This window comes from Bradyrhizobium sp. UFLA05-153 (assembly GCF_054185185.1).
The window spans coordinates 1-56,480 of sequence record NZ_JBBIAM010000052.1 but is presented as its reverse complement, the minus strand read 5'-3'; the positions used below and the strand labels follow the sequence as shown (position 1 = coordinate 56,480).

The following is a 56,480-nucleotide window of genomic DNA, read 5'->3' as shown; positions in this document are numbered from 1 at the left end:
TGCGACACAGCGCATCATTGGGAATCGCCGTACGCTTTGGGTGCGCCTTCATGGCGTCTTACTCTCCCTTAGCCTTGAGCCCGTCGCCAATGGCGGGCTTTCTTTAGTGCGGGTGTCCGATTGGAATGCATGGGGCTTGTAAAGCTCGCTTAGCAGGGGGGATAGAAAATGTCGGGCCTAAGCACGGATGTGCAATGACCCATTACCGTCTCCACATTCTGGATGAACGCGGCGACCTGGTCGGTGCGGTAGAGTTCGAATGCGCCAACGACGCAACGGCAAAACGGAAGGCCCAAACGGTGTCGGCTGGCACCCCGTGGGAGCTTTGGCGGCGCATTAACGGCGGTCTAGAGACTAAAACTGGAGCGGGCACACATAGCGCTAACGACTAACGAAGAGGCGATCTGATCTATTCGACACGATGATGACTTGCGGCCCAAGGCCGGCGGCTAGCGACCGCTGGACGCGCTCGGCCTGATCTTTCGTCAGATTGACCGCTGGAGCTAGATTAGCCCCGACTAATGCGGGGCCTTTACGTCGTCGATCGTAGACCATCCAGCCCTGAGAGGCCTGCCGCACCATAAATCTCGGCGCAGACGGTAGGTTATCGCTCATGTTCTTGCCCTTTTGTTCTTACCTTGCGCATGTGTGCGTGCGCCATGGAGCAACAAGAAATCAGGCTGCCGGGCTCGAGATGCCACGGGTCCCCGCAGCGATCTAATCTCCAACTGGGCACTGAAATCCCAGTTGGGTTTAATATGCAACGGTCATGCCACGGTCTTGTGACAGTGTCGGGAGTTGCGAAGGCCCGCCGGTTCACGCTGGCGGGCCTGATTTCCGTTCTTTCAGCTGAGGCTTACAGGTCAGAACCCACAGGCTGCATATTGGGTTCTGACCAGCCGAAAGTGTGAGCCAACTTGTACGAAGTCCACATCGAGACACTGATTGCCTCGTCGGAAGCCACCACGGAGACCGTCGCACCGAAGGTATTCAAGATTGATGCGCCAGCGGTGTTCGCTCGGTAGGTAGGTCGCGAAGTCGTGCTGGGCTTGAGGCGGCCCGTTGCAGATCTCTGCGATGTATTGGCGAACGTCGGCAGGCAAGACGTCTATGTGCTCGTGATTCCAAGGAGGGTCTGAATTAGAGCCACTTCCTTTGGCAAGCGCCGGGCAGGCGCTCAACGGCAAAATGCAAAGAGCCATTAACAGGGGTCTGACTGCCATCCGACCCTCCGGCTAAGGAAGCGGGTGATCTTATGGTGACAAACTGACGTGGGCCTTACGGAGCCGGGGGCTTCGGGGGTATCCGGATCCGAAAAAGGCCCGCCTTTTCTTTCGCATCCTCCGGCCAAAGCCTTCCATCATTGATATGCAGGTGCGCTTCAGCGACGATGAGGTCGAGCTACTTCGCGCCGTTCAGACGGTCATTCTCCGCTCTTCGGTTCGGACTTGTCGAGAAAATGCAAGGCAGTATTGATCTGCTCAAGCTGACCTTCGATTTTTTCTCGCTCGTCAACGGCGCTAGTCTTCCCAAGCTGATCAACAAGCGCCTGCTTCCGTGAAAGCAAATTCTTTATGACTGTTGTCACCATTCCCCGCTTTCATGAATGTAGTTGAAAAGGCCGCAGGCCTACCCCTTCCTGCGGCCATCCGGGAAAATTGACTGTCGATAAATTGCGACTTCCAGCCCCGGCTAACGAGGATGATTCCAGAAGTCGGCGGTGTCGTTGAGTCTGGAAAGTCTGTTCCCGGGCGGAACATCGTGAGTGTGGCGTCGACGCGACAGCGCAAAGCGGGAAGTCATTGGAACCGGGAAAGCTAGGGCGGCCAATATCCGCCTCGAGTCCAAAATAAAAGGACCCTTTAGCTCCGAGTGGGTCTCAAGATCGACTTAAGGATTTTCAGAGATACCAGCCAGCCGGGCAAGATTTGTTTGCGGGGGACTCGGGGTGGTCATCGAATTGAGACAACTGCTGTTGCGCGGAGCAATTAGCCTCACGGTATGCGTGTTGGTCGCGGCCTTCGTTGCTGGCTTGTTGTCAGTGCTGGCCGACTATCTCGGGCCGAGTGCACAAGCCACCGAGGCATGCAAGCCGAGCCATTGCGTACCGAAGGCTAAGGGCGGTGCTCCGAACCTAACCCCATCGAGATCGCGGACGACCCATTAGACCAGCTGACAGATCATAGCGGCCATGGAGCGCACTCAAATACCTGCACTGACTGCAATCGCGCAATCAAGTACGCATCGCGTCAATCACGTGGGCAACGAGAACCGCCACGCTTAAGGCAACGACAAGAGCGAAGATCCAGGCGAGCAAAACATCCACCTCCTCACGGGAGTGAACGCGCTCATTCCTGCACAGTCAAAAACATCCTCAAGGAACCGTCGTTTCCGCGTTCGGTTGAGGACTAGTGGCAACAAATGTGTCCGCTGTCGGCCTTATCGGCAGAATGCCAAAAAGAGAAGCATAGCGACCAGGCAGGCGGCGAGGGATAACAAATAAACGCCCACAGCTAACCCCCGACTCATCATGCAGAGATTAGATGGCATTTTTGGCTTTCAAATGCCTTTTGCCAGTTTTTCCCAGGGAATGAATGGCTGGGAACACCGCGTCCGCCTCAGCCAATCGCTTGTCCCTTCGGGCATTCAATGGAGTGGTAGTAGAGAGGGAACGGCCCCAGCGCGCGAGGCGAAGCTTTTTCGCAGCGCGAAGGCGGCGTTGTGTCCGCGAGCTTCGGCCAGGCCAAGCCATCTTGCGCTCACTCATCCCTCCATCTCCTCCAGCGCGCGCCGCAGGACCTCGACCAGATCGAGCGCCACCGGCGAGGGGCTGCGCTGGGCGGGAAAGACGGCGGAGAATTCGAAGTCGATGCGTGGCAGGAAGCGGCGCACGATGACGCCGCGGGTCGAGAACTCCTGCGCCGTGAAGGGATCGCAGATCGCAACTCCAAGTCCCGACGACACCATTCCGCACATGATCTCCGACAACGTGGTCTCGACGCGCAGCACGCGGCGGACGTCGTTGCGGTGGAAGACCTGGTCGACGAGATGCCGGCTCGCAGATCCCGCCGAGAGCGATATGAACGTCTCGCCCTCGAAATCGCGCGGCTCCAGCACTTCCTTTTCTGCGAGACGATGCCCGGCCGGCAGCACCGCGACGCGCGCCAGCGGCGGCAGCCGCAGACTTGGCAGGCCGGAATGGGCAATCGGCACCTCGGCAAAACCGATGTCGCACTGATTGTTCAGCACCCAGTCGACCACGATCGGCGAGATCACGCCGAAGAAGGCGAGGTTGAGGTTGGGCCGCTCTTTCAGGAAATGCCCGGCGAGCCGCGGCAGGTAACCGTTCGCGAGCGCCGGCAACGCGGCAATCCGCAATGAGCCGGTGCGGCGGCCGCGGATTTCCTCGGCGGCGGCAGTGATACGTTCGAGGCCGACGAAGGACCGCTCCACTTCGGTATAGAGCGCCGTTGCGGCTGCGGTCGGCACGAGCCCGGTGCCGCGCCGCTCGAACAGCTCCATCTTCAAGAGCGCCTGGAAGTCGCGGAGCAGCCGGCTGACCGCCGGCTGCGTCACGACCATCAACTTCGCCGCCTCGGTCACGCTGCCGGTCAGCATCATCGCGCGGAAGGCTTCCACCTGCCGCGAATTGATCCGCGCCATTCCGTATGCTCTTCATAACATTTCGGCATGCAGAGGGTGCCATTATTCATTGGACGATGGAAGTAGAGCTCTGCGATCTTTTTCATCAGCGCTGGAGACAGCCCGCTTTTTCGGCAGATCGGGGCCTAAAGCCTGCTGATTGCATCAAAACCCGTGAGCAGGGGCCGGAGCCCTGGTCGGAGCGGGATTTGCGCCGAGGGGAACGCGGGTGCGCTTCGGCCGTCTGATCGTCGACACGTCACCTCATCCCGGTATTGGAGATTGGTCCTTATGAAGACTCTCAGCCTTCTGACAGCGGTCAGCATCGCGGCGCTCGCCGCGGCTCCGTCGGTCGTCTCGGCACAGCAGAAGACGCTTTATGTCGCCGGCTATGGCGGCTCGTTCGAGAAGACGATCCGCGACGAGGTGATCCCGAATTTCGAGAAGGAGAACGGCGTCAAGGTCGAATACGTCGCCGGCAACTCGACCGATACACTGGCAAAACTCCAGGCGCAGAAGGGCAATCAGCAGATCGACGTCGCGATCGTCGACGACGGCCCGATGTATCAGGCGATCCAGCTCGGCTTCTGCGGCAAGCTCGACGGCTTGCCCGCCGACCTCTACGACGCAGCGCGCTTCAAGGACGATCGTGCTGTTGCGATCGGTCTGGTCGCGACGGGGTTGATGTACAACACCAAGGTGTTCGCCGAGAAAGGCTGGGCGCCGCCGACCTCGTGGAACGATCTGAAGGATCCGAAATACGCAAAGCAGCTCGTGATCCCGCCGATCAACAACACCTACGGCCTGGAGGCGCTGGTGATGCTCGCCAAGATGAACGGCGGCGGCGAGGCCAATGTCGATGTGGGTTTCAAGATCTTCAAGAACGACATCAATCCGAACGTGCTCGCCTATGAGCCGTCGCCGGGCAAGATGACCGAGCTGTTCCAGTCCGGCCAGGCCGTCATCGCGGTGTGGGGCACGGGGCGCGTGCAGAGCTTTGCCAACACCGGCTTCCCCGTCGACTTCGTCTATCCGAAGGAAGGCGCGGCGACCCTTCTGACCACCGCCTGTCCGATCGCCAAGTCCACTGCTTCGCCGCTCGCGGCGAGCTTCATCAAGATGCTGCTCGATCCAAAAATCCAGCTCGTGATGCTGAAGGATTATGGCTACGGTCCGGTGCTGAAATCGCTCGTCGTGCCGCCGGAGCTCGGCAAGATGGCGCCGATCGGCGAGCGTGCGGCAAAACTCTATAACCCCGACTGGACCGTCATCAACGAGAAGCGCGAGGAGTGGACCAAGCGGTGGAACCGCGAAGTCGAGCGCTAGAGCGATGGCCTTCCTCGAGCTCGATCGCGTCGGCAAGCAGTTCGGCTCGCAAACCGTCGTCGAGGATTTCAGCCTCGCGGTGGAGAGGGGCGAGTTCATCTCGTTCCTCGGTCCCTCCGGCTGCGGCAAGACCACGACGCTCCAGATGATCGCGGGATTCCTCGAGCCGTCGCGCGGCGCGATCCGGCTCGATGGGCGCGACCTGACCAAGGTGCATCCGGCAAAGCGCGGCCTCGGCATCGTGTTCCAGAGCTACGCGCTGTTTCCGCACATGACCGCTGCCGAAAACGTCGCCTTCGGTCTGGAGATGCGCGGCGTGAAGCGGGAAGACCGTGCCAAGCGCGTGAGCGCGGCACTCGTGATGGTCGGGCTTGCGGGTTTTGAGGAGCGTTATCCGCGGCGCATGTCGGGCGGCCAGCAGCAGCGCGTGGCGCTGGCGCGGGCGCTGGTAATCCAGCCGAGCGTCCTGCTGCTCGACGAGCCCTTGTCGAATCTCGATGCAAAGCTGCGCGAGGACATGCAGATCGAGCTGCGCCAGATCCAGCGCACCATCGGGACCACCACGATCCTCGTCACCCACGACCAGAACGAGGCGATGTCGCTGTCCGACCGCATCGTGGTGATGAGCCAGGGCAAGATCGAGCAGATCGGCACGCCGCAGCAGACCTATGAGCGGCCGGCTTCCGCCTTCGTCTCGCAGTTCCTCGGCAAAACCAACGATTTCGCCGCGACCATCGATCGGACGGCTCAGCCGGCCCGGCTGGTCGCGGGCTCCTGGCACGCGCCCGCGCCGGCGGGCGTGAGCGGTGCGGTGACGATCAGCCTCCGCCCGGAGCGGATCAGCTTCGCCGACGCTGGGCTTGCCGCGAAAATCATTACGCGAATTTTCCAGGGCAATCACTGGTTGTTCCAGTGCGAGACCGAATGCGGGCCGGCGATCGTGATCCGGCAGAATGACGGCACGCCGCAGCCGGCTGAAGGCGAGGCGGTCCGTCTCGCCTGGCGCGTGGAGGACATGAGCCTGCGCACGAGCGGAGGCGCCGCATGACCGCCGCCACCGACGCCTCGACGCAAGCCGCGTCCTCCGAGGCGCGCGCGCCCTGGGCGCTGACTCTGCCTGCGCTGATGCTGTTCGTCGGCGTGCTGGTGATCCCGCTTCTCATGACCGTGATGCTCTCGTTCCACGACTGGGGCCAGTACAAGGGCATCGAGCCGGTCTTCATCCTCAAGAACTGGCAGGAGATCGCGAGCGATCCCTACTACGCCGAGATGTTCTGGCGGACCTTCCGAATAGCGCTCCTTGCGACCTTGATTACCGCTGTGCTCGGTGCGCCCGAGGCCTACATCCTCAACCGCATGAGCGGACGCTGGAAGGGCATCTTCCTGCTCCTGATTTTAGGCCCGCTCCTGATCTCGGTGGTGGCGCGCACGCTCGGCTGGGCGCTGCTGTTCGGCGGCAACAACGGTCTCGTCAACAAGCTGTTCATGTCGCTCGGCCTGATCCGCGCGCCCTTGCCCTTCATGTTCACCGAGACCGGCATGGTCGTTGCGCTCGCGCATGTGATGATGCCGTTCATGGTGTTGTCGGTCTGGGCCGCGCTGCAGCGTGTCGATCCGCAGATCGAGAATGCCGCGATGTCGCTTGGCGCCGGCGCCTTCACCATCATTCGCCGCATCATCCTGCCGCAGATCATACCCGGAGTGCTCTCGGGCGCGATCATCGTGTTCTCGCTGTCGGCGAGCGCGTTTGCGACTCCGGCGATCATCGGCGGCCGCAGGCTCAAGGTCGCGGCGACGCTCGCCTATGACGAGTTTCTCAACACGCTGAACTGGCCGCTGGGTGCAGCCGTCGCGGTGCTGCTGCTGCTCGCGCTGGTGCTGATCGTCGTCGGCAGCAACGCGCTGATCGAGCGCCGCTATGCCGAGGTGTTCCGATGAGGACGAACGGCCCGCTCGCGCTCATTTTCCACGCGCTCTTCGTCGTCTTCATGCTGGCGCCGATCGTGGTGGTCTGCCTCGTTGCCTTCACGCCCGAGGGTTTTCTCTCGCTGCCGGTCAACGGCTTCTCGCTGCGCTGGTTCAGGACGATCGCGAGCTATCCGGAATTCGTGCACGCGTTTTGGGTCAGCCTCGGGCTCGGAATGGTGTCCTCCTTCGTCGCATTGCTGTTTGCCGTGCCGGCGGCGCTTGCGATTGCGCGCTACAGATTTCCAGGCCGCGATGCGCTGGCAGCGCTGTTCCTGTCGCCGCTGATGATCCCGCATGTCGTGCTCGGCATCGCCTTCCTGCGCTTTTTCACCTCACTCGGGCTCGGCGGCACGTTTGCGGCGCTGCTGATCGCCCATGTCATCGTCGTGTTTCCCTTTGCGCTGCGCCTGACGCTGGCGGCTGCGACCGGCATGGACCGGTCGGTCGAGATGGCCGCGGTCTCGCTCGGTGCCGGCGGCTTCACGCTGTTTCGTCGCGTGACCCTGCCGCTGATCCTGCCCGGTGTGATCAGCGGCTGGGCGCTTGCCTTCATCCAGTCCTTCGACGATTTGACGATGACCGTCTTCCTGGCCGCACCCGGCACCGAAACGTTGCCGGTCAGGATGTTCCTCTATATCCAGGACAACATCGACCCGCTCGTGACATCCGTCTCGGCGAGCGTCATCGCAATCACCATGACTGCCCTCATCCTGCTCGACCGCTTCTACGGGCTCGACCGCGTGCTCGCAGGCAAGAGCGATCCCGGGCGATAGGAGAACGCATGCACAGGGACTATGACGTCGCCGTCGTCGGCGGCGGATTGCTCGGCTCCGCCATTGCCTGGGGGCTCGGACGGCTCGGCAAGAGCGTCGTCGTGCTCGACGAGGGCGACATCGCCAAGCGCGCCTCGCGCGCGAACTTTGCGCTGGTGTGGGTGCAGAGCAAGGGGCTCGGCATGCCGGCCTACACGGGCTGGACGGTGCGGGCATCGCAGGCCTGGCCAAGCCTCGCCGCCGAACTGAAGGACCAGACCGGCCTCGACGTCTGCCTCCAGCAGAACGGCGGCTTTCACCTCACGCTCGGCGAGGACGAGTACGAGCAGCGCACCCAGCTCGTCACGCGCATGCATAACCAGGTTGGCGCGGCCGACTACAGGATGGAGATGCTGAGTGCATCCGAGGTGAAGAAGATGCTGCCGCTGATCGGCCCGGAGGTGTCCGGCGGCAGCTTCTGTCCGTTCGACGGCCACGTCAATTCGCTGCGCACTTTTCGCGCGTTTCATACCGGCTTCAAGGCATTCGGCGTCGACTATTTCCCGGAGCGGCCGGTCTCGGCGATCACGAAGAGCGGCGGCGAATTCAGCCTGACGACGCCGCAGGGCGAAATCCGTGCCCACAAGATCGTGCTTGCCGCAGGCAATGCCAACCAGACGCTCGCGCCGATGGTCGGCCTCTTTGCGCCCATGGGGCCGACCCGTGGCCAGATCGTGGTGACTGAACGCACCATGCCATTCCTGCCGCATCCGCTGACCACGATCCGCCAGACCGACGAGGGCACGGTGATGATCGGCGACAGCAAGGAGGACGAGCTCGACGATCGCGCGCTGAAGCATTCGATCAGCGCCGTGATGGCGGATCGCGCGCAGCGCATGTTTCCGCATCTGGCGCGGCTCAACGTGGTCAGGAGCTGGGCCGGCATCCGCGTCATGCCGCAGGACGGCTTTCCGATCTATGACCAGTCGGAGACGCATCCCGGCGCCTTCGTCGCCTGCTGCCATTCCGGCGTGACGCTCGCCTCCAATCACGCCTTCGAGATTGCGCGCATGGTCACTGCCGGCGCGCTCGAGCCGGAGCTGGTCGGCGCGTTCTCGGCGCGCCGCTTCGGCGGCGAGGGCGCAGCGAACAACAGCGGCTACTAGCGACACCAGAGAAGGGGCCAAGAGGCATCCAATGTTCAGACGATCCGACCAGGACAGGCGTCCATCGTTGCAGATCTTCGTCGATGGCGTTGCCGTCGAGGCGCGCGAAGGCGACACCGTATCCGCTGCGCTGCTTGCCTCGGGGCGCGACGTGCGACGCGAGACCGCGGTGAGCGGCGCGCCGCGGCTGCCCTATTGCATGATGGGTGTGTGCTTCGACTGCCTCGTCACCATCGATGGTGTCGGCAATCGCCAGGGCTGCCTGGTGCCGGTTGCTGCGGGCATGCAGATCGAAATCCAGAAAGGCAAGAGGGAGATCGGCCGATGAACGCGGCTCCTCAGCGTGACGCCTACGACGTCGTCGTGATCGGGGCCGGGCCCGCGGGTCTTGCCGCAACGGCCACCGCGTCAGCAGCCGGCCTGTCGACCCTGCTGCTCGACGAGAACCCGGGCCCCGGCGGCCAGGTCTGGCGCGCGATCGCATCGACGCCCGTGACGGCGCGCGACCAGCTCGGCGCCGACTATTGGGCGGGCGCCGAGCTCGTCGGCGAGGTGCGCTCGAGCAAGGCCGAGATCATCCATCGCGCGACCGTCTGGAGTCTCGATCGTCATCTCGAGATCGGGATTTCCGTCGGCGGGGCATCCGCGTTCGTCAAGGCGCGGCGCGTGATCCTTGCGACCGGCGCGCTGGAGCGGCCGTTCCCGATTCCCGGCTGGACGCTGCCGGGCGTGATGACCGCGGGCGCCGCGCAGACCATGCTGAAATCATCGGCGCTGGTGCCTGACAGCCGCACGGTGATTGCCGGCCAGGGACCTCTGCTGTGGCTGCTCGCGGCGCAGATCCTGCGCCTCGGCGGCCGGATCGATCGCATTCTCGATACGACCGAACGCAAAAACTATCTTGCCGCACTGCCTCATGCCTTCGCCTTCGTGACGTCGGCTTACTTTACGAAGGGCCTTGCGATGATGCGCGAGGTAAAGGCCAAGGTGGAGGTGACGACCGGCGTCACCGAGCTTGCTGCGGCCGGCGAGGGGCGGCTCGCCAGCGTGAGCTATGTCGCGGGCAACCATCGCGAGACGATCCCTGCCGACCTTCTTCTCTTGCATCAGGGCGTCGTGCCCAACGTCAATCTCGCGATGGCGGCCGGCGTCGAGCATCGCTGGGATGACCTGCAACTCTGCTGGTCGCCGGTACTCGATGGCAATGGCGGCACGTCGGTTGAAGGAATTGCCATCGCAGGTGACGGCGCCGGCATCGGTGGCGCGAACGCCGCGGTGGTGCGCGGCCGCATCGCCGCGCGAGCCGCGGTCGAGGCGCTTGCGCCCGCGGCTGCCGCGAAGCTCTCGCCGATGGCGGCGCTGCATGCCGACCTCGCCAAGGCGGAGCGCGGCCGAGCCTTCCTCGATACGCTGTTCCGCCCTGCGCGCCAGTTTCGCATTCCCGCAGGCGACACCATCGTCTGCCGCTGCGAGGAGGTGACGGCCAGGGACATCGTCGATGCCGTTGCGATCGGCGCGACGGGGCCGAACCAGCTCAAGGCCTATCGCCGCACCGGCATGGGCCCGTGCCAGGGGCGTCTGTGCGGCCTCACCGTCACCGAGCTGATGGCCGAGGCGCGCGGCAAGACGGCGCAGGAGATCGGCTACTACCGGCTGCGCGCACCGGTGAAGCCGATCACGCTTGCCGAGCTCGCGGCGATGCCGAAGACGGAAGATGACATCAAGGCGGTGGTGAGGGGATGACCAAGCTTGCGGATGCCATCATCGTGGGTGGTGGCATCCACGGATGCTCGACGGCGCTGCACCTGACGCTCGCTGGCATGAAGCCGGTGCTGATCGAGAAGGACTACGCTGGCCGCCACGCCTCCGGCGTCAATGCCGGCGGCGTGCGCCAGCTCGCGCGGCACGTCGCCGAAATCCCGCTCTCGATCCGCTCGATGGGAATCTGGGAGCGGATAAACGAGCTGCTCGACGATGATTGCAGCTTTGAGAGTCACGGCCAGGTTCTGGTCGCGGAGAACGAGACCGAGCTTGCGGCATGCCGCGCGCGCGTCGCCGAGCTGAACGCGCTCGGCTTCACCCATGAGGAGCTGATCGACGGAACCGAGCTGCGGCGGCTGGTGCCCGCGGTCGCCGACACCTGTCCCGGCGGCGTGGTCTCGCGCCGTGACGGCGCGGCCAATCCGGCGCAGACGACGACGGCGTTCCGACGCAAGGCGGAGCAGCTCGGCGCCACCGTGCGCGAGGGCGTGGCCGCAAGCAATGTCCGCCGCGAGGATGGGCTCTGGCGCGTCGATGTCGGCAGTGAGACCTATGCCGCACCCGTGCTGGTCAACGCCGCCGGCGCCTGGGCAGGGCGCATCGCCGCCGCGCTCGGCGAGCCGGTGCCGGTCGAGACCGTGGCGCCGATGCTGATGATCACCTCGCGCGTGCCGCATTTCATCGACCCCGTGGTGATCCTGCGTGGCCGCAAGCTGTCCTTCAAGCAGTTCAAGAACGGCACCGTGTTGATCGGCGGCGGCCATCTGGCGACGCCGGACCAGGACCGCAACGAGACGGTGCTGGACTGGCCGAGCCTCGCCATCAGCGCCCGTACCGTGTTCGAGCTGTTTCCGGTGATGCGCGATGCCACCATCATGCGCGCCTGGGCCGGCATCGAGGCGAAGACAAAGGACGATCTGCCCGTGCTGGGCCCGAGCGCGCACCACGCCGGGCTCTACCATCAGTTCGGCTTCTCGCTGCACGGCTTCCAGCTCGGCCCCGGCGCGGGCGCCGTCATGGCGGAGCTGATCGTGAACGGCGGCACCCAGACGCGGATCGGCGATCTCAGCATCGACCGCTTTCGTCCATCCAATTCCTGAGCAACACAAGAAGAGGACTTCATGACCATCACCCGCAGCATCCGCACGCCGATCATGCACCGCACCGTCGAGGCCCTTGGTTTCGTCTTCGTCGGCGGCACGATCGCAGACGACACCAGCGTGTCGATGGGCGAGCAAACCCGCAACATCCTCGGCAAGATCGCCGGCTATCTGAAGGAAGCGGGCAGCGATGCCTCGCGCATCGTCAGCGCCTCGATCTTCGTGACCGACCTGTCGAAGAAGAAGGAGATGGACGCGGTCTGGACCGAGTTCTTCGGCGACAATCTGCCGGCGCGCGCGACCGTCGGCGTCGCCGATCTCGGTGGCAGCGCCCTGATCGAGGTCGTTGTCACCGCGCTCAAGGGCTGAGACTAAACCTCAGCCCATCATCTCCTTGACCATCGGGATCACCTTGCTGCCATAGAGTTCGATGCTGCGCATCAGCTTCTCATGGGGCAGGGGCCCGGCGGAATATTTGAGCTGGAAGCGCGAGATGCCGAGCGCCTTCGCGGTCGCGGCGATCTTGCGCGCGACCGTCTCGGGCGAGCCGACATAGAGCGAGCCGTGGTCGGCCTCCTGCACGAACTCGTCGCGGCCCATCGGCGGCCAGCCGCGCTCCTTGCCGATGCGGTCGCGCATGGTCTTGTAGTCGGCCCAGAGCTCCTCGCGCGCCAGCGCGTCGGTCTCGGCGACATAGCCGGGCGAGTGCACGCCGATCGGCTTCACCGCGCGGCCGAATTCCTTGTAGGCGCGGTGATAGAGCTCGACATAGGGTGCAAAGCGCTTGGGATCGCCGCCGATGATAGCGAGCATCAAGGGCAGATCGTAATGCGCGGCGCGCACCACCGATTCCGGGCTGCCGCCGACGCCGATCCAGGTCTTGAGCTGGCCGTGCTCGACCGGCGGATAGACGAGCTGGTTCTTCAGCGGCGGACGCAGCTTGCCATCCCAGGTCACCGGCTTCTGGGACAGAAGTGCGGCGAACAGGTCGAGTTTTTCCTCGAACAGTTCCTCGTAACGGCGCAGGTCGAAGCCGAACAGCGGGAAAGATTCCGTGAACGAGCCGCGCCCCAGGATCACCTCGGCGCGTCCGTTCGAGAGCGCATCCAGCGTCGCAAACCGCTGAAACACACGGATGGGGTCGTCCGAGGAGAGCACCGTCACGGCAGAGCCGAGATGGATGCGTTTGGTGCGGGCCGCGATCGCGGCGAGCACGATTTCCGGCGAGGAGATCGCAAAATCAGCCCGATGATGCTCGCCAAGGCCGATGAAGTCGATGCCGAGCTCATCCGCCAGCACCGCTTCCTCGACGACGTTGCGGATCACCTGCGCATGCGGCAGCGGCGTGCCGGAGGCGTCCTTGGTGACGTCGCCAAAGGTATCCAGTCCGAATTCGAGCGGTGCGGTCATTGATCAGGTACTCTGGGGAAGGCATCACTGATTTAGACGGTGGTCCGCGCTTCACAAGCTGCCTTTGGGAAAAGCTCGGTTTCCATTCTTGCATCCGAACGGCCGCCGAGGCTTTGCCTCACTCCGACTTCGCGAACATCCCGACCAGGGTCTCGCGCAGCCAGCGCTGCGCGGGCACGGTGTCGTTGCGCTGGTGCCAGAACAGGCTGACGATGCGCGGCGGCGCCTGGAGCGGAAGCGGTACGGCGTGCAGGAACGGCGCGTGCCGCGACTGTGAGCGCAGATCGCTCGGCAGCACGGCGATCAGGTTGGATTGGCGCACGATCTCGTAGGCGGCGCTGTAGTGATTGACGGTCGCAACCAGGTTGCGCGACAGGCCACGCGAGGCGAGGAAGAAATCGTAGGACGGCAGGGTCTTGCCGGCCAAACTCACATCGACATGCCCCGCGTTCAGGAAAGTGCGGGTGCTCAGCCGCTTCATGGCCGCAAGCGGATGACCGCGCCGCATGAAGCAGGCGTAGTCGACGGTCCACAGCGAGCGCGAGCGAATGGCGGCCGGCTGCTGCGCTTCGTTGACGTAGACGCTCAGCACGCAATCGACCCGGTTGTCCTCGAGTTGATCGGCGATCTCCAGGACGGTGTTGGGGACGGTGTGGACGCGCGCCTTGGGCGCGACCTCGCCGAGATGGTTCAAGAGGTTCGGCATGACGAGGGACGCGACGTAGTCCGACATCGACAGGGTGAACTCGGTCTGCGCGCGGCGCGGATCGAACACCTGCTCGTCGAGCGCGCCGCGCACGCTTTCCAGGGCTTCGCCGATCGGCTCCCACAGCACCACCGCGCGCTGGGTGGGACGGATGCCAGTGCCTGACCTCACGAACAGGGGATCGCCAAGTGCATCGCGCAGGCGCGCAAGCGCATTGCTCACCGCCGGCTGCGTCATCGTCAGCGCGTTCGCGGCGCGCGTGACGCTGCCCTCGGTCATCAAGGCCTCGAAGACTTTCAGGAGGTTGAGGTCGAGCGCGCGAAACGACACGGGAATACATTCACAATGGTGATATATGAGATCATGATTATAAATTATGACGATAATATCTCTTTGTCTATGATTTCTCCCACGGGATAGGCGGAGCGCCGGGCCGCCCGACAGAGGGGGACTTTCATGTCAATGATATCGGCACGCATCGAGCGCCTTCCGTTCGCGCGCTTCCACACGCATCTCCTGCTGATGGGCGGGCTCGGCTACATGTTCGACGCGATGGACGCAGCCGTGCTGGCCTTCATCCTGCCGGTGCTGCGCACGGCCTGGAATCTGTCGAGCGTCGAGATCGGCGTGCTCGGCAGCAGCACCTATATCGGCTTCCTGTTCGGTGCCCTCTGTGCCGGCACGCTGGGCGACCTGATCGGCCGCCGCGCCGTGATGATGTCGGCGTTGGCGCTCTACTGTGCCGCATCGCTCGTCAGTGCGGCGGTGGATAGCTGGCCGTCCTTCTTCGCCGCCCGCATCGTTGCGGGCATGGGCACCGGTGCGGAGAGCGCGATCATCGCGCCTTACCTCGCCGAGTTCGTGGCGCGGCGCTTTCGCGGCAGCTTTACCGGCTCGCTGGCCGGCTTCTTCTCCTTCGGCTTCGTGGCGGCAGCCTTGCTCGGCTACTTCATCGTTCCGTCCTACGACAATGGCTGGCGCATCGTGCTTGTCATTACGGCCCTGCCGGTCGTCATGCTCTTGTGGTGGCGCCGGGCGCTGCCGGAATCGCCGCGCTGGCTCGAAAGCCAGGGCTGGGAGAAGGAAGCCGAAGCTGTCCTCGACAGGATCGAGGCTAGTTTCGTGCGCGAGGGCTACGTCCTGCCGCAGCCGGTGGTCGAAGCCGCCGCACCCGCGACAACGACGGGGACGCTGCTCGCCAATTTCGCAGCTCTGCTCGCAGGTCGCCAGGCGCGCATCACCATCATGACCTGGATCATGTGGCTCGCGATCACTTTCAGCTATTACTCATTCTTCGTCTGGATTCCGGGCCTCCTGGTCCAGAACGGCATGAGCATCACCAAGAGCTTCTCCTACTCGCTGGCGATCTATTGCGCGCAGGTGCCCGGCTATTTCAGCGCCGCCTGGTTCAACGAGCGGATCGGCCGACAGGCGACGATCGCGTCTTACATGCTGCTTGGCGGCGCCAGCGCGCTCGGGCTCGCCTTCGCGCAGAGCGAGCAGCAGATCATGCTCGCCGGCATCTTCCTGTCCTTCTTCATGAACGGAACCTATGCCGGCGTCTATGCCTATACGGCCGAGGTGTTCCCGACGCCGGTCAGGACCACGGGCGCCGGGCTTGCCTCCGCGATCGGCCGCATCGGCGCGATCATCTCGCCGATTCTGGTCGGCTATCTCTATCCCAATTTCGGTTTCGCTGGCGTGTTCGGCATCACCACCATCGTGCTGCTGATCGGTGCCGTCACGGTCGTGCTGATGGGCGTGCCGACGCGCGGCCGTTCGCTGGAAGACATTGCGACGGGTGAAGTCGCATGACGCGGACCAAACGCCGTGCCGATCCGCTGCTCTGCACTGTCGCGGCTGCGCAGGGCAGGGCGGATCAGCCGGATGCACTGTTCGCGGCGTTGGACGGAGCCCTGAAGTCGGCGATCGGGCACAAGCTGTTCACGATCCTGACCTATGACGACACCGGGGAAGCGGCGCGGGTTTATTCCAATCTGCCGGGCCCATACCCCACGGGCGGACGCAAGCGCCTCGCGCCGGGGCCGTGGACTGAGGCGGTGCTCGACCGCGGCGAGGCCTATATCGGCCGCACCCAGGACGATCTGCGCACCGTGTTCTCCGACCATGAGCTGATTGCTTCGCTCGGCTGCGCGAGCGTGCTCAACATGCCCGTGCGCTGGCGCGGGCGCACGCTCGGCTCGCTCAACCTGCTGCACAAGGCGTGCTGGTACGGCGAGGACGACGTGGACGCCTGTCTCCCGTTTGCCCAGCTCGCATTGCCCGCGTTGCTCACACCGTCCTGACCAGACAGGAAACCGACATGTTCAGCATCCTCCTCAAGAACGCCGCTCTGCTCGATCCGCTCAAGCCGGACTTGCTGGAGGGGTATCACGTGCTGGTCGAGGACAGCCTGATCAAGGAGGTCTCGGACCGGCCGCTATCGGCCTCCGCGGACCGGACCATCGATCTGAAGGGCAAGACGCTGATGCCCGGCCTGATCGACCTGCACGTGCACGCGATCGCCGTCGAGCTCAATCTGGCGCAGCAGGTCCACATGCCGAACGTGCTGGTGACGCTGCGCTCGACGCTGCTGCTGCGCGGCATGCTGCGGCGGGGCTTTACGACGGTCCGCGATGCCGGCGGCGCCGGCCACGCGCTGAAGCAGGCGATCGAGACTGGGCTAACCGACGGACCGCGTCTGTTCGTCTCCGGCCGCGCCCTCAGCCAGACCGGCGGGCACGGGGACATGCGGGCGCGCTCGGATTATCTCGCCAGTGACGCACCCTGTCCCTGCTGCGTGCGCGTCGGCGCGCTGGCACGTGTCGCCGATAGTGTCGACGGCGTGCGCAAGGCGGCGCGCGAGGAGCTCCAGATGGGTGCCGACCAGATCAAGATCATGGCGTCCGGCGGCGTGGCCTCGCCGACCGATCCGGTCGGCGCCTTCGGCTATTCCGAGGACGAGATCCGCGCCATCGTCGAGGAGGCGCGGGGGAGGCAGACCTATGTGCTCGCCCACGCCTATACTTCCGCGGCAATCGAGCGGGCCGTTCGTTGCGGTGTGCGCACCATCGAGCACGGCAATCTCGTGGATGAGCCAACCGCGCGACTGATGGCCGAGAAGGGCGCCTATGTCGTTCCGACGCTCGTCACCTACGAGGCGCTGGCGAATGAGGGGGCGCAGTATGGCCTCCCGGCCGAGAGCGTCGCCAAGATCGCCGACGTGCGCGATGCCGGTCTGCGTTCGCTCGAGATCTATCGCAAGGCCGGTGTGAAGATGGGCTTTGGCAGCGATCTGCTTGGACCGTCGCAGCGCCTCCAGAGCGACGAATTCCGCATCCGAGCCGAAATTCTCGGCCCGCGCGAGGTGATCGCCAGCGCGACCGTGATCGGCGCCGAGGTGCTCGGCATGGAGGGCAGGCTCGGCCGGGTCACGCCTGGGGCTTTCGCGGACCTCCTGGTGGTCGAGGGCAATCCCTTGCGCGATGTCGCCTGCCTGCTCGGCCAGGGCGAGCACATTCCGCTGGTGATGAAGGCGGGCAAGATTCAGGTCGACAGGCTGGGTGCGTAGCTGCGGCCAGCGCCGCTGTCGCTCGCATCAAGGCACGAATTTTTCCGCCATTGCCTCGGGGGCGCGCGCCTGGAGAACGCGGCGCTTCAACTGCTTGAGCTCCTTGATTTCGGCGACGATGGCCTCGACCGCGCGTTTCTGTTGCTGGCGCAGGGTGCGCTGGTCCTTGACGGGTAGGGGCCTCTTGCCCTTCGACGTCTGGATCACCTCGCGTGCGAGCTTCCGCAGCGTGTCGAGCTCCGCCTTGATCGCGTTCTTTCCTGCTATCGTCATCTCCATGCTCCCTTGGAATTCGTGAGGCGTCGTGCGCGCGGCCGGCGCTAGCGCCACATGCCCCGCATCCTGGCTCCGATATCGATCTTCGGCCCCTGCGCCGCGGTCCGCGCCGTGCCGGCTTGCGCCTTCGGCCAGGTCGTCCGCTCGAACAGCGGCACCAGTGCTTCCGGAATGAAGCGGGTGCGCGAGGCGTAGACGTGGCGATCGCCCGAGGCGGCCTGACCGTGGGTGAAGAAACGCTGCGGCACGATCAAATGCAAGTCGTCCTTGGCACGGGTCATCGCGACGTAGAGCAGGCGGCGCTCCTCCTCCAGCTCGGCACTGGTGCCGGCGCCGAGATCGGACGGCATGCAGCCGTCGACGACGTTGAGGAGGTACACCGACTTCCACTCCTGGCCCTTGGCGGAGTGGATGGTGGAGAGGATCAGATAGTCCTCGTCGAGCAGGGGAACGCCGGCCTGGTCGGACGTCGCATCCGGCGGATCGAGCGTGAGCTCGGTGAGGAATTTTTCGCGCGAGACATAGCCGCTCGCGATCTGCTCGAGCTGCATCAGATCGGCGCGGCGCGTCTCGGCGTCTTCATGGATGCGGTCGAGATGCGGCTCGTACCAGAGGCGCGCGCGCTCGAGATCGGCCGGCCATTCGGAATAGCTGAGATTCTCGACCGTGCGGATGAAGGCGGCCCAGTCGTCGCCGGTGCGCGGCGGTGCCGGAAGCTTGCAGAGCCCGGCAAGCGGCGAGGGGCTCTCTGCCATGTGGTCGAGCACCCGCTGCGCGGTTGCAGGTCCGACACCCGGCAGCAGATGCAGGATGCGAAAGCCAGCGACGCGGTCGCGCGGGTTCTCGATGAAGCGCAGCAGCGCCAGCATGTCCTTGACATGCGCGGCGTCGAGGAATTTCAGACCACCGAACTTGACAAAGGGGATGTTGCGGCGGGTCAACTCGATTTCCAGCGGGCCCGAGTGTGAGGAGGTGCGGAACAGCACCGCCTGGTGCTTGAGCAGCGAGCCCTGCTCGCGATTGGCCAGGACCTGCTCGACGATGTAGCGCGCCTGTTCGGCCTCGTCGCGCACGGCTACCAGCTGCGGCTTGTGCGAGGAGGTGCGGTCGGTCCAGAGATTCTTAGTGAAGCGCTCGCGTGCGAGGCCGATCACGCCATTGGCGGCCGCCAGCACTGCTTGCGTCGAGCGGTAGTTGCGGTCGAGCGTAATGATCTCGGCCCGCGGCGAAAAGCTTTGCGGGAACTCGAGGATGTTGCGCACGGTGGCGGCGCGGAACGAATAGATCGACTGCGCATCGTCGCCGACCACGGTGAGGCCGCGGCCCTCCGGCTTCAGCGCCAGCAGGATGGTGGATTGCAACCGGTTGGTGTCCTGATATTCGTCGACCAGCACGTGATCGAAGCGGCCGCCGATCTCCCCGGCGATGCCCGCGTCGCTCATCATCTGCGCCCAGTAGAGCAGGAGGTCGTCATAGTCGAGCACGTGCTGCGCCTGCTTGGCCTCGACGTAGGCCGCAAACAGCCGCTTCAGCTCCGAAGCCCAGCCCGCGCACCACGGATAATGCTGGCCGAGCACCTTCTCGATCTCCATCTCCGCGTTCACACAGCGGGAGTAGATCGACAGGCAGGTACCCTTGGCTGGAAAGCGGCTTTCGGTCCGCGACAATCCGCAGTCGTGCCGCACGAGGTTCATCAGGTCGGCGGAATCCTCGCGGTCGTGGATGGTGAAGGCGGGATCGACGCCGATCCGCTCGGCATATTCGCGCAGGAGCCGCGCGCCGATGCCGTGGAAGGTGCCGGCCCAGGTGAGAGCGTCGCGCATGATCGCGGCGTTGTTCTCGCCCAGCACTTTTCTGGCGATCCGCTCCACGCGGGCCCCCATCTCGGCGGCCGCGCGGCGCGAAAAGGTCATCAGCAGGATCCGGCGCGGGTCGGCGCCGGCGACGATCAAATGCGCGACCCGGTGGGCAAGCGTGTTGGTCTTGCCGGAACCGGCTCCGGCAATGACGAGGAGGGGACCGCCGACAGTGCTGCCGTTAGCCACGCCATGCTCGACGGCGCGGCGCTGCTCGGCATTCAGCGTGTCCAGATATGTCGCAGCCGCCACGAATCGCCCCGATGAAAGCTGCAGATTCCGCGATCCCGCCGCGATCCGCAATGCGGCTGGACGGGACACGCTTTAGGATTTAGGGGACAGGACGGGGCTTAAGGTTCCAGTCCCGAGAGGGTGCGCAGATGACCGACGTCACGACCGACCTCGAGAACGACCTGTTCGAGATGCGCCGGCTGGAATCGCTCAGCAACACCATTTTCGGTGTGGCCATGACCTTGCTCGCCTATAGCCTGCCCAAGGCCGACGAGCTCACGACGGCGCCGACCTGGAGCGATCTCGACCATCTCTATTCCGGACGCGTGGCGGGCCTGATCCTGACCTTCGTCGTCGCCGGCGTGTTCTGGATCAGTCATCATCGGCGGCTTGCGCGCCAGCCCGAGGCTGGCCGAGGCGTGGTGCTGCTCAATCTGTTTTTCCTGCTCTCGATCATCCTGCTGCCAGTCACCAACGGACTCTATGGCAGTTACCGGCTAAGCAGTGCCGTCGCGGTGCTCTATGGCCTGCATCTGACCGCGATTGCGGGCCTCAATGCCTGGCTCTGGTGGCTCGCGGCCCGAGCCAGCCGTCTTCACGAGATCCTTCCTGCGATCTTTCCAGTGCTGGTGTTCTTGCCGGGCACGCTGGTGGCCGCGGTTGCGCCGGAATATGCGCAATTCGTCTGGTTTCTCGCCTTCGGCGCGTTGTTGATGCACCGGTTCGTCAAGGGGAATCCGGCCAGAGACACCTGAGGGTCATCTCACGTCTGCTGTCGCGCCAAACCCATCGGCCGGCAGGAAGAGCTTGATCGGGCGGATTTCGTAGACCGCGCCCGGATTGGCCTTGCGTAGCTCCCGCGCGGCGGCGACCGCGCCGGCCTCGTCCGAAAACTCCATGATGTAGAAGCCGAGAAGCTGCTCCTTGGTTTCGGCAAAGGGCCCATCGAGCACCATGCCGGCGCCGGGGCCGCGCAGCGTGCGCGCCCTCCTGGTCTCGTCGAGCCGCGCTGCCGGCCCGAAATGTCCCTTGGCTTTCAAGGGTTCTTGGACCTTGCGAAGGCCTGTCATGACGGCGGCGTCCTCCTCCTTCGTCCAGGACATGACCTCGCTTTCCACGTGATAGGCCAGGATGGCATAGAGCATCGTCACCTCGCTACTTTTGCACCTTTGCAAGGACGTATGACGGCCGACGAGTCCGACAATCACCGGTCAGGAAATATTGCGTGATCGCGCGGGCAACGAAACCGTCCTGAAACCCGATTGTCCGGCTTCGTCTTGAACGCGGGTTCCCGCGATCGCGACTGATGGCGGCGAAGAACACGACAGGCAGCGGCGGAGGCTTCAATGTCAGCTCGGACCATCAAGATCATCAGCGATGCGCGGCGCGCGACGCCATCAGAACCGGCCGATCTTCACGACGGTGCCGGCCACCATCGCTACTACGGCAGCTCGATCCTGAACGGCGGTGAGCCGATCGTCGAAAGCCGCCGGGGAAAACGGCCGCGCAATGTCTGCGGATTCTAGGGAGTGCGGCCCGTGAGCATGTCCGTGCACGAACGGCATCGCGTGCTCTGATCGGCCAGACGGTCAGGACTCGTTCAGCACCTGCCTGACGAGCTGCTCGCGCAATCTGGCGAGCTCGCCGCTTGCGGTCATCTCCTCGATCACTTTTCCGACCTTCGGCACGAGGTCGCGGTGGCGCTCGTGCAGATAGTGGTAGATGTCGATACGCTCGAGCGGCGGCGAGAGCGGATAGATCCGTGCCTGGAGGTTGAGCTTGCGAACCGCGACGAGGCCGCTGAAGAGGTCGGTGACCATCAGGTCGAAACGGTCGGCGTCCAGCATCTGGATCAGGCTCTCAAGGTTCGTGGTCGCCGTGACGCGGCTCATTCCGCGCGTTCCGTTTTCCGAGGAGCCGACGCCGCGCACGATCCCGATGCTGTAGTCCTTGATCGAGTCCCAGCCGGCGACGTCAAAACGAAGCTTCGTCGCGAAGGCAGAAGGCTGGATATAGTTGATCGCGGGCGTGACCCGGACCAGCGTCGGGTAGTCCTTGGACAGCGTGCCGATCCGCTGGATCTCGCCGTCGAGCTCGCCTGCACTCGAAAGCGCGAGCGCACGCTTGCCAGGCACATCCTCGAATTCGAGCTTGATGTTCAGCTGCGCATAGACCACGCGCAGCATCTCGCCGCCGACATACTGGTCGGGGATGTTGGCGATCCGCGCCAGCCGGATGACCGACTGTGCCTGTGAGGGGTGGGCGAACAGCAGCAACGCGCCGAAAAGACATATCCGCCACATCACGCGTCTCCCACTCGTCCTTGCTACCACTGGATTGATGATTCGGTGGGATCTACCGCGGATGGTGATTGGCCCCGCGAATCACAGCGACCATCCGCCACCCGCGATGCGGGGTCTACTCCGCACTTTCACCGATGACATTTTAGCACGCATGGTGCTAGTTTGCGCAGGCTTCCTGCGGCTGGGCGCAAAGATTGCCCCCCACAGACGAATATTCGTCCAGGATCTAGCAGGGAGGCTGCCCGAACGGGTCGGGTCTTCCAGGGGAGCCGAACTGTCGAACCGCGGCAGGCCGTAACGGGCCGACGCAGGATCGTCGCCATCTCGGGGGAGTGGTGCATGGGCAACGCAGGTGAGCACGATCCCAATCGCGGCCGCGCCATCGCGCCGGCGGCCGCGAATGAGGATCTGGCCCGAATCGGGGTCCCGATCGGTTCCCTGCTGCCGCGCGTGTTCGCCTGGTTTCGCAGCGGCATCGGCCTGCGCCTGCTCGCCGCCGTGCTTCTCTTCTCCTCGATCGTGACGCTGACGCTGACCGCGCTTCAGCTCTATCTGGAATATCAGCGCGAGGTCGGCATCATCGAGACGCGGCTCGACGAGATCGGCCGGAGCTATCTCGGCAGCCTCGGCGAAAGCCTGTGGAGTCTCGACAGGAACCAGCTCGAGCTCCAGCTCAACGGCATCCTTCGGCTGCCGGACATTCAGGCGGTCGAGATTCGCGAATTCGCCGATCGTCCCAACCCGATTCGGGTGGCGGTCGGCGACAGGGGTGGCCGCTCGGTGGTGGTCCGCGACTATCCGATCGACTACGTCACACAAGGCGAGAAGCACAGGATCGGCACGCTGCATGTCGAGGCGACGCTGACCGACGTCTACAGGCAATTGCTGAATCGAGCCCTGATCATCCTGGCGAGCCAGGCGGCCAAGACGTTCCTCGTCTCGCTCTTCATCATCTACATGTTCCATCTGCTGGTGACCCGGCACCTCGTCGCCATCGCCGAGTTCGTCAGCAAATACACGCTGACGCGACCGCAGCCGCCGTTGCACCTGGAGCGCGGGCCGTCGCACGAGACCGACGAGCTCGACAAGGTGATCGACGCATTCAACGCCATGTGCGCGAGCCTGCAGCGCGCCTACGGCGATCTGCGGCTCGCCAACACCAATCTGGAGCGCGATCTCCAGGTCCGGCGGCGTGCCGAGGGTGATGCGCGCCGCAGCGAGCAGCGCTTCCGCGACTACGCGGAAACCGCGTCCGACTGGTTCTGGGAGACCGGCCCGGATCACGTGTTCACTTACATCTCGGATCGCGCGGGCTCCTTCGGGATGATGCGCAATCGCGTGGTCGGCAGGCGGCGTCCCGACGGCGCAATCGATCTGGAAACCGAGCCGCAGAAATGGCGCGACCACATGGCGGCGCTGGAGCGCCACGAGCCGTTCCGCAAGTTCGAGTATCGCGGCCGCGATGCGGCCGGACGCATCAGGCATTTCAGCGTCAACGGCCGGCCGGTGTTCGACGCCGACGGCCGCTTCCTGGGCTATCGCGGCTCGACCACCGACCTCACCGACCAGCACGAGACCGAGGAGCGGCTGCGGCAATCGCAGAAGATGGATGCGATCGGCCAGCTCACCGGCGGCGTCGCCCATGATTTCAACAACGTGCTGACGGTGATCACCGGGACCATCGAGATCCTTCAGGAGGGTCTTGCGGACAAGCCGCAGCTTGCAGCGATCGCGCAGTTGATCGACGACGCGGCGACGCGCGGCGCCGAGATCACCTCTCAACTTCTGACCTTCGCGCGGCGCCAGCCGCTCGATTCGCGGGAGATCGACGTCAACTGCCTCGTGGTCGAGACCGCGCGGCTGCTCAAGCCGATCCTCGGCGAGCACATCGAGATCGACGCCCAGCTCGCCGAAGATGCGTGGTTCGCGATGGCCGATCCGTCACAGCTTTCCTCGGCGATCGTCAATCTCGCCGTCAACGCGCGCGACGCCATGCCGGGCGGCGGCAAGCTCACACTTCAGACGGCCAATCGCGTGCTCGACGGCGCGGGCGAGCCCGGCGATCGCGAGATGGAGCCGGGTGAGTTCGTGATGATCGCGGTCTCTGATACCGGCCATGGCATCCCTGCCGACATCCGCGACCGCGTGTTCGAGCCGTTCTTCACCACCAAGGGCATAGGCCGCGGCACCGGGCTCGGGCTCAGCATGGTCTACGGCTTCGCCAAGCAGACCGGCGGCACGGTCGCGATCGACAGCGAGGAAGGCCGCGGCACGGTGGTGAAGCTGTTTCTGCCGCGTTCTATCGGCCGGATGGCGAGCCAGGCCGGGCCCGTGGCCGCGCCCAGCGTGCCACGCGGGCACGAGACGATCCTGGTGGTCGAGGACGATCCGCTGGTGCAGGGCTATGTGATCGCCCAGCTCGGCAGTCTCGGCTACCGGACGCTGGTTGCCGGCGATGGCGCGGCCGCGCTCGCGCTGGTGGGGCAGGGCATCAAGTTCGATCTCCTGTTCACCGACATCATCATGCCCGGCGGCATGAACGGACGGGAATTGGCCGAAGCGATCCGCGAGCGCCGTCCCGATGTGAGGGTGCTCTACACGTCAGGCTATACCGACGACGCCATCGTGCATGAGGGCCACCTCGATCCCGGTATCGCGCTGCTGAGAAAACCGTACCGGAAGTCGGAGCTGTCGCAGAAGATCCGCGAAGTGCTGACTGGCAGCTTGCCGTATTGATCCAGCGGCACGCTTGCTGCTGCATTGCCAACGTGGGCATCATAGAGACAGCAAGGGCGGCTCGAATGAGAACCAAACCTAAATCGTTCACCGACCCGAAGAGGTCTACTCCTATCGGGATGGTGCGCTATTCAATCGAGTTCTACGCCGCGGCGATCGCGACCGACAGGGCCATAGGCGGCATGGACGGTTATGAGCTTCACGCCCCGATTCCGGTGAACTACCTCATAGGCCACGCCATAGAACTGGCTCTGAAGGCCTATCTGCTGCAGAATGGCGTTGATCTGGCTGGCATTAGAAGAATCGGCCACCAGCTTTGCGTTGCGTACGATGAAGCGAGAAAGCTCGGTCTTGACGATCACTTCAAGCCCGAGAATGGAGACGTCTCGCCGCTTCAGGTTCTGGACGCTCTCTATTCTGACAAACAGTTCGAATACATCGAGACTGGCTTTAAGACATTCCCTGTCTTTGGACCGCTGCAGCTGTTCGCTCGCGGACTGCTGCTCGGTGTAACACGATCGTTGCCCGATGGCGAGTCGGATACAAGGCGGGAGAGATTTTGCAACGCTAGGCCGGCCTACGCACAATCCGAATTGATCCCGCGATGGTATCTAAAGAAAAGGCGCGGCGGGGAAGACCCCGTCGCGCCCGATTTGTTGTCTCGCTGGTCCAGGGCTGAGAGCGCCCCGCTGCCAGGCTTCACGTCGAGCCTAGCGGGCGATCCCAGCGAGGTGACAGCGCTTGAGATAAGACACTGGATCACCTCCTTTCGTTGGTTTCGGGACACTCAATATAGGTCGAGATCGCGCGGAAGTTAAGGGGGCGGAATTGTTGCCGCCGGGCTGGAATAAATCTCCGCCTCTTGTGATTTCGTCGAGCGCGTTCAGTTGTCGCCGTCATCCACGGCAGCGAGAGCCGCGCCGTCCGTCTCGGCAAATCCGGCCTGCAAAACCTCCTCGCGCTTGTGGCGCAGATGAGCGCGCAGGATGTGGGAAAGGCCTGTGCCGTCGCGTCGTTGCAAGGCATTGAGGATCGCTTCGTGTTCCCTGACGGCGAGCGCCCAGCGCTGCTGCGTCATCGGCGTGACGTAGCGTGCGCGGCGAATGCGCGCCGTCACCGAATTGTAGAGGCTTGCGAGCACGGGATTGCCGGCGGCGGTAACGATCGCTTCGTGGATGGCGCGATTGCAGCGGTAATACTGGATCAGATCGCCATCGCGGTAATGCTGCGCCATCGCCGTTTGCGCGGCGGCAATCTCGTCGATCTCGTCCTCCGTGATGCGCTCGCAGGCGAGCTCGCCGGCGAGCGCCTCGAGGCCCTGGCAGACCTCGAAGAGATCGCGCATGTCCTTGTCGGTCAGCTTTGCCGCGCGCGAGCCGCGATGGGGCAACAATTGCACGAGGCCCTCGGCGGCGAGCACCTTGAGCGCCTCGCGCAGCGGCGTGCGCGAGATCTGGAGCCGCTCGCACAGCTCGCGCTCGGGAATCCGCGCGCCCGGCGGGATTTCGCCGTCGAGCAGGATGTCGCGGATGCGGCTGACGACGTCCTCATGAAGCATCGGACAAATTTCTATTTTGCATGCAAAAATGAGTTTATCGACGAAAGTTTAGAAGTTCCAGCTTGAAAATTCAAAACTTTGCATTCAAAACTGCAAAAAACAAGACGGATACGGGGAAATGGACCTGGCAGTCGCGGAGGCGGAAGACCTCGTTTTCGAGCGTGAGGACAGCATCGGGCGGATTACTTTCAACCGCCCGCAGGCCCGCAACGCCTTGACCTTCGGCATGTATGAGCGGCTCGCCGCGATTTGCGAAGAGGCGAGCAGCGATCATTCCATCAAGGTGCTGGTGCTGCGCGGTGCAGGCGAAAAGGCCTTTGCCTCGGGCACGGACATCAATCAATTCCGTGAATTCAGGACGCCACAGGACGCGCTCGACTACGAGAACCGGATCGACCGCGTGCTCACCACGCTCGAGCAATGCCGGGTGCCGACGATTGCCGCGATCAACGGCTTCTGCACCGGCGGAGGGGCGGGGATCGCAGCGGCCTGCGATCTGCGCATCGGCACGAAGAGTGCGCGTATCGGATTCCCCATCGCGCGAACGCTCGGCAATTGCCTGTCGATGTCCAATGTCAGCCGTCTCACCGCGCTCATAGGGGCTGCACGCGTCAAGGATCTGATCTTCACTGCGCGTCTTGTTGATGCCACGGAAGCCGCAAGCGTCGGCCTGCTCAGCGAAATCGTCGAGGATGGCGCGGCACTCGACAAGCGTGCCGACGAGGTCGCTCGCCTCGTCGCGAGCCACGCGCCGCTGACGCTGAATGCGACCAAGCAGGCGGTGGCCCGCTTGCAAAAGCGGCTGACGCGGGAGGAGGGCGAAGACCTCATCCTGATGTGCTACACGAGCCAGGATTTTCGCGAAGGGCTCGATGCGTTCCTCAACAAGCGCGCCCCGCAATGGCGCGGCCAATAGGACGAGCCGATGAAAAAGGATCAATCGCACGCCACCGCTCGCCCCACGGGACCGCTGGCCGGCCTCAAGGTCATCGATCTCACCCATGTCATGGCCGGGCCGACCTGCACCTTGATGCTCGCCGACATGGGCGCCGACGTCATCAAGATCGAGAAATGGCCGAACGGCGATGACACCCGCCATTCGGTGCCGCCGAAGATTGGCGACGAGGCCGCCTCCTTCCTGATGATGAACCGTAACAAGCGCGGCATCGTGCTGGATCTGAAGACCTCCGGCGGCAAGGAGGTGCTGCGGAGGCTGATAGCGAGTGCCGACGTGCTGGTCGAGAATTTTGCCCCGGGCGCCATGGAGCGCCTCGGCTTCGGCTACGAGGACCTGCACAGGGAGTTTCCGTCGCTGATCTATTGCTCGCTGTCGGGCTTTGGCCGCACCGGTCCCTACAAGCACCGTCGTGGCTTCGATCTCGTCGCGCAGGCGATGAGCGGCATCATGAGTTTTACCGGCGAGCGCCCCGATGGTCCGCCGGTGAAATGCGGCCCGCCGCTGTCCGATATCACCGCCGGCCTGCTCGCGAGCATGGGCATCCTCGCGGCCTACACGCATCGCCTGAAGACCGGCGAAGGGCAGTGGGTCGAGACTTCGCTCTATGAAGCAGCCCTGGTGCAGACCTATTGGCAATCGACGATTGCGCTGGCCGCGGGCACCGCGCCGCGCGCAATGGGGTCGGCGCATCCGCTCAATGCGCCGTATCAGGCCTTTGAAGCCTCCGACGGCTGGCTGGTGGTGGGCGGCGCCAACAAGAAGCATTGGCTGTTGATGCTGGAAGCGCTCGGCGCGAGCGAGCTCGCCGCCGATCCGCGCTTCGCCACCGGTGCCGACCGCATGGCGCATCTGAAGGAGCTCGAGAAGGTTTTGAGCGAGCGCTTCCGCACCAGGACGCGGGCGCATTGGCTCGCGGCGCTGGATGAGAAGGGCGTGCCGTGCGGACCCGTGCACGACATGCTGGAAGCCTTGAGTGATCCGCAGACGCTGGCGCGCGAGATGGTCGTCGAGGTCGAGCATTCGAGGCTCGGTCCGGTGAAGACCATCGGGCTTCCCGTCAAATTCTCGGAGACGCCTGGCAAGGTCCGTTCCGGTGCCCCCGTCTATGGCGAGCATACGCACGAGGTGCTGGCGGAATACGGGTTCGATGAGGAGCAGATCGAAGCGCTCGAAAAACAGGGCGCAATCGTTTCGGCGTCCACACAGCGCGAGGAACGAGTCGCCTGACCGGACGTCGATACGACGGACCAGAACAACCGATAAAAACAAAAGATCAGCCGGAGGAAACCATGCGTAGCACGTCAGCACTTCTGCTTTCCGCAGCCGCGGTCGTCCTCGCCGGCACGATGCCGGCGTCTGCGGCCTGGCAACCGCAGAAGCCGATCGAGTTCGTTGCCACTGCTGGGCCGGGTGGCGGCACCGACAACCTTGCGCGCGCGGTGCAGAACATCATCACCAAGTACAAGCTGACCGAGCAGCCGATCGTCGTCGTCAACAAGGGCGGTGGCAGCGGTGCCGAAGGCTATGTCTACGGCAAGGTCTCTGCGGGCGATCCCTACAAGGTGATCTTCGGCACGTCGAATGCATGGCAGCAGCCGCTCGTCTCCAAGGTCGCCTTCAACTACACCGACCTCACCCCGATCGCAGCGATGGCGCAGGACGAGTTCTTGCTCTGGGTCAAGCAGGACGCGCCCTACAAGACCGCGGGCGACTATCTGAAGGCGGCGGCATCGAGCGAATTCAAGATGGGCGGCGCGCAGTCAAAGGACACCGACGAGGTGCTGACCCGCATGATCGAGAAGACCGGTCATGTCAAACTGACCTACATCCCCTTCAAAAGCGGCGCCGAGGCCGCCGTGCAACTCGCCGGCGGGCACATCGATTCCCACGTCAACAATCCGAGCGAAAGCCTGGGACAATGGCGCGGCGGAACGCAGCGTCCGCTCTGCGCCTTCAGCCCGAAGCGGCTGCCGCCGGGGCCGAAGATCACCGCGACGGAAGGCTGGAGCGACGTTCCGACCTGCGTCGAGCAGGGCCTCGACATCAAGCAGTACGAGCAGCCGCGCACGGTGTGGCTGCCTGGCAAGGTCACGCCGGACCAGGCCGCGTTCTATGTCGACCTCATGAAGAAGGTGCAGGCGACGCCGGAATGGAAGGACTACATCGAGAAGACCTCCCAGGTCGACACGTTCCTGACCGGCGGCGACTTCGACAAGTTCATCAAGGAGGATCTCGAGCACCTCAAGCAGGTGGCGAGCGAGCAGGGCTGGCTCATCAAGTGAAATGGCGAGGCACCGCGCCATGATGTCCTGTTGTCAGTCGCCCTCCAGGAGCCCTCGATGATATCGCGCCGCGCTCTTGAACTGTCGACCGCCATCCTCACCGGCAGCTTCGGCGCCGCGGTGGTCGTCTCCAGCCTCGACAACGGGATCGGGTGGTCGAGCGCGGGCGTGGACGCCGGCACATTCCCGTTCCTGACCGGCGTCATCATCGTTCTCGGCAGCCTGTACAATCTCGTGCGCGGCGCATTGCCGGCCGCGACGCTCGCGAGCGTTCCCGTGGCGATCACGCCGACCGAGCTGCGCCGGCTCGCAAGCCTGTTCGTGCCGGCCGCAATTTTCGTTGCGGCGATTCCGCTGCTCGGGATGTATCTCGCCTCGGCCATCTATATCTTCGCGGTGCTCGCGATCCCCAGACATCAGTCCATGCCGCGCGCGCTCGCCATGGCGGCGGCGACAGCGCTCGCGCTCTACGTCGTGTTCGAGCGCATGTTCCAGGTGACGCTGCCACACGGCGCGCTTGCCGCCGCGTTCGGGTTCTGACGGAGACGTCGATGGATAATCTCCAGGAACTCCTGCACGGCTTCACGATCGCGGTCACGGTGCCGCATCTGGTGCTGATGGTGATCGGAGTGCTGCTCGGCATTCTCGTCGGCGTGCTGCCGGGGCTCGGCGCGCCGAACGGCGTGTCGCTGCTGCTGCCGCTGACCTTCGGCATGCAGCCGGTATCGGCGATCATCCTGCTCTCCAGCATGTATTGGGGTGCGCTGTTCGGCGGCTCCGTCACTTCGATCCTGTTCAACATTCCCGGCGAGCCATCGTCGGTGGCGACCACCTTCGACGGCTATCCGATGGCGCGCGACGGCCGGCCCACGACCGCGCTCGCTACCGCCTTCGGCTCGGCTGCGTTCGGCGCGCTGGCCGGCGTCATCCTGATCACCTTCCTGGCGTCATGGGTGGCGCAGGTCGCGCTCGCTTTCGGGCCGCCGGAATATTTTGCGGTCTATTTCCTTGCCTTTGCGAGCTTCGTCGGTATGGGCGGCGCGGCGCCGATCAAGACCGTCGTGGCGCTCGCGATCGGTTTTGCGATCGCTGCGATCGGCATCGACACGGTCTCCGGGAGCGTCCGCCTCACGATGGGCGTCGACGAGCTCGTGAAGGGCGTGAGCTTCGTCGTCGCGGTGATGGGCCTGTTCGGTATCGGCGAGCTCCTGGTCGCTGTCGAGGAGGAGGTTCACGCCCGCGCGGTCTCCTCGAAGATCGACTGGGGCGAGGTGTTTCGCGCGGTGGCGCGCCTGCCGCGGCATGGCGTTGCGCTGCTGCGCAGTGCGGCGATCGGATGCTGGATGGGAATCACGCCGGGCGGTCCGACCGCGGCGTCCTTCATGAGCTACGGCATCGCCCGGCGCTTCTCGCGCCGTGGCCGCCACTTCGGCACCGGCGAGGTCGAAGGCATCATCTCGCCGGAGACGGCCGATCATGCCGCCGGCACCAGCGCGCTGTTGCCGATGCTCTCGCTCGGCATTCCCGGCTCGGCCACCGCGGCCGTGATGATGGGCGGGCTGATGATCTGGGGGCTCAATCCCGGGCCGATGCTATTCGTCGACCAGAAGGACTTTGTGTGGGGTCTGATCGCCTCGATGTATGTTGGCAACATCGTCGCCGTCGCGCTGGTGCTGCTCACGGTACCGGTGTTTGCCGCCCTGATGCGGATTCCCTTCGTGATTATCGCGCCGCTGATCGTGATTATCTGCGTCGTCGGCGCCTATTCGGTGTCGAATTCCTATCTCGACGTGGTCATGATGCTCGGCTTCGGGATCGTCGGCTATCTCTTCAAGAAGCTGTTCTATCCGCTGGCGCCGCTGGTGCTCGCGATCGTCATCGGCGACAAGGCGGAGGACGCGTTCCGGCAGTCGATGCTGATGTCCAAGGGCTCGCTCGGAATCTTCTTTGCCAACCGGCTGGTGACCTGCCTGGTGGTCGCCGGCATCGCGCTGTTGCTGCTTCCGCTGGTGTTGCAGCTCACGCGCATCTGGCGCAAGCCAACGTCGCCCGCACACGAGACGACAAGCCAGGAGAAGGTGATCATATGACCGCAAAGCCGCTCGTTGCTCTCGCAATGGGAGACCCCGCCGGCATCAGCCCGGAGCTGACGGCGAAGCTCGTGGCGCTCGACGACATCCGCGCCCGTGCCCGACTGGTCGTGATCGGTGACCGCCGTATCTTCGATGAAGGCGCGCGCGTTGCCGGCGTTACGCCGGAGCTGAAGACGGTGGAGCAGGGCGCCGATCTCCGCGCGGCGGAGGGCGACGCGTTGTTCGTCGATCTTGGCCATCTCGATCCGGCGGAGGTCGAACGCGGCGTTGCGAGCCTTGCCGGCGGCGGGTTCGCGCTGGCCAATTACCGGCACGCGCTCGAGCTTGGCCGCGACGGCCGCGTCGATGCGGTCTGCTTCACCCCCTTCAACAAGCAGGCGATGCGGCTTGCCCGCGCCGACTATGACGACGAGATCGCGTTCTCGGCGGAAATCGCCGGGCTCAAGACCGCGGCGAGCGAGTTCAACGTGCTGGGCGAGCTCTGGAACGCGCGGGTCACCTCGCACATCCCGCTGAAGGACGTCGCTGCGCGATTGTCCGCTGAGCGCATCCATCGCGCGCTGAAGCTGACCGACAGCTGCATGCGCAACGCCGGCTTTGCGCGGCCGCGCATTGCAGTCGCCGGGCTCAATCCGCACGCCGGCGACGGCGGCAATTTCGGCCGCGAAGAAATCGATATCATCGCCCCCGCGGTCGAAGCCGGCCAGCGCGATGGCATTGTCGCTGAGGGACCGTTCCCGGCCGACACGGTGTTTCTGCGCGCGAAGAACGGCGCCTTCGATGCGGTGCTGACGATGTATCACGACCAGGGACAGATCGCGATGAAGCTGATGGGCTTCGATCGCGGCGTGACTCTGCTCGGCGGCTTTCCGTTTCCGATCTGCACGCCCGCGCACGGCACCGCCTACGACATCGCAGGCAAGGGGATAGCATCCACCGGCGCTAGCCGTGCCGCGCTCCTGCTCGCTGCCGAGATGGCCGACCGTCGCGAAGAAGTAGAGGAGGTGCGGGCCGCGGCGTCCTGAGCCTGTTCGCAACGCCTAAAAGGCGGGGTCTGGACGGTTGAGGCGCCCGGCGCGCCGTGTTAGGGGATGCCCAGATGCGGGTGTAGCTCAATGGTAGAGCAGCAGCCTTCCAAGCTGAATACGAGGGTTCGATTCCCTTCACCCGCTCCATCCCCCTAAGATTATCCCCAGCAAACGCAGCTATTTATTGAAATTTCGGGCGAAATCCGTATTTTCGCCTGAAAGAACGTCCAACATTTCGTCCAACAAAACGTCCAACACGCCCGCGCTCCTATGCCCGACTTTTTGACGAGACGAAACGGCACCTGGCATTTCGCGCGTCGCGTCCCGACCGAGTTTGCGCATCTCGACCGTCGCGGCGTTGTGAGGCATTCAACCAAGATTCGAATTGCTTCAGACCGCGCCGCGGTTCGTGCATCACGGGTGGCTGAAAAGTTCAACAGCAGCCTCGAGCAACACTGGCGGGCGCTCGCGGACAGCGACTCAAAAGAGAGCGTGGATAGTTACAACGCAGCGAGAGGGCGAGCGCGCCAACTCGGCTTCGATTACATCGAGAACGCGCAACTCGTCGCCGCACCAGCAGCCGAACGGTTAGAGCGTCTTGATACGCTCGTCGCCAAGGATCTCGTGAATGACGGGGGCGCCAGAGAGGCAGTTCTCGGCTTGAAAAAGAAGCCAGTGTTTAAAGTCTCGAAGATCTTCGAAGAGTATGAGGCGGAGACCAGAGACCAGGTTCTAGATCTCTCGCCCGATCAACTCAGGATTTGGGGCAACGCCCGAAAACGAGTGGTCAAGAGCTTCGAGAGTGTCGTTGGGGACAAGCTCATAACGGAGCTTACAGTTGATGACGCTATCGACTTCCGCAACTTTTGGCGGGATCGCGTCGTGCAGGAAGGAGTAGCTGCAAAAAGCGCCAATCGAGAGATTGGGCAACTGAGTGGCATGATCAAGGAATTGAATATTCTGCGCCGCTTAGGCCTACCTGATCTGTTCAAAGGCCTGCGCCTGAAGGGTGAGGTCAACAAGGAGCCGACTCCTTACGAGACCAAATTCATCCAAAATCGTCTTTTGGCCGACGGCGCGCTGGATGGGCTGAACGAGGACGCGCGCTACATCTGTCTCTTATACACATGATGTGTATAAGAGACAGCGTTGGTGCGGCGCTGGCGGCCCTGAAAGCGAAGCCAGAGGGCTTCCCCCGATATCGTGATAATTCCTCTACGTTCTCTGCGACTGCCAACAAATTTCTGCTCGAAAACGGATTGCGTCCAACGGAGGACCATACCGTCTACTCGCTCAGGCACAGCTTCAAGGACCGGCTTATTGCAGCCGAAGCCCAGGACAGTTTAATCGATAGTCTGATGGGGCACGACACTCACAAGCCGAAATACGGCAAGGGACCTTCTCTCGAGTTGAAGCGTAAGTACCTTCAGCGAATTGCTTTCAAGCCACCACCTTCGTTGAGGTAGCACTCCAAACGCTTCCGCGCCCGACATTTGATAGCTTCTTTTGTTTTCAATTCGGCGAGTTCGGCCTCGAATTTCACGTACATCGGCACGTGCACGTCGCCATCCAGCTCGATGAAACAAGCAAGTAGCACAAGCGCTCTTTCCAGCCGCTCGGCAGAGGCGCGTCGTCATAGCGCGTATTGCGGGTATTATGGATACCTACCGCCGTACCCTTTGGGTGGCAACCATAGTCCTCGTGTCAATTTTGTTCCCGTCGTAGCTTACTGTACCGCTCACCCTTACGTCGTCTGGAAACACTGCAACGTTGATCGTTGCTGGTAAATCCTACAACGATGGAGCTCTACCGCTCGGTGATCTAGGCGCGCGACAAGAATGTTTTTGGTCCTTTCATAAATTGTACCAGATCAGTGCAGATGAGGACCTGACGCCTCCGCGACCTGCAATTCAAGATACGCATCCGCAACAAACGGCAGCGCGAGAAATACGCTACCGACAAGAGGAAGAAGCGCGCCACGATTGATGGAGGTCGAGCTTCATGCTGACAAACTAATGCCGCATCTCGTTGGTTGCCTGGCTGTGCCAGGAAGTAGCGCTGCAGCTTGCCTACCGCTGGTTCTGCAAGCTGAATCTCGACGACAGGTTCCGCACCATTGGACGTTCTCGGCGAACAGGGAAGGGCGCCAGAGCGAGATCCTGCGCCACATTTTCCAACGCGTGGTTGCAGCCTGCATGGCAGCAGGCCTTGTCAAGGGCGAGGGGGGCGCGGTGGTACAGGCGGCAAGAGCGCCCCACATTGTTCTGAACAAGCTCATGGTTTCCTGCCGAGGTTCGGGCCGCAGCCTTCGCCCAACTCCACCCACCAAGCGATTTTGCCTATCCAGGCAGGATCATGTTTCTCGGCAGAAGTTGGTCGAAACGCTCTAGACGCGCTATGCAGTTCCGGCGGATCGTACTTTTACCGATCGCTTTCCAGCGTAACGGAAGGTGACTCACCAAAGGTGGTGCGATACGTCACCGCAAAGCGACCGAGCTCCAGAAATTGGTGATTTCGGGCGACCTCCGCGACGGTAACGATCGAGGGATCGGCACGCTGGAGCGCAGCACGAACTTTGTTCAATCGTCGCAACGTGACGTAACGTGTGGGGCTTACGCCGAGAAATTCGGCGCAGCACAGCCGCAGCGTTCGCTCGGGTACACCGATCTCTGTACAGAGCCTAGGCATGTTGAGCTTTTGATCAATACGTTTGCTTAGTGCTTCTTCGAAACGCACCATGACAGCGGCATGATGGTGTCTCGCCCTGGCATGGTCGTCTGCCTCGTTGACGGCCAGGCAATGGATGATGGCGTGAAGCAATTCCTGCTCCAGTGCTCTAGCAATCTCGGGGCGATGGATCAATTTTCTTTTTGCTTCCGTAACGTGGCAGGCCTGCCTCAAAAGGCCGCGCAATCTCGATGATTCCTCGCGCGCAGGGCGGAGCATTCTGCTTGAGTGCGGCAAGGGGATTTCACGTCCGGTCAATGCCTTGGCGCAACTCGCAAGTTCCCCGACCGATAACGATATCAACCCCCATTGGCAGGCACCGTTGGATTGTTGATGCATGCGTTGCTCACGACCGTGCAAAACGAAGTCGCGGTGCTGCAAAGCAATTCCCTCGCAATTGAGAGATGCCGTACCAACTGCAAAAGACAGAAACACCCGTTCGGGGGGCAGGACGATGTAGGCGATACGCGGCAGGTCCTCCCAGCACCAATAAAGTTCAAGTGTTTTCAAGCTCAGACGTATCAGTCGTGCCTTGAAATCTCCGGCACCTGTTATCGTGAGGTTGACACGTATGTCGCCAAATGCGGCTGCGTAAGCATCCGGATCACTGAAAGTGAGTGTGCCGCCTTCTGTCATTTTGCGATGCCCCGTCGAACCGGCGGAACAGCTCCTGCCAGCACTTGAAGCTTCTGGACCTCACCGAAGATGGCAGGATCAAGTGATTAGTCGCTGTCGACTATGCGATTTCGGAACATTGCAGGTAAATTATCAGGTCCGATGCCTATGCGTGTCCGGCAGACGGGGAGGACGATCTCGTCGTGCTGCGATCAATTGAAAAACCGCGGGAGGCGATCTTTCAACACAGCAGACGACTGGGCATTTAAGGCCGAATACCCATATTGTAACAGCACGAACGATAGGCGCCCATTCCAGCAGCATTCCTCATGGCAGTAGCACCGGAACTCATATCACCGGCGGCGGCGGTTGCCGCTTGGTTCGACCTGGCCGCTTGTACCGATAGCGAAGTTGCAAGGAGCGCAACGACTAACGCGCCAGCAGCAACAGGACGATTGGTCGCAACCGCGAAAGTCGCAATCCAGAAGATGATCGGCTGGGTGGTATTCATGCGAAGGACGCGGCCGTTGGTGATCATGATAGCAAGTCAATGCTCGAGCAATCCCGCGCGGGAAAGACCATGCTCACCCCGAGTGGGCTGCCGCAATGTCTCCGATGGCGACTCTCGAAACAGCGCGCCGTACGCAACTGAGAAGCGCCCGAGCTCCCAAAAGCCATGGTCGGTGACTATTTGGGTGACGGTTGCCTTGGACGGATCCGAATGCAGGAGCGCCCGCCGAACCAGGTGCATTCGACGCAATGTGAGATAGCGGATCGGCCCCATGCCGAGATGCTCTTCGCAGCAGGAGCGAATTGTTCGTTCTGCGACGCCGATGGCGGCGCAAATTTCGCATAGATAGATTGGTCGGTCGGGATTTGCCTCCAGGAATTCTACGAACCGGCGTACCAGGGTGTCGTGACGGCGGCCGACTACGGTTTGCTCTAGGGAGTGGCCTTCGGCGAGGCATCTTACTAGGGCGTGAGTAAGCCCAGTCTCTAGCGCTCGGGTCACTTCTGGATGCTCCAGAATGTCCGGCACGTCATGAGCTAGCTGCCCGATGATCTTGTGCAAGTTCAGCAGTCGGCACATCAATGTAGAAGGTGGGCGGGTAATGCAGTTGTAAGATGTTGCCGGCAACTCACGACCGACGATCGCCTCGGCGGCAGCGGCTAGAACATCAGATGGGAGCGACACCGCGCCATAGTGAAAGTCCGCGTCAGATCGTTGATGTACGACGTCAGATCTGTTCATTACGATGTCGCCGGGCTGAACTTCCAGGCCGCAGTTGGTAAACGATGATGAATTGCATTCGGTGAGAAAGCCAATTGAGGTGCGGCCAGGCTTGACTGCAACGGTATTGATCTCAGGCAGCGAAATGTGGATCCGATGGATCCAAATAGCATTCATGGCGACTTGCGCGATGCCAGCATGGAATTTCCCCTTCGCTGAGGGAAACAGCTCGACATCGGCGGTAGGAAAAGCCGCCCGACAAGCTGACGGATCGTGAAGACTGAAAACTCTACTGGATGCCATTCTGTTCTCCTCCCGAAAACAGAAAGCAATGACTGGGGCTCGTTCCAAAAAGAAACGACGACCGTCAGGAGGACCTTGCTTCGCAAAAGCCCAATGCGATTTTGGCGACCTTCATTTCGCGGCATATCCTAGCTGCGCCGTAACGTCTGATCAACGTCGGCTTGTTTGACTTAAATCAATGTACGGATTGTGACACGGCAAATGGCTGCGGAGCCCACGTGTTGCGCGTCCGTCTGCGTAACGCGCAACAAGCTCGGCATGCGCGTGATGAACTCAGGAGCGCAGTTGGTTTCAGCGTCGCAGATGGAATCGAAAATAGGCTGAAACAGGCAGGGGCGATCAGCGATGCCGAATTTGCAAGACTGCGCGCTCGGCTTGTGCAGTAGTTCCGCTCGCTGAAACCCTTGCTGTGTTACGCATTCAGGCTATGCGGCATGCGAAGCCGAAGCTGATAAGGGAGATGGGGATGACGGCACATCAATGTGCCGTCGGTAGACATGCGCGTGCGCTGAAAAGACATTCCGGTGCGAGGCCAAAAGCTCAGTGTTGACAGCGAGTCTGGGATCCGAACTCACCACTATCGTCAGCTCTGAGGGCTAGCTCGCTCAGTCGGACGGCGGCTGTTCAATCCAATGGCGCGCGATCCTCTTGATGGGGCCCCTTAGAACAACGTAAGGAACGAAAGCGAGAAAAATTGTGATCACCGCGGCCTCGGCTGGATGGAACGTATCGAAAAAAAACCACTGATATGCGACGTCCATCACAACGCCGAGGATCAGGATCCTGGCGGTCGATACGATGCCTTCCCAAAGCAGACTGGCTCGCTGCCGGGAGTCGCGAATGATCGTGGCGGCATAGGGTAATCGCCCGAGGCGCGCGTCGCCGATGCCGTCGCGCAGGGCCACGATGGCGGCCATCGTTGGCTGCAGCATGAACCGGAAGGTCATCGGGCCGCCCGGCCGCGCGGTGATGTTTCGCCAGAGGCGAGCCAGCTCTTCAGCAGAGATCCCGTACCAGGCGATGCCTGCGACGACGAGCCCGAACAGCAACGTGACGGCTACTCGCGCCAACTGCGATGGCCAACCGGTCATTTCCCACTCGGAGCGGCTCGGCGCAACTAAATCAGTTCCAGCAAAGCCATTAGTCCTAAGGCGCTCCGCCTTTCGCACTTGGACCAAGCTGGCGGACAGCATCCTCAACGGATTTGAATATGCATCCAGGTTCGAGGATTGCGAGCAAACCCGTCTGCTCCGCTTCGACCGTGGCTCGTGCGTCAGCCAAGCGGGCGATCGCGACGTCGATAGAGTCGGATTTGAGCCGAGCAATAGTCTGCTGCAGAATTTGCGAGCCGGTATAGTCGATGGCGATCATGCCGCTGGCCTCGATCACCAAGAGCCTTGGCGGTGCCGGCGACCGTGCAAGCGCGGCCATGATCTGGTCGCTGATGTATTGCGCGTTGGTGAAAGTGAGCGGTGCCCCAGCCGCGAAAACGACGACGCCAGGTTCGTGCTCGCTCTGCTCGCCCCGCCCGGGCGGCCACCAAACCGTGCTCCCTGGAACCCGCGATAGTTCCGCGCAATAGGGTCGGGCAACCGCGTAAAGGCTGCTGACGAAGGACAGCGCAATAGCGAGCAGCATGCCGGTTTCGATCGGCAGCGCTACGACCAGCGCGGCGCTCGCGGCGACCACCAGAATTTCCCACCCGCCCTGGCGGTAGATCCGGATCATCTCGCCGAGGCGGAAAATCTTGAGCGCGATATAGACAAGAATACCGGAGAGCGCGGCATGAGGTAGAAAGGCCGTCAGCCTTGCCGCTAAGACGACGAGCGCGATCATAAGCGCGACAGCCGTCATCGAGGCGATTTGCGAACGTCCGCCGGATTCGACGACAATGGCCGTGCTCGGCGGACTCGCATCGACGGCGAACGATCCGATCAGCCCGGTCATGATGCTACCGGCGCCGACGCCGGCAAAATCTCGGCTGACATCGTCCGGCCTGCCTTTTTCGGATGGAAAGGTGCTTGCCACTGCCGAGGTCTGCATAATGCAAACCATGGCGACCACGAGTGCGAGCGGTACAAGATGGCCGATTTCGTTGCTGTCAGGCATAGGTGGAAGTGCTAGGTGCGGAAGCGCGACCGACAGTGGCCCCAAGACGCTGACACCTCGGCTCTGGAGGTTGAACAGCGCCACTGCGACCCCGGCGCCGAGCAAGCCGAAAAACGCGCCTGGAATTTTAGAACTGATGCTCGCGGCGCCGAGAGTCACAATCAGGACACCAGCCCCCAGCGCGAGCGCATAGAGATTGGCGTCGCCCAGATGGCCCAGGATGTGAATCAAGCGCGAGAGAATATGGCCCCCTGGCGCGGGGATACCGAGTAACGTCGGCAACTCTCCTATGATTATGTGGATGGAAATGCGCGCCAGGAAACCTGTCGTCACCGGGGTGGACAATAGCGTCGCGAGCCAGCCAGCCCGGAACAGGCCGATCGCGAGCAATATGGCGCCGACCATCAGGGCGAGTAGCGGCGCCAATTCGAAATAGCGTTCAGTGCCGGAGGCAGTCAGGGATGCCAACCCACCGGCGAAAATTGGAGCAATGGTAGAATCGGCGGCGACCGACATGAAGCGGTTCGCCCCAAAGGCGGCAAAAGCAAGCGATCCGGCGGCAAAAGCGTAAAGACCAGTCTCGGGCGGCATTCCCGCCAGCCGCGCGGTCGCTAACTGTCCCGGAATGGCGATGGCAGCCAACATAAGGCCCGCGATCAGGTCGCGCGGCAGCCACGCGATCCGATAGCCTTGCAGAGACACGAAGAACCATGCGGGCATGGACCTGGTCCTGCTGGTAATCGACTTCTTTTTCGACCGGCGTTGGGCCTATAGTTTGCCTGCTGGCGGATCCCGTTGCTATGTGATTCCGGCAGGCGAGGGCCCCGACCAGGTGTCGCGATCAACAAGGTTGCCTCCTCGTACCGATTGTGACCCCAGGAGATTGCGCTGCTCCAACATGTCAGAGCCAAACGGACTCGCGGCGCGTCGCCTTGGAGTTCCGCTGTTGGACCCGCAGCCGATATGGGTCGGAGCGACACGGATAGAATCCTGCGCCGTGAATTTATTAATGCAGCACCACCCGTGAAACGCGTTTAGGTCCGCCGAAAGTGCATAGCGCATCCGGGACCGTCCGCCTAAACCTCCCTCCACGAATGGCGTTCTGCCTGACCCCGGGTCACCGGCCTTTTCGCTCTACATCCGCGCCAACTAGGCGGACGAGACGGTGCTCGATAGGCAGTGGAAGCCGCCCGTCGTTGCGCGTCTGCAGTGACGCAGCTTTAGCGCGCGTGATGATCGGGCGGAAACCGTCGGAGGGTCGTCATGGAAGCGTTGCTGGGGTTTCACATCGGCTTCTGGGACTACATTACTTTTCTAGCGATCTTGGTCATTCTCATCGCTCTTCGTGCCGCTATCATCATCATTCTGGGCCTTCCGGGCCGCATCGCCGTCGCACACAATCACCCGCAAGCAGATGCAGTCACTGCATTGGGTTGGCTCGGCTTCTTGGGAGTCGTGCCCTGGGTCTATGCGCTGATCTGGGCACTTAAGCCCACCGATGTGATCGACATCCGCTACATGCCCGAGGAAGAACGACGTGCGACGGATGCAATGATCGCACGCTTGGCCGGCAAGGAGCCATCCCCACCAGCGCCACCCAGGGAGCCCCCTGATAGGGGCGCAGCGCCATGACCGCGGCAATTCTAGTCCTCGTTGCCGAAGCTACGGTGTTTTGGCTGGTCTTCTTCAGGCTCAAGCTACTACGGCTCACCCCCACCTGGGTTGTCATCTTCATCTTCATCATGGCTCCCGTCTTTGTGGTGTTCCTCATCGGCCTGCGATTCGTTACGCCCGTTTCTGCGAATGCCACGATCGTTCAGCACACATCCAGCTCATTCCGAGGTTGCCTGATCCGACTCCCGTCACAGCTGTGCTGGTCGAAGAAAATACCTGGTGAAAAAGGATCAGCCGCTATTCCAGTTCGACCGCCGTCCATACGAATACCAGGTCCGGCAGACCGAAGCGCAGCTCGCCGCGGCCAAGCAAAACGTCAAGGTGTTGCGGAACAACGTAGAAATCTCGACCAAAAATGCGCTCAAAGCGAAACTCGAGCACGATTTCATCGCTTATCAGAAGGGCCTATTCGACAAACTTGCACGGGAGGGTGCGCACGCGAGGAGGACGTCATACAGTGGCAGACGCGCGCGGCCACCGCGGAAGCAACCATGGACGAGATGGCGGGAGAGCTCGAGCGCGCCCGGCTCCAGTATCAATCCGAAATTGATGGCGTCAACACGTCAGTCGCCAATTTGGAGGCGCAACTCCAGCAAGCGCTGTACTACTTGGACAACACGACGCTTACCGCTCCGGAGGATGGCCGCATCGTAAACCTGCAGGTTCGCTCTGGCATGGTATCCGGCACCCGGCGCGCCGGAGGAATCGCGGCCCTGATTGCAGAAGCCGACCGTTATTTGCTGGCGACCTTCTACCAGGAGAATCTGAAATACGTGCAGCCAGGTCAATCCGTCGAGGTCGCGCTTGACCTCTATCCTGGTCAGATATTCGCCGGAAAAGTCCACAGCATCTGGCGCGCCAACGGCGTGGGACAATATTTGCCGAGCGACGAGATTCCTAAATGCGGGCCATCGCCTGCAAATGCCCCGCAAGGGCAGTACGCTGTAAAGATCCTGTTGGACGATTCCGACCAGTCCAAGTTTCCCATCGGGGCGCAAGGCAGCGCAGCGATCTACACAAGCGGTGAACATGGCGCGTGGGCCGCGCTGCGTTTCTAGCTTCTGCTCGAAAAATTGAGCAGGGCGCCCTAGTTGGCTTTGGCGCGTTGTCGAGGGGTAGCGAAGCCGCGTTCAGTGCCCACGCCTTTGAGTGGTGAAGCAGGCGGCAGGTTACCGCCTGCCGCCCGAAGCATTACCACTCAGCTGTCGCCGGCTGCTCCTGATAGGGATGACCAGAGCAATGTCTACGACGGCGAGCAGTTCATCGTTGATGCCGTCGAGTGATACGGCAGTGAAATCTCCTCAGTCCCTAGCTGGTACGAGCCTCTTTTGCGTTTTGAGTTTCCTCGCTTGTACGATTGAGCATCGCTATGAGTTCTTCTTCGAGCGACCGCGGCGAAATTCCGAGTTGGCCAAATCCAGGCCGGCTCTCCGAGGCCGTCGTGTCGATCTGCATAAGCTCAACCTGATTGCGCGTGAGCGGCGGGTGCGGCAGGAACTCGGCGAAGCCGGCGACGGCGTCCCAGAGAGCAAAGGGTATTCGCACTAGTACCGGCCGCAATCCTGCGGTTCGCGCAATGGTCCGCAACAATTCCTCGTATGAGTAAACGCGCGGACCGGCCAGTTCGTAGATGGGATACGGCCTTTGTGTTTGCCGCAGGACTTGTGCGATCGCCGCGGCGACATCGCCCACGTACACCGGCTGAAGCCTTGTCCTGCCGTCGCCGAATAGCGGATAAGCCGGCAGGGTCCGAAGCAGTCGAAGAAGTGTCGTGAGAAAGGCGTCGTCGGCACCGAACATTACCGCCGGGCGGATAACAACTGCGCCAGGGAATGCGGCTTGCACGGCCGCCTCGCCTTCACCGCGATTGCGAATATAGGGTGAAGGCGAGGCGGCGGCAGCGCCTATTCCTGATAGGTGCACGAACCGTTTGGTCCCGGCCCGTCGCGCCACTCTAGCGATCCTTGCGGCCGCTTCGACGTGCACCGAATGAAATGTGTCGCCTCCATGCTCGACGTATAGGCTAATTGCGTTGACGACACCGTCGGCACCCACAACGGCGGCTTCCACGGCGCGCTCGTCATGTGCATCGGCGACGATCTGTTCCACGTTGTCGCCAACGGCCCGCGCAGGGTGCCGTGAAGCTATGCGTACCGTAGCGCCGGAGTCGCTCAAATAGCGCACGACGCGACGACCAATAAAACCAGTCCCCCCAAACACGGTGACGTGGTTCATTCCCTGGTTCATCCCGCGATCCTGTACGACGTTGTTTATTGACCCGCCGAGCGTCGCGCGCACTGCCTCGGCGGCCTCCGCCGGCGAACGGCCTTGGTTGAGATGATGTGACATCACATCAATCAAGATTTGCACTACTGGTCCGACGGTTTGCCACTCTTTCCTGGCTTGATCGATCAGTGGCTCCGCTTCAGCATTGAGCGTTTGCGCCTGTTCGATGATCGGATGAGCCTTAACGAGAAGATCGATCAGCGCCTTGGTCGCCGGCAATGACTGCTCAATTTGTTCCAGTTGCGTATTGCTGAGACCGGAAACGTGACCGATGACTTCATTGAGCAAGTGTTTCAGCATAGCGCAACCTTGCTGGCAGCGACGCACTAACTCGGGCAACCAACCCAAAGTGAGGCATGGGCGCCGTCAAGTCGATGCCATCTCCCTGGCCGCGGATGTCATCGCGAGCCGCCTGTATCGAACACGATCTGATCGTAATCCCATAGCCGCTCGATGAACCTGCGAGCTCGCTCGGTTCCATCCGATCCCGCAGCGCTCCATAGTATCTCCTCTATGGCGCGCTTGCCGTCGATGGCGGCGAAGATGCGCGCTTCGGCCGAACTGATCGGGAGTGCGAGGTCGGGATAGGCATGCGCCCGATTGATCAGAACGGCGGCGGCGCCGGCGGGTAGCCGCTCACGGATGCATAGCGTCCACGGTAGGCACAAGGGAACGTAGGCTCGCCAAGCCTCGCCATCGAACGCAACCGGGTGGCTCTCGCCGGCTCGATCGTCGCGATAGGCGATGAAGTTGTGCCAGATCATGGTCCCGCGCAAAAGTTCCACCGCGGCGTGCTGGGACGGCGGCGGCAGCGAGAGGAGACGCGCGGCGTGCGGCATGCCCGCGATCGCCCCGCATTGCGGCAAATAGGGCGCCTGCTCGTACCACCGCCCGAACTTGAGCCCGCATCTCTCGAGCCAGGCGTAGAGCTGCGGTACCGTATAGGCGCGATCAAGTGGGTGCAACAGCGCGTCGGCGAGCGCGTTCGCCCGTCGGAAATCCTTCGCCCGCCTCGCTACTTCAGCGATCGGGTGATCGTCGGAGAGTGCGCCGATCAGGTCGCCGAGGCTTTGCAGCTCCTCGTCCGTAGCGAGGACCCCGAGCAGGCGACAATAGTCCTGCATCATATAGATTCCCGCGCGCCCGTAGGTCGCGTAGACCATCACATGCAGAGCGCCGCCGAGTGCAAGGACGCCGCGCAGCGCGCGAAGGCCGACATCGGGGTCGGACAGGTGGTGAAGCACGCCCGTGCAGACGACCTCGTCGAACGCCTGGCCCAGTTCACCAACGTCTTCGACGGCGAGTCGATGGAGATCGAGGTTTCGGAGGTCGTATTTTCGCTGAAGGTCGCGCGTGTGGCGGAGGCTCGCCTCGCTGATGTCGATGCCTGTTACGTGCGCATCGGGTTCGCGCATCGCGTAGGCTGCGGCCTGCGAGGTCCCACAACCGGCGACCAGAATTTCCCGCCTTGTTCGCTGAGCTTGCGTTGGCCACAGCAGAAAAGAGAGCGCGCGCCGTCGGTCCGGGTTCCGATAGAGCTCGCGATGCTTGTCGAGGCTGCGGAGCGGCGCCGGATACGGATGGCTCTCGTAGAACGCGCGCACTTCCTCGGCGCGATCGGGGGCCGCCGAATTTGTCACATCTTCGAGATCCATAAGAGGCGCTCTTTTGTTGCGATGGCTCGGCCCTGCGCGTCAGGCGGGGCGCAGCATACGGCTAAAAAGACGGACAGGCCGAATATGGGAAGTGCCTCCGATCGCAAGAACCGGCGAAATTCATCGGCTTCTCTGATCGTGGTTGTCGCATGCGTTAGCGCAGCATGCCTACCGCTCCACCCCGTTTCTGTGCCCACGCCTTCGGCTGATCTTGGTGAGGTGGGCGGCGAGCCCGAGCTCGCCGCCTGTCGCAAAGATATCGGCGCTAGTGCATACCGGATGCTGCTTCGTGCATCTTCTTCAGCGCCTCATCGAGCGTGAAGGTGTTGGGCGCCTGGATGGGCGGGAAGTCCTTGAAGGTCGCCGCCCACTGCGCCGCGAGCGCCTGTGCGCCGTACAGAATGTAGATGTGGTCGATGAACCATTCGTAGTAGCTGTTGGATGTCTGGTCGGCGCGCTCATATGGGTCGGTGCGAAGATTGAAGAATTTTGGCACCCTGAGCCGGGTGAACGGCTCCGCCCAAACCTGCAGCGTGCCATGGCAGCGCTGCTCCATGAACACGACCTTCCAATTGTCGTAGCGCATGCCCAACACGTCCCCGTCGTCGCTCAGATACATAAAGAACTTGCGCGGACTCTCTTTGGCTTGACCGGTCAGGTAGGGCACGAGATTGTAGCCGTCGATGTGGTTCTTGTAAGTGCGGCCGATCGCCTTATAGCCGGTCTTGAGCTTGTCGACGACGTCGGGATCGCCAGCCATCGCGAGGAAGGTCGGGAACCAGTCGTGGTGCTGCACGATCTCGTTCGAGATCTGGCCCGGGGCGATCTTGCCAGGCCAGCGCGCAACTAGCGGCACGCGGAACGCGCCTTCCCAGTTGGTGTTCTTCTCGCTGCGGAACGGTGTCATGGCGCCGTCCGGCCACGAGTTCATATGCGGGCCGTTGTCGGTCGAATACATGACGAAGGTATTGTCGGCGATCCCGAGCTCATCGAGATAGTCGAGCGCCTGGCCAACATTCTTGTCGTGATCGATCATGGTGTCGTGGTAGGGCGACTGCCAGCGTCCCGCCTGTCCAACGCTCTCGGGCTTGGGGTGGGTCTTGAGATGCATATGAGTGAAGTTGAGCCAGACGAAAAACGGCTTGCCTGCGTCGTTGGCCTTCTTCATGAACTCCTTGGCCGCCGCCACGAATTCATCGTCGCACGTCTCCATCCGCTTCTTGGTAAGCGGACCAGTGTCGGCCACCTTCTGCTTGCCGACCTTGCCCCAACGCGTCTCCTCGGTCGGGTCGTCCCGGTCGGTCGCCCAGGAGTGCATTACCCCGCGCGGCCCGAATCGTTTGCGGAAGTTCGGGAAGTCCGTTTCGCTCGGGTAGTCGGGCAGCTCCGGCTCTTCCTCGGCGTTGAGGTGATAGAGATTGCCGAAGAACTCATCGAAGCCGTGGTTGGTCGGCAGCATGCGGTTCAAGTCGCCGAGATGGTTCTTGCCGAACTGTCCGGTCGCATAGCCCTGGTTCTTGAGGGCCGCGGCGACGGTGACGATGTGCTCCTCCATTCCGATCGGCGCGCCGGGGATGCCAACCTTGGACAGGCCGGTGCGATAGACGCTCTGTCCTGTGATAAAGGACGAGCGCCCCGCCGTGCAGGACTGTTCGCCGTAAGAGTCGGTGAACATCATGCCTTCCTTGGCGATGCGGTCGATGTTGGGCGTCTTGTAGCCCATAACTCCATGCGAATAGCAGCTTAGGTTCGAGATGCCGATATCGTCGCCCCAGATGACAAGGATGTTCGGCTTGCCTGGTTTAGCCATATTCGTCTCCTTTCACTATTCTGGTGTTTTTCAGTCACCCGCGAACTTGAGCTTCTCTGACTACGTGAGACGCAGGAGTACGGCGAAGAAGGCGAATACGCCTACGCAGATGAGAACGATTGCGATCGCCAGGACGGGTGAGTGTTTCCCCTCCTTCCCCTCCCTTGTCATTCCGGCAATCGGCTCGAACATGCCGCTCCACAGATAACGAACCGTGAACTCGTACTGCCAAATAGCGACGACAAGGGCGCCGACGCCGCATGAAATCAGGCCAAGCCCCAGGTACTCCGGCGCGGTCGGCAGGTACGCGGGACGGGCCCCAGGTAGCTGTTGCAAATGATTGAAGTACTGAACGATTGCGAAGCCGAAGCCGATCAAAGCAGTCGCCGTGCGTAGCCACGACATCATCGTTCGTTCAACGCTCAATCGGGTGCGGAGCCAGCCGAAATGGCTGTCAGATGTCACCTTGACGGTGAACCGATCTGCATCGGCAGTGGGGACTGTATCGGCCATGCTCCGACATCCTTCTATCAATGGTTTGTGCGACGCCACTTACCTGGACGGTTGACCACGCAAGATGCGTGCAGTCACACCGCGGATGATCAAATAAGGTACAAACGCCAGCACCAACGCCACGACGAGGGCCTGATCCGGATAGAACGTCTTGAACACGATGGCCTGATAGATCACGTCCATTACGAGCCCAAGAGCGATGATCCTGGCGGTCGCGTTCATTCCCTCCCGCAACCGTCCAATGCGCTGCTGCGGATCACCCAGCACGGTTGCGAAATATGGCGAGCGACCGGATCGAGCGTCCTCAAGACCGTCGCGGATCGCGACGATCGTGGCCATCAGTGGCTGCAGGACAAAACGAAATCGCATCGGTCCGTCCGGCCGCTCGACCAGGTCGTGCCAAAACTGTTCAAGGGCTTTGAATGTGAGGCCATGCCACAACACGCCCGAGACGAATAGCACGACGGCAACCACGATCACCGCTTTGGCCAGCAGCCCCAGTTCCTCGTGATCGGCAGCGGTCATCGCCTGCACTCACACTGCCCTTCCAATCCGTTGGCGACTGCGTGCGGACACCGTCCTGCTACGAACCAGTTCCGATGGACTTTGCGAGCTCGCCCAGGACTCTGTCAGAGTCGCATTTGTTGGTCGGGCGGACTATGCGAATTCGGCGCGTCGGCAAACCGCGTCGCGGCTTCCCGTGATCGATTGGGATCCCGCTCTGAAAATGTTGGGAGCTCTGAGTTCAAAGTGGTGTCTCGGTAGCGCCCGACGACAAGTTTGTAGTGAAAGCGACAATTGGTTGAAGGAGTTTTGCGGGTTCCGCCGTCCTGACCGCGGTTTCGAGCCCTGTATAAGCGTCGGAGGCCACTCCACAGAGGCCACCGATTTTGGAAATTAGCCGAACTTGCATAGCGCCGATTGGATGCTTCTTCGATGCTGGGGTGCATCGTGAGGCGAGGGGTGAATCAGGCCTTCGGCTTGGTGAAAAGAGCCGAACTGAGATTGGAGGATAGACGCGACGAAGCTGCGCACGAACGGCAAAAAATTGTGCAGTGGAGTGATGCACCCGGCCTAGCGGTCGAGGATTGTGATTCAAGATCGTACCAGGCCGCCTCGATAGCGTCTCCGTGAGACGAGGAGCCTAGTCATGGAGCTTGATCCGGTTCTGCTGTCGCGGCTGCAGTTCGCGTTTGTCATCAGCTTCCATATCATTTTTCCGGCCTTCACCATTGGGCTCGCCGCTTGGCTCACAACCCTCGAAGGCGTGCGGCTGCTGACTGGCAATCACCTCTACCGGCGCATCTTCGACTTCTGGCTCAAGATATTTGCCTTATCGTTCGGCATGGGCGTGGTCAGCGGCATTGTCATGGCTTTCCAGTTCGGCACGAACTGGAGCGTATTGGCGGAGCGCACCGGATCGATCCAGGGGCCGTTGCTCGGCTACGAGGCCTTCACCGCTTTTCTGCTCGAAGCAACATTTTTTGGCGTCGTGCTCCTCGGCCGAGACAGTGTGCCGGCCTGGTTCTATTTTCTCTCCTGTTGCATGGTCTCCCTCGGGACGATGCTGTCTTCGTTCTGGATACTGGCCAACAACAGTTGGATGCAGGTTCCTCTGGGCCATATCATTGTCGACGGCAGAATTGTGCCGGGCGACTGGTGGGCGATCATTACAGGGCCCATCATGCGGATTCGATGGCCGCACATGCTGCTGGCTGCGTTTCTGACGACCGGTATGTGCGTCGCGGCCACAGGCGCCTGGTACCTTCTACGCGGAAAGGATGTGCAGGAAGCGGGCGCCATGCTGCGCTGGGGGCTCGGGTTCGTTGCAGTCGTAATCCCCGTCCAAATGGTGTTCGGTCATCTGACAGGCATCTACGTTCTCAACTATCAACCGGCCAAGTTCGCCGCGATTGAAGCGCGTTGGAAAACTCAGCAGCCGGCAAGCGAAGTGCTGATCGCCATTCCCGATCCACGCCATGAGCGCAATCTCTTTGCGCTCGAGATACCTAGACTTGGCAGCTTCATCGCCTCCGGCAACTGGGATGCCCGCGAGGGGGGGGCTCGATGCGTTCCCACCGGAAGACCGTCCGCCGGTGATCATTCCTTTCTTCGCGTTTCGCGTCATGGTCGGCATGGGCCTGATCATGGTGGCAGTATCCTGGTTCGGAGCCTTTCTCCGCTGGCGCGGCACACTGGAGAGCACGCGTTGGTTCCTCTGGGCGACATTCCTGTCTTTTCCTAGCGGCTTCATCGCCGTGCTGGCGGGGTGGTTTACTGCCGAAGTCGGTCGTCAACCCTGGGTGGTTTACGGCCTTCTGCGTACGAAGGATGCTGTGACGCCGTCTCTAAAGACGGGCGATGTGCTTCTGTCGCTCGCATGCTACGTCGTAGTCTACTCCATCATTTACGCTTTTGGGTTGTACTACATCTATCGCCTCTTGCGCGACGGTCCTGCGCAAGATGTGTCCGATCGGACGAAAATGACTCCGGCTCGGCCGCTGGCCGTTGCGGTGCAAGCCACGAAAGACGCGCCTCAATGAGTGCTGTGGAGCCCTCAGAATTGGCCCTGTTCTGGGTAGCTGTGATCGGCGTGGCAATTCTTGCCTACGTTATCCTGGATGGCTTCGATCTGGGCGTCGGCATCCTTTTTGGCGCCACAAACGACGCAAGATTGCGAAGCGAAATGATCGCTTCGATTTCTCCATTTTGGGATGGCAACGAGACTTGGCTGATCGTGGTAGGCGCGTCGCTGTTCGCCGCATTCCCGGTGGTCTACGCAGTGTTTTTGGCAGCCTTCTACATCCCTGTGCTGCTGCTTCTGCTGGCATTGATATTCCGGGGCGTCGCGTTCGAGTTCCGCGCTCGTGCCGCTCGCGGGCTGTGGGATCGAGGCTTCGTTCTCGGTTCTGTCGTGGCCGCCTTTGTCCAGGGCGCTGCCGTCGGGGCTATGATCCGCGGGATACCTGTCGTGAACGGCCAATATGCCGGAGGCACCTTCGACTGGGTTGCAGCGCTTTCGATCGTTTGTGGAATCGGTCTCGTGCTCGGCTATGCGCTGCTGGGCGCCGGCTGGCTGGTCCTCAAATCCGAGGACGTGCAGCTGCGCGACTGGGCACGCAACCGCATACCGCTGCTGGCCACTTCGGTCGTCGGGATCTTGGTCTTTGCAGCTGTCACTGCGTTCGTTGATCGGGCCCGCATGACCGGAAGCCTTTTCATGCACCGCCCCTGGGGCTTTGTCTTTCCGCTGATCGGCCTCGTCGCGATCGTTGGAATTCTTGTTGGAGCGCGTCGGCGCCTCGACTCATGGCCGTTCACGATGACGGTCGTGCTCTTTGTGGCCGCGTTTCTCTCGCTGGCGACGATGTTCTGGCCTTACATGATACCTTACAGCGTGACTGTGGCCTCGGCGGCGGCGCCCCAAGCTTCGCTTTCGTTTCTGTTTTGGGGCGCCGGCCTATTCGTGTTGCCGGTGATAGGTCTCTACACGTTTGTCGTTTACTGGATGTTTCGCGGCAGACAGCGTGCAGGCTACGCCGCGACAAGCGGACCGGCATCCGCAGCGAAGGGCGAACGCAAAGTTTAGCAATGCTGGCCGCTGAAATATTTCCTGCCCGGGGTTGCGCCGATGTGAGGTAAGTCGACACAAAGAAGGGGAGACGAAGATGAATCGCAGACTCGGACTCGTCAGCATCGCGGTCTTTGCGGTAGTGGCGGGCGGAGGGATCACCTCCTCGTTTGCGGACGTGGCCGGAATCGAGGTGGGCGTCGGCGAGTTGCGCGGCGAAATTCTGTCGCTCTTTGCGCCTGCGGGTTCCGTCGCGACGGAAACGAACGCAAATTACAAGAGCGCTCCGGCGCCCGCGCCTGCGGCTCCTCCGTCGCCTGCCGCCGCGGACTGGCCGAGCTACAACAAAACGCTGACTTCCGAGCGCTTCTCCGACCTCAGCCAGATCAACACGAAGAACGTCGCCAAGCTCAAGGTCTTATGTACCTACGACACCTGGCGATTGACGAGCTTCGAGACGGGCCTGATCATGGTGGAGGGCGCGCTCATCGGTACCACCGAATTCGATATTTTCTCGATCGACCCCTCGACCTGCGCCGAGAACTGGCGCACGCATGAGGAATATCCCGCCTACATTCTGCCGACGAATCGAGGTGCGGCCTACCTCGACGGCAGGTTGTTCCGTGGCACACAGGATGGGCGCGTGCTGGCCTATGAATTCAAAACCGGCAAGCGGCTCTGGGAGGCGACGATCGGGGACTCGAAAAAGGGCGAAGACGTGCCGGCGGCACCGATCGCCTGGGAAGGCCTCGTCTTCGTCGGCAACGCCGGCGGAGACTTCAAGGGCGGCAAAGGTCACATGTACGCGCTCGACGCCAAGACCGGCAAGATTGTGTGGCAATTCTTCCTCGTGCCCAAGACCGAGGGCGATACTGTTCGCGGGCCCGAGGGCACCTCGCCGCTCGACACTTCGACCTGGAAGAACATCCCGGGTGCTCCGATCAGCGGTGGCGGAGCCTGGACTTCTACGACCTTGGACCCGGCTTCTGGGCGCTTGTATGTGCCCGTTGGCAATCCTGCGCCCGACTACGCTAATGGCGTCCGCCAGGGGGACAATCTCTTCACCGGCTCCGTCGTTGTCCTCGACGCCAAGACCGGCGCTTACAAGAACCATTTCCAGCTTGTGCCCAGGGATTGGCACGACTGGGACGTCTCCAACCCGCCGGCTGTGATCAAGACGATGGGCGGCAAGAGGCTCATGGCAGTGGCGCCGAAGGACGGACACCTTTACGGCTTTGATCTTGCCGACAACAAGCTCTTGTACCGGACGCCGGTGACGAGGATCGAGAATGTGGAAGAGCCCTTCGCTGTCGACAAAGACGTCCATTTTTGTCCGGGCGCCGCGGGCGGGGAGGAATGGAACAGCCCGGCCTACGACTCTCTGACCAATCTCATCCTCACCGGCGAGGTCGAGTGGTGTACGACGGTGAGGCTGCAGACCGGGGAAGAAATTGCGGCTGCCCCGCTCGGGCAGCCGTGGACGGGAGAGAAGTCCCTCAATCCGTTCAACGAGTTCGGAAGGTTCTCGCGCTCCGACGGCGTCTGGGCGGGATGGCTTCACGCCACCGACGCCGACACAGGGGTGTGGAAGTGGAGGCTGAAGTCCAATTATCCGATCATGGGCGCCGTGACGCCGACCGCCGGGGGCCTTGTGTTCTTCGGCGACATGGGCGGCAATTTCTATGCGCTTGACGCGGCGACCGGGCAGAAGCTGTGGGGCCAGAAGATCGGCGGCGCGATCGGCGGCGGGGTGATCACATACGCGGTGAACGGCAGCCAAAAAGTCGCGGTGGCGACCGGTTACGTATCTCCCGCCTTTCCTGGCGAAATCAGGAGAGCGAAGATCTCGATTCCGTGCTTGTGCTTTGAGATGTGACCCGTCGTAAATTCTCAACTCTGGCTTCCCCCAATTTGGAATTTAATTTGGCCAATGACGAGAAACTTGCAAGCGATCAAGACGGCGAGCATGGCAGCCTAATCGTGCTCGCCATTTTGGCACTCATTGTTGGTGCGGCTTCAGGTTTCGTGGGCGCGCTCTTCCTGCTCTCGCTTCAGTGGGCGGACAGATTTCGCGATGTCATCATAGTCTGGTCGCATTCGAAAGCTTTCGCAGGATTTTTGGTCGTCAGCATTGTTTGTGCCGCCGTAGCGGCAATAGCGGCTTGGCTTGTAAGCCGCTTTTCGCCCCACGCATCAGGGAGTGGCATCCCCCACGTCGAGGCGGTCCTGGACGGGCAACTGCCACAAGCACCGTTCCGAATCATACCAGTGAAGTTTGTTGGTGGCCTTCTGGCGATTGGCGCAGGACTAGCGCTAGGCCGCGAGGGCCCAACCGTTCAGATGGCGGCGACGATCGGGCATCTGGTCGGCAAGGTATTTCGACGCACCTGGCCCGACTGCCGGGTGCTGCTTGCCGCCGGTGCGGGGGCAGGCCTCGCTACTGCTTTCAACTCGCCGATCGCAGGTGCCATTTTCGTCCTGGAGGAATTGGTGCGCCGATTTGAACTGCGCGTTGCAATTGCCGCGCTAGGCGCATCGGCGACCGCCATCTCGATCTCCCGTTTGCTTCTTGGTGATGCGGCAGACTTTCATGTTGAGGCGTTGACCTATGCGGGCGCCGCGACGCGGCCGCTCTACTTTGTCCTTGGGGCAGTCGCTGGCTTTGCAGCGATTGGCTACAATCGCTTGCTGCTCCGAACGATTGCAACGATTGGTCGACTCAGCCGGTGGCCGGGCGGCCTGCGCGCGGGTCTTATTGGAGCAGGAGTTGGAATGCTGGCTTGGTTCGTGCCCGACCTTGTAGGCGGTGGCGATGCGATTACGCAGCGCAGTCTGGTTGGGAGGGAGATTTTTGCCCTGCTTCCAGTTGTGTTCCTATTCCGGCTTGGTCTCGGCGCCATATCATATGCGGCCGGAACGCCCGGGGGGCTGTTTGCACCGATGCTTGTACTGGGGGCACAACTCGGACTGTTCCTTGGACGGCTCTGCCAACTGGTGTTTCCCGATCTGAACATTCAACCCGAAGGATTCGCTGTTGTCGGGATGGCCGCCTTTTTTGTCGGCGTTGTACGCGCGCCGCTAACAGGCATCGTCCTGGTCGTCGAGATGACGGCAAACGTCACAATGCTGTTGCCGATGCTCGGGGCCTGCTTTACGGCCATGTTGATACCAACGCTGATGCGCGATCCGCCAATCTACGATTCATTGCGGGAGCAAACTCTGGAGCGTGAACGGATACGCCTCGGGCAGCGGGAACACGCTTGACCCACGGGCAAGCTGATATAGGTCAATCGACTTCGGGCGACCTTGCTTAGCTACGCTGCGGTTGCGCGATAAAGTGCGTCTCTTCGGGAAGCGTTTTCGCGACTGTTCGTGGCAGGCCTAAATTGGTAGCCAACACATCGGGCGGATTCGAGGCTAGCCATGCGTTGAGGTCGTGGGCATGATAGTGCCCGTTGTTGAATCCGAGCAGCAAGCGCAGGATTCCGCTACCGGTGTTGCGGATGTAGTGCCCGGCCCCCATCGGCACGTAACCGACGTCACCCGTCTCGAATTGTTCGGTTACCGTGTGAGCCCTCCCCAAATAAACAGCCATCTCAGCCGCACCCTCAAGATAGTATTGCCACTCGTCGGCGTGGGGGTGCCAGTGAAGCTCACGCATGGCTCCCGGCTCGAGCTCCAGCACGGCGGCGGACAATGTGGTCGAGATCGGAAACTCATTCGCGGTAACCGTCCACTGCGCGCCGCCGCCCGGCGCGCGCCGCGGCTGCTGGGCGCCCAATGGATAGCGATGCGTTGTCAAAGGTGCCGGCTTCGCCTGCGGCGCAGCACGTGCGATGGTGTCATCAGGAACGGGCCCCGCTGCGAAGTAAGCCTCTTCCTTCGGAAGCTTTGCCACCCACTCCAAACCGAGGCCAAGGCTCTGTGAGATGACTGCAGGCGACGTATGCGCCAACCAGTCGGTGATACTCAGTGTATGCTCCTCGGCAAAGGCGCCGTTGTCGAATATCAGAATGAAATGACACTCGCCTGGCCCGATCCCCAGTATCGAATGACCCCAGCCGCGGGGGAAATACCAAACGTCGCCCGGTCCGAATGTATCGGTCGCCGCTCCGTCGGGGCTCAATACTGTGGTGCGGCAATTGCCAGACACAACGTAACCCAATTCGGCAGCATTCGTGTGCCAATGGAGTTCGCGCAGACAACCGGGTTGTAGGCGCATAGAAGCACCAGCAATGCCCTGGCTAACTGGGAACTGCCGAACAGATGCACACCGTACAAGTCCGCCACAGTCAGTACGCGGCGGTTGCTGTCCCAAGCGGTAGCGGAACGACGGCAGAGTTGGGTCGCTCATTTCTGACCTCCTGGCCGTTACATTGGTAGTCGCTGGAGTTCGCGCAGTTGAAGCGCCTGATTGGCGAGAATGTCATTTCAATGGTCGGAGCGCGAGCCGCCGATATTCTTCTACGTTCCCTTCTGGTCATCGGAGTCGCTGGCAAGCACCGTCGGTGCTTGGTCTCTTTCCGGCCATCGATGTGTACCCGACTGCTCGATTCCCGTAGTTTGGGATACTTAATTTATCTTGCCAATCCTTGCTGCTCGAGACTTTCTCCGTGGCGAACGATGCACCGAAACCCGACATGGCTCATTGACGTGTCGATCGGTTGCGCATGGCGAGCTGCCGGACGATAGCGACGGCAATAGTTCGGTGCGCACAGATGAGAGCCGCCCTTCACAACCTTGCGCGGAATGTTGATTTGTGGCTGACACGGATCGTAGCTTGCAGTCTCGCTTCCCCCGCGGGGATTTTCCGGAATACAGCAGGATTTTAGCGCATCGGCCTGATGCTTCGGCGAGTACCAGTCGGCGGTCCATTCCCAGACGTTGCCGATCATGTCATGGACCCCGTAGCCGTTGGGTGGAAAGGCGGTTACTGGCGATGTGCGTTCAAAGCCGTCCTCAGCGGAATTCTGCCGGGGAAATTGCCCCTGCCAGGTGTTGGCCATATGCCGCCCACGGGGGGTAAATTCATCGCCCCAGGCGAACTCAGCCCCGTCGAGACCGCCGCGAGCAGCAAACTCCCACTCCGCTTCCGTCGGCAGTTCTTTGCCCGCCCAGGCGGCATACGCTTCCGCATCACGATAAGCGACGTGAACGACAGGGTGATCATCGAGACCGCTGATCGAGCTGCGCGGACCGTACGGTCGGCGCCAGTTGGCGCCGAACTTGAACCTCCACCACTGGCTCCAGTCCCGGAGATCGA

53 protein-coding genes, 1 tRNA gene and 1 pseudogene are annotated in these 56,480 nt (G+C 62.2%); 32 read left to right on the top strand and 23 right to left on the bottom strand.

The window, feature by feature from the left end:
* Window positions 1–1,423: 1,423 nt before the first annotated feature.
* Both Q2941_RS27605 and Q2941_RS27600 read right to left on the bottom strand, forming a co-directional pair.
* A complete protein-coding gene (locus Q2941_RS27605; protein WP_254111923.1) occupies window positions 1,424–1,591 on the bottom strand; it encodes a hypothetical protein in 168 nt (55 codons plus the stop codon).
* A gap of 1,172 nt (window positions 1,592–2,763) precedes the next feature.
* Window positions 2,764–3,663, bottom strand: coding sequence for a LysR substrate-binding domain-containing protein (locus tag Q2941_RS27600; RefSeq protein ID WP_027525604.1), 900 nt, complete (start codon window positions 3,661–3,663; stop codon window positions 2,764–2,766).
* 270 nt (window positions 3,664–3,933) lie between these two features.
* On the opposite strand from Q2941_RS27600, the gene Q2941_RS27595 reads away from it, so the two are divergent.
* From Q2941_RS27595 to Q2941_RS27555, 9 genes are read left to right on the top strand one after another with little or no spacing between them, the layout of a single operon-like run.
* The gene (locus Q2941_RS27595; protein ID WP_254111925.1) at window positions 3,934–4,968 is read left to right on the top strand and encodes an ABC transporter substrate-binding protein; all 1,035 of its coding nucleotides are present in this window, start codon (window positions 3,934–3,936) and stop codon (window positions 4,966–4,968) included.
* A 4-nt stretch (window positions 4,969–4,972) separates the two neighbouring features.
* Window positions 4,973–6,016, top strand: coding sequence for an ABC transporter ATP-binding protein (locus Q2941_RS27590; RefSeq protein ID WP_254111926.1), 1,044 nt, complete (start codon window positions 4,973–4,975; stop codon window positions 6,014–6,016).
* On the top strand, window positions 6,013–6,906 hold the full coding sequence (locus Q2941_RS27585; protein ID WP_458194302.1) for an ABC transporter permease: 894 nt from the start codon (window positions 6,013–6,015) through the stop codon (window positions 6,904–6,906). Before Q2941_RS27590 ends, Q2941_RS27585 begins: the two co-directional genes overlap by 4 nt.
* Entirely contained in the window at window positions 6,903–7,709 is an 807-nt protein-coding gene (locus Q2941_RS27580) for an ABC transporter permease (RefSeq protein WP_254111928.1), read from the top strand. Before Q2941_RS27585 ends, Q2941_RS27580 begins: the two co-directional genes overlap by 4 nt.
* An 8-nt stretch (window positions 7,710–7,717) precedes the next feature.
* Entirely contained in the window at window positions 7,718–8,854 is a 1,137-nt protein-coding gene (locus tag Q2941_RS27575; RefSeq protein ID WP_458194301.1) for an NAD(P)/FAD-dependent oxidoreductase, read from the top strand.
* A gap of 31 nt (window positions 8,855–8,885) precedes the next feature.
* Complete coding sequence (locus tag Q2941_RS27570) at window positions 8,886–9,182, top strand: (2Fe-2S)-binding protein (RefSeq protein ID WP_254111930.1); 297 nt, start codon at window positions 8,886–8,888, stop codon at window positions 9,180–9,182.
* Complete coding sequence (locus tag Q2941_RS27565; RefSeq protein ID WP_458194300.1) at window positions 9,179–10,597, top strand: FAD/NAD(P)-dependent oxidoreductase; 1,419 nt, start codon at window positions 9,179–9,181, stop codon at window positions 10,595–10,597. The genes Q2941_RS27570 and Q2941_RS27565 overlap by 4 nt, the downstream gene beginning before the upstream one ends.
* Entirely contained in the window at window positions 10,594–11,715 is a 1,122-nt protein-coding gene (locus Q2941_RS27560) for an NAD(P)/FAD-dependent oxidoreductase (RefSeq protein ID WP_027525596.1), read from the top strand. The genes Q2941_RS27565 and Q2941_RS27560 overlap by 4 nt, the downstream gene beginning before the upstream one ends.
* Before the next feature lie 21 nt (window positions 11,716–11,736).
* Window positions 11,737–12,084 (top strand): RidA family protein, encoded by a 348-nt coding sequence (locus Q2941_RS27555; RefSeq protein ID WP_458194299.1) that lies wholly within the window; start codon window positions 11,737–11,739, stop codon window positions 12,082–12,084.
* A gap of 9 nt (window positions 12,085–12,093) precedes the next feature.
* On the opposite strand, the gene Q2941_RS27550 is transcribed toward Q2941_RS27555, so the two are convergent.
* A complete protein-coding gene (locus tag Q2941_RS27550) occupies window positions 12,094–13,125 on the bottom strand; it encodes an LLM class flavin-dependent oxidoreductase (RefSeq protein WP_027525594.1) in 1,032 nt (343 codons plus the stop codon).
* A gap of 118 nt (window positions 13,126–13,243) precedes the next feature.
* Window positions 13,244–14,167 carry a LysR family transcriptional regulator gene (locus Q2941_RS27545; protein WP_027525593.1) on the bottom strand — a complete coding sequence of 308 codons (924 nt, stop codon included), beginning with the start codon at window positions 14,165–14,167 and terminating at the stop codon, window positions 13,244–13,246.
* Window positions 14,168–14,287: 120 nt separating this feature from the next.
* Here Q2941_RS27545 and Q2941_RS27540 point away from each other — a divergent pair, with 120 nt between their 5' ends.
* Genes Q2941_RS27540 through Q2941_RS27530 form a run of 3 tightly spaced genes read left to right on the top strand, consistent with a single transcriptional unit; the run spans window position 14,288 to window position 17,402 of the window.
* Window positions 14,288–15,646 carry an MFS transporter gene (locus tag Q2941_RS27540; protein ID WP_027525592.1) on the top strand — a complete coding sequence of 453 codons (1,359 nt, stop codon included), beginning with the start codon at window positions 14,288–14,290 and terminating at the stop codon, window positions 15,644–15,646.
* A complete protein-coding gene (locus tag Q2941_RS27535; protein WP_458194298.1) occupies window positions 15,643–16,137 on the top strand; it encodes a GAF domain-containing protein in 495 nt (164 codons plus the stop codon). The genes Q2941_RS27540 and Q2941_RS27535 overlap by 4 nt, the downstream gene beginning before the upstream one ends.
* 17 nt (window positions 16,138–16,154) lie before the next feature.
* Complete coding sequence (locus Q2941_RS27530; RefSeq protein WP_458194297.1) at window positions 16,155–17,402, top strand: metal-dependent hydrolase family protein; 1,248 nt, start codon at window positions 16,155–16,157, stop codon at window positions 17,400–17,402.
* 27 nt (window positions 17,403–17,429) lie between these two features.
* Here Q2941_RS27530 and Q2941_RS27525 read toward each other — a convergent pair whose 3' ends face one another.
* Together Q2941_RS27525 and Q2941_RS27520 are read right to left on the bottom strand one after the other, a co-directional pair.
* The gene (locus Q2941_RS27525) at window positions 17,430–17,675 is read right to left on the bottom strand and encodes a hypothetical protein (RefSeq protein WP_156944567.1); all 246 of its coding nucleotides are present in this window, start codon (window positions 17,673–17,675) and stop codon (window positions 17,430–17,432) included.
* A gap of 47 nt (window positions 17,676–17,722) precedes the next feature.
* Window positions 17,723–19,786: an ATP-dependent helicase gene (locus Q2941_RS27520; RefSeq protein WP_458194296.1), complete on the bottom strand. Its 2,064-nt coding sequence runs from the start codon at window positions 19,784–19,786 to the stop codon at window positions 17,723–17,725.
* Between the two features lie 128 nt (window positions 19,787–19,914).
* On the opposite strand from Q2941_RS27520, the gene Q2941_RS27515 reads away from it, so the two are divergent.
* The gene (locus tag Q2941_RS27515) at window positions 19,915–20,520 is read left to right on the top strand and encodes a TMEM175 family protein (RefSeq protein WP_458194295.1); all 606 of its coding nucleotides are present in this window, start codon (window positions 19,915–19,917) and stop codon (window positions 20,518–20,520) included.
* A gap of 3 nt (window positions 20,521–20,523) precedes the next feature.
* Here Q2941_RS27515 and Q2941_RS27510 read toward each other — a convergent pair whose 3' ends face one another.
* Window positions 20,524–20,910 carry a YciI family protein gene (locus Q2941_RS27510; RefSeq protein ID WP_254111938.1) on the bottom strand — a complete coding sequence of 129 codons (387 nt, stop codon included), beginning with the start codon at window positions 20,908–20,910 and terminating at the stop codon, window positions 20,524–20,526.
* Between the two features lie 201 nt (window positions 20,911–21,111).
* Here Q2941_RS27510 and Q2941_RS27505 point away from each other — a divergent pair, with 201 nt between their 5' ends.
* Window positions 21,112–21,291, top strand: coding sequence for a hypothetical protein (locus tag Q2941_RS27505; protein ID WP_027525585.1), 180 nt, complete (start codon window positions 21,112–21,114; stop codon window positions 21,289–21,291).
* A 63-nt stretch (window positions 21,292–21,354) separates the two neighbouring features.
* Here Q2941_RS27505 and Q2941_RS27500 read toward each other — a convergent pair whose 3' ends face one another.
* Window positions 21,355–22,068: a substrate-binding periplasmic protein gene (locus tag Q2941_RS27500; RefSeq protein WP_027525584.1), complete on the bottom strand. Its 714-nt coding sequence runs from the start codon at window positions 22,066–22,068 to the stop codon at window positions 21,355–21,357.
* Window positions 22,069–22,407: 339 nt separating this feature from the next.
* Here Q2941_RS27500 and Q2941_RS27495 point away from each other — a divergent pair, with 339 nt between their 5' ends.
* On the top strand, window positions 22,408–24,804 hold the full coding sequence (locus Q2941_RS27495; protein ID WP_027525583.1) for an ATP-binding protein: 2,397 nt from the start codon (window positions 22,408–22,410) through the stop codon (window positions 24,802–24,804).
* Between the two features lie 65 nt (window positions 24,805–24,869).
* Complete coding sequence (locus Q2941_RS27490; RefSeq protein WP_458194294.1) at window positions 24,870–25,622, top strand: hypothetical protein; 753 nt, start codon at window positions 24,870–24,872, stop codon at window positions 25,620–25,622.
* A 65-nt stretch (window positions 25,623–25,687) separates the two neighbouring features.
* Here the strand turns inward: Q2941_RS27490 and Q2941_RS27485 are convergent, their stop codons facing one another.
* Window positions 25,688–26,362, bottom strand: coding sequence for a GntR family transcriptional regulator (locus tag Q2941_RS27485; protein WP_198031847.1), 675 nt, complete (start codon window positions 26,360–26,362; stop codon window positions 25,688–25,690).
* Window positions 26,363–26,480: 118 nt separating this feature from the next.
* Between Q2941_RS27485 and Q2941_RS27480 the strand changes: the two genes are divergently transcribed.
* The 8 genes from Q2941_RS27480 to Q2941_RS27445 all read left to right on the top strand — a co-directional run bounded on the left by Q2941_RS27480 (window position 26,481) and on the right by Q2941_RS27445 (window position 33,854).
* On the top strand, window positions 26,481–27,278 hold the full coding sequence (locus Q2941_RS27480; protein WP_458194293.1) for an enoyl-CoA hydratase/isomerase family protein: 798 nt from the start codon (window positions 26,481–26,483) through the stop codon (window positions 27,276–27,278).
* Between the two features lie 9 nt (window positions 27,279–27,287).
* Window positions 27,288–28,547 carry a CaiB/BaiF CoA transferase family protein gene (locus Q2941_RS27475; protein WP_027525580.1) on the top strand — a complete coding sequence of 420 codons (1,260 nt, stop codon included), beginning with the start codon at window positions 27,288–27,290 and terminating at the stop codon, window positions 28,545–28,547.
* Window positions 28,548–28,609: 62 nt separating this feature from the next.
* On the top strand, window positions 28,610–29,602 hold the full coding sequence (locus tag Q2941_RS27470; protein ID WP_458194292.1) for a Bug family tripartite tricarboxylate transporter substrate binding protein: 993 nt from the start codon (window positions 28,610–28,612) through the stop codon (window positions 29,600–29,602).
* A gap of 57 nt (window positions 29,603–29,659) precedes the next feature.
* A complete protein-coding gene (locus Q2941_RS27465; RefSeq protein WP_027525578.1) occupies window positions 29,660–30,142 on the top strand; it encodes a tripartite tricarboxylate transporter TctB family protein in 483 nt (160 codons plus the stop codon).
* Between the two features lie 11 nt (window positions 30,143–30,153).
* Window positions 30,154–31,692 carry a tripartite tricarboxylate transporter permease gene (locus Q2941_RS27460; protein ID WP_458194291.1) on the top strand — a complete coding sequence of 513 codons (1,539 nt, stop codon included), beginning with the start codon at window positions 30,154–30,156 and terminating at the stop codon, window positions 31,690–31,692.
* Complete coding sequence (locus Q2941_RS27455; protein ID WP_458194290.1) at window positions 31,689–32,720, top strand: 4-hydroxythreonine-4-phosphate dehydrogenase PdxA; 1,032 nt, start codon at window positions 31,689–31,691, stop codon at window positions 32,718–32,720. The genes Q2941_RS27460 and Q2941_RS27455 overlap by 4 nt, the downstream gene beginning before the upstream one ends.
* 76 nt (window positions 32,721–32,796) lie before the next feature.
* A tRNA-Gly gene (locus Q2941_RS27450) sits at window positions 32,797–32,870 on the top strand.
* A gap of 123 nt (window positions 32,871–32,993) precedes the next feature.
* The gene (locus Q2941_RS27445; protein WP_458194289.1) at window positions 32,994–33,854 is read left to right on the top strand and encodes a hypothetical protein; all 861 of its coding nucleotides are present in this window, start codon (window positions 32,994–32,996) and stop codon (window positions 33,852–33,854) included.
* A gap of 295 nt (window positions 33,855–34,149) precedes the next feature.
* Here Q2941_RS27445 and Q2941_RS27440 read toward each other — a convergent pair whose 3' ends face one another.
* Complete coding sequence (locus Q2941_RS27440; RefSeq protein WP_458194288.1) at window positions 34,150–34,284, bottom strand: hypothetical protein; 135 nt, start codon at window positions 34,282–34,284, stop codon at window positions 34,150–34,152.
* A gap of 479 nt (window positions 34,285–34,763) precedes the next feature.
* Here Q2941_RS27440 and Q2941_RS27435 point away from each other — a divergent pair.
* Window positions 34,764–34,957 (top strand): annotated as a pseudogene (locus tag Q2941_RS27435) (transposase); the annotation flags it as partial.
* A 187-nt stretch (window positions 34,958–35,144) separates the two neighbouring features.
* Here Q2941_RS27435 and Q2941_RS27430 read toward each other — a convergent pair.
* The 5 genes from Q2941_RS27430 to Q2941_RS27410 all read right to left on the bottom strand — a co-directional run bounded on the left by Q2941_RS27430 (window position 35,145) and on the right by Q2941_RS27410 (window position 40,428).
* Window positions 35,145–36,086 (bottom strand): AraC family transcriptional regulator, encoded by a 942-nt coding sequence (locus Q2941_RS27430; protein WP_254111952.1) that lies wholly within the window; start codon window positions 36,084–36,086, stop codon window positions 35,145–35,147.
* 244 nt (window positions 36,087–36,330) lie between these two features.
* A complete protein-coding gene (locus Q2941_RS27425; protein ID WP_458194287.1) occupies window positions 36,331–36,603 on the bottom strand; it encodes a hypothetical protein in 273 nt (90 codons plus the stop codon).
* A gap of 9 nt (window positions 36,604–36,612) precedes the next feature.
* Complete coding sequence (locus Q2941_RS27420) at window positions 36,613–37,599, bottom strand: AraC family transcriptional regulator (protein ID WP_458194286.1); 987 nt, start codon at window positions 37,597–37,599, stop codon at window positions 36,613–36,615.
* A 605-nt stretch (window positions 37,600–38,204) separates the two neighbouring features.
* Window positions 38,205–38,690: a hypothetical protein gene (locus Q2941_RS27415; RefSeq protein ID WP_458194285.1), complete on the bottom strand. Its 486-nt coding sequence runs from the start codon at window positions 38,688–38,690 to the stop codon at window positions 38,205–38,207.
* 55 nt (window positions 38,691–38,745) lie between these two features.
* Complete coding sequence (locus tag Q2941_RS27410; RefSeq protein ID WP_458194284.1) at window positions 38,746–40,428, bottom strand: SulP family inorganic anion transporter; 1,683 nt, start codon at window positions 40,426–40,428, stop codon at window positions 38,746–38,748.
* Window positions 40,429–40,971: 543 nt separating this feature from the next.
* Between Q2941_RS27410 and Q2941_RS27405 the strand changes: the two genes are divergently transcribed.
* Window positions 40,972–41,340, top strand: coding sequence for a DUF3302 domain-containing protein (locus tag Q2941_RS27405; RefSeq protein WP_254111955.1), 369 nt, complete (start codon window positions 40,972–40,974; stop codon window positions 41,338–41,340).
* Window positions 41,341–41,619: 279 nt separating this feature from the next.
* On the opposite strand, the gene Q2941_RS27400 is transcribed toward Q2941_RS27405, so the two are convergent.
* The gene (locus tag Q2941_RS27400) at window positions 41,620–41,763 is read right to left on the bottom strand and encodes a hypothetical protein (RefSeq protein WP_254111957.1); all 144 of its coding nucleotides are present in this window, start codon (window positions 41,761–41,763) and stop codon (window positions 41,620–41,622) included.
* A 110-nt stretch (window positions 41,764–41,873) separates the two neighbouring features.
* Between Q2941_RS27400 and Q2941_RS27395 the strand changes: the two genes are divergently transcribed.
* Window positions 41,874–42,440 (top strand): HlyD family secretion protein, encoded by a 567-nt coding sequence (locus tag Q2941_RS27395; protein ID WP_458194283.1) that lies wholly within the window; start codon window positions 41,874–41,876, stop codon window positions 42,438–42,440.
* A 250-nt stretch (window positions 42,441–42,690) separates the two neighbouring features.
* On the opposite strand, the gene Q2941_RS27390 is transcribed toward Q2941_RS27395, so the two are convergent.
* From Q2941_RS27390 to Q2941_RS27370, 5 genes are all read right to left on the bottom strand, one after another.
* Window positions 42,691–43,968 (bottom strand): complex I NDUFA9 subunit family protein, encoded by a 1,278-nt coding sequence (locus Q2941_RS27390; RefSeq protein ID WP_254111959.1) that lies wholly within the window; start codon window positions 43,966–43,968, stop codon window positions 42,691–42,693.
* Window positions 43,969–44,066: 98 nt separating this feature from the next.
* Window positions 44,067–45,323: a class I SAM-dependent methyltransferase gene (locus tag Q2941_RS27385; RefSeq protein ID WP_458194282.1), complete on the bottom strand. Its 1,257-nt coding sequence runs from the start codon at window positions 45,321–45,323 to the stop codon at window positions 44,067–44,069.
* 265 nt (window positions 45,324–45,588) lie between these two features.
* Entirely contained in the window at window positions 45,589–47,133 is a 1,545-nt protein-coding gene (locus tag Q2941_RS27380) for an arylsulfatase (protein ID WP_458194281.1), read from the bottom strand.
* A 60-nt stretch (window positions 47,134–47,193) separates the two neighbouring features.
* Window positions 47,194–47,646, bottom strand: a complete 453-nt coding sequence (locus tag Q2941_RS27375; protein ID WP_027527600.1) for a YidH family protein — start codon at window positions 47,644–47,646, stop codon at window positions 47,194–47,196.
* 39 nt (window positions 47,647–47,685) lie between these two features.
* Window positions 47,686–48,171 carry a hypothetical protein gene (locus Q2941_RS27370; RefSeq protein ID WP_027527599.1) on the bottom strand — a complete coding sequence of 162 codons (486 nt, stop codon included), beginning with the start codon at window positions 48,169–48,171 and terminating at the stop codon, window positions 47,686–47,688.
* A gap of 625 nt (window positions 48,172–48,796) precedes the next feature.
* Between Q2941_RS27370 and Q2941_RS27365 the strand changes: the two genes are divergently transcribed.
* The 5 genes from Q2941_RS27365 (at window position 48,797) to clcA (ending at window position 54,481) form a co-directional block, all read left to right on the top strand.
* Window positions 48,797–49,891, top strand: coding sequence for a cytochrome ubiquinol oxidase subunit I (locus Q2941_RS27365; RefSeq protein WP_458194280.1), 1,095 nt, complete (start codon window positions 48,797–48,799; stop codon window positions 49,889–49,891).
* Window positions 49,773–50,189: a cytochrome ubiquinol oxidase subunit I gene (locus Q2941_RS27360; RefSeq protein WP_458194279.1), complete on the top strand. Its 417-nt coding sequence runs from the start codon at window positions 49,773–49,775 to the stop codon at window positions 50,187–50,189. Before Q2941_RS27365 ends, Q2941_RS27360 begins: the two co-directional genes overlap by 119 nt.
* 20 nt (window positions 50,190–50,209) lie before the next feature.
* Window positions 50,210–51,235 carry a cytochrome d ubiquinol oxidase subunit II gene (cydB, locus tag Q2941_RS27355; protein ID WP_458194278.1) on the top strand — a complete coding sequence of 342 codons (1,026 nt, stop codon included), beginning with the start codon at window positions 50,210–50,212 and terminating at the stop codon, window positions 51,233–51,235.
* Between the two features lie 79 nt (window positions 51,236–51,314).
* Window positions 51,315–53,093: a pyrroloquinoline quinone-dependent dehydrogenase gene (locus tag Q2941_RS27350; protein ID WP_458194277.1), complete on the top strand. Its 1,779-nt coding sequence runs from the start codon at window positions 51,315–51,317 to the stop codon at window positions 53,091–53,093.
* Window positions 53,094–53,140: 47 nt separating this feature from the next.
* Complete coding sequence (gene clcA / locus Q2941_RS27345; RefSeq protein WP_458194276.1) at window positions 53,141–54,481, top strand: H(+)/Cl(-) exchange transporter ClcA; 1,341 nt, start codon at window positions 53,141–53,143, stop codon at window positions 54,479–54,481.
* A gap of 46 nt (window positions 54,482–54,527) precedes the next feature.
* Here clcA and Q2941_RS27340 read toward each other — a convergent pair whose 3' ends face one another.
* Entirely contained in the window at window positions 54,528–55,571 is a 1,044-nt protein-coding gene (locus Q2941_RS27340; RefSeq protein ID WP_458194275.1) for a cupin domain-containing protein, read from the bottom strand.
* 223 nt (window positions 55,572–55,794) lie between these two features.
* Window positions 55,795–56,480, bottom strand: a 686-nt coding sequence (locus tag Q2941_RS27335; protein ID WP_458194274.1) for a formylglycine-generating enzyme family protein, incomplete at its 5' end; no start/stop codon positions are given.

Bases quoted from the DNA above. Each gene is read 5' to 3' on its own strand.
- Q2941_RS27605 (WP_254111923.1), bottom strand. From the start codon at position 1,591: ATGGTGACAACAGTCATAAAGAATTTGCTTTCACGGAAGCAGGCGCTT.
- Q2941_RS27600 (WP_027525604.1), bottom strand. From the start codon at position 3,663: ATGGCGCGGATCAATTCGCGGCAGGTGGAAGCCTTCCGCGCGATGATG.
- Q2941_RS27595 (WP_254111925.1), top strand. From the start codon at position 3,934: ATGAAGACTCTCAGCCTTCTGACAGCGGTCAGCATCGCGGCGCTCGCC.
- Q2941_RS27590 (WP_254111926.1), top strand. From the start codon at position 4,973: ATGGCCTTCCTCGAGCTCGATCGCGTCGGCAAGCAGTTCGGCTCGCAA.
- Q2941_RS27585 (WP_458194302.1), top strand. From the start codon at position 6,013: ATGACCGCCGCCACCGACGCCTCGACGCAAGCCGCGTCCTCCGAGGCG.
- Q2941_RS27580 (WP_254111928.1), top strand. From the start codon at position 6,903: ATGAGGACGAACGGCCCGCTCGCGCTCATTTTCCACGCGCTCTTCGTC.
- Q2941_RS27575 (WP_458194301.1), top strand. From the start codon at position 7,718: ATGCACAGGGACTATGACGTCGCCGTCGTCGGCGGCGGATTGCTCGGC.
- Q2941_RS27570 (WP_254111930.1), top strand. From the start codon at position 8,886: ATGTTCAGACGATCCGACCAGGACAGGCGTCCATCGTTGCAGATCTTC.
- Q2941_RS27565 (WP_458194300.1), top strand. From the start codon at position 9,179: ATGAACGCGGCTCCTCAGCGTGACGCCTACGACGTCGTCGTGATCGGG.
- Q2941_RS27560 (WP_027525596.1), top strand. From the start codon at position 10,594: ATGACCAAGCTTGCGGATGCCATCATCGTGGGTGGTGGCATCCACGGA.
- Q2941_RS27555 (WP_458194299.1), top strand. From the start codon at position 11,737: ATGACCATCACCCGCAGCATCCGCACGCCGATCATGCACCGCACCGTC.
- Q2941_RS27550 (WP_027525594.1), bottom strand. From the start codon at position 13,125: ATGACCGCACCGCTCGAATTCGGACTGGATACCTTTGGCGACGTCACC.
- Q2941_RS27540 (WP_027525592.1), top strand. From the start codon at position 14,288: ATGTCAATGATATCGGCACGCATCGAGCGCCTTCCGTTCGCGCGCTTC.
- Q2941_RS27535 (WP_458194298.1), top strand. From the start codon at position 15,643: ATGACGCGGACCAAACGCCGTGCCGATCCGCTGCTCTGCACTGTCGCG.
- Q2941_RS27530 (WP_458194297.1), top strand. From the start codon at position 16,155: ATGTTCAGCATCCTCCTCAAGAACGCCGCTCTGCTCGATCCGCTCAAG.
- Q2941_RS27525 (WP_156944567.1), bottom strand. From the start codon at position 17,675: ATGACGATAGCAGGAAAGAACGCGATCAAGGCGGAGCTCGACACGCTG.
- Q2941_RS27515 (WP_458194295.1), top strand. From the start codon at position 19,915: ATGACCGACGTCACGACCGACCTCGAGAACGACCTGTTCGAGATGCGC.
- Q2941_RS27510 (WP_254111938.1), bottom strand. From the start codon at position 20,910: ATGCTCTATGCCATCCTGGCCTATCACGTGGAAAGCGAGGTCATGTCC.
- Q2941_RS27505 (WP_027525585.1), top strand. From the start codon at position 21,112: ATGTCAGCTCGGACCATCAAGATCATCAGCGATGCGCGGCGCGCGACG.
- Q2941_RS27500 (WP_027525584.1), bottom strand. From the start codon at position 22,068: ATGTGGCGGATATGTCTTTTCGGCGCGTTGCTGCTGTTCGCCCACCCC.
- Q2941_RS27495 (WP_027525583.1), top strand. From the start codon at position 22,408: ATGGGCAACGCAGGTGAGCACGATCCCAATCGCGGCCGCGCCATCGCG.
- Q2941_RS27490 (WP_458194294.1), top strand. From the start codon at position 24,870: ATGAGAACCAAACCTAAATCGTTCACCGACCCGAAGAGGTCTACTCCT.
- Q2941_RS27485 (WP_198031847.1), bottom strand. From the start codon at position 26,362: ATGCTTCATGAGGACGTCGTCAGCCGCATCCGCGACATCCTGCTCGAC.
- Q2941_RS27480 (WP_458194293.1), top strand. From the start codon at position 26,481: ATGGACCTGGCAGTCGCGGAGGCGGAAGACCTCGTTTTCGAGCGTGAG.
- Q2941_RS27475 (WP_027525580.1), top strand. From the start codon at position 27,288: ATGAAAAAGGATCAATCGCACGCCACCGCTCGCCCCACGGGACCGCTG.
- Q2941_RS27470 (WP_458194292.1), top strand. From the start codon at position 28,610: ATGCGTAGCACGTCAGCACTTCTGCTTTCCGCAGCCGCGGTCGTCCTC.
- Q2941_RS27465 (WP_027525578.1), top strand. From the start codon at position 29,660: ATGATATCGCGCCGCGCTCTTGAACTGTCGACCGCCATCCTCACCGGC.
- Q2941_RS27460 (WP_458194291.1), top strand. From the start codon at position 30,154: ATGGATAATCTCCAGGAACTCCTGCACGGCTTCACGATCGCGGTCACG.
- Q2941_RS27455 (WP_458194290.1), top strand. From the start codon at position 31,689: ATGACCGCAAAGCCGCTCGTTGCTCTCGCAATGGGAGACCCCGCCGGC.
- Q2941_RS27445 (WP_458194289.1), top strand. From the start codon at position 32,994: ATGCCCGACTTTTTGACGAGACGAAACGGCACCTGGCATTTCGCGCGT.
- Q2941_RS27430 (WP_254111952.1), bottom strand. From the start codon at position 36,086: ATGACAGAAGGCGGCACACTCACTTTCAGTGATCCGGATGCTTACGCA.
- Q2941_RS27425 (WP_458194287.1), bottom strand. From the start codon at position 36,603: ATGATCACCAACGGCCGCGTCCTTCGCATGAATACCACCCAGCCGATC.
- Q2941_RS27420 (WP_458194286.1), bottom strand. From the start codon at position 37,599: ATGGCATCCAGTAGAGTTTTCAGTCTTCACGATCCGTCAGCTTGTCGG.
- Q2941_RS27415 (WP_458194285.1), bottom strand. From the start codon at position 38,690: ATGACCGGTTGGCCATCGCAGTTGGCGCGAGTAGCCGTCACGTTGCTG.
- Q2941_RS27410 (WP_458194284.1), bottom strand. From the start codon at position 40,428: ATGCCCGCATGGTTCTTCGTGTCTCTGCAAGGCTATCGGATCGCGTGG.
- Q2941_RS27405 (WP_254111955.1), top strand. From the start codon at position 40,972: ATGGAAGCGTTGCTGGGGTTTCACATCGGCTTCTGGGACTACATTACT.
- Q2941_RS27395 (WP_458194283.1), top strand. From the start codon at position 41,874: ATGGACGAGATGGCGGGAGAGCTCGAGCGCGCCCGGCTCCAGTATCAA.
- Q2941_RS27390 (WP_254111959.1), bottom strand. From the start codon at position 43,968: ATGCTGAAACACTTGCTCAATGAAGTCATCGGTCACGTTTCCGGTCTC.
- Q2941_RS27385 (WP_458194282.1), bottom strand. From the start codon at position 45,323: ATGGATCTCGAAGATGTGACAAATTCGGCGGCCCCCGATCGCGCCGAG.
- Q2941_RS27380 (WP_458194281.1), bottom strand. From the start codon at position 47,133: ATGGCTAAACCAGGCAAGCCGAACATCCTTGTCATCTGGGGCGACGAT.
- Q2941_RS27375 (WP_027527600.1), bottom strand. From the start codon at position 47,646: ATGGCCGATACAGTCCCCACTGCCGATGCAGATCGGTTCACCGTCAAG.
- Q2941_RS27370 (WP_027527599.1), bottom strand. From the start codon at position 48,171: ATGACCGCTGCCGATCACGAGGAACTGGGGCTGCTGGCCAAAGCGGTG.
- Q2941_RS27365 (WP_458194280.1), top strand. From the start codon at position 48,797: ATGGAGCTTGATCCGGTTCTGCTGTCGCGGCTGCAGTTCGCGTTTGTC.
- Q2941_RS27360 (WP_458194279.1), top strand. From the start codon at position 49,773: ATGGTCGGCATGGGCCTGATCATGGTGGCAGTATCCTGGTTCGGAGCC.
- Q2941_RS27350 (WP_458194277.1), top strand. From the start codon at position 51,315: ATGAATCGCAGACTCGGACTCGTCAGCATCGCGGTCTTTGCGGTAGTG.
- Q2941_RS27340 (WP_458194275.1), bottom strand. From the start codon at position 55,571: ATGAGCGACCCAACTCTGCCGTCGTTCCGCTACCGCTTGGGACAGCAA.